This is a genomic window from Streptomyces sp. SudanB182_2057 (assembly GCF_964272715.1).
GTDB lineage: Bacteria > Actinomycetota > Actinomycetes > Streptomycetales > Streptomycetaceae > Streptomyces > Streptomyces rubradiris.
Genome location: NZ_OZ186798.1, coordinates 6,779,986 through 6,836,263, shown reverse-complemented (window position 1 = coordinate 6,836,263; position 56,278 = coordinate 6,779,986). Strand labels below are relative to the sequence as shown.

At 73.4% G+C, this 56,278-nt stretch carries 50 protein-coding genes, 1 pseudogene and 1 riboswitch (2 of these 52 running past the window's edge); of the genes and pseudogenes, 16 read left to right on the top strand and 35 right to left on the bottom strand.

The window, feature by feature from the left end:
* The 4 genes from ACSURM_RS30400 to ACSURM_RS30385 all read right to left on the bottom strand — a co-directional run.
* Positions 1–1,687, bottom strand: the 5' end (the start) of a protein-coding gene (locus ACSURM_RS30400; protein WP_436958971.1) for a hypothetical protein. The gene continues 2,954 nt to the left of window position 1, outside the view; only the first 1,687 of its 4,641 coding nucleotides appear in the window; its start codon is at positions 1,685–1,687; the stop codon falls past the left edge of the window.
* A gap of 85 nt (positions 1,688–1,772) precedes the next feature.
* Entirely contained in the window at positions 1,773–2,651 is an 879-nt protein-coding gene (locus tag ACSURM_RS30395) for a hypothetical protein (protein ID WP_436958969.1), read from the bottom strand.
* Positions 2,652–2,682: 31 nt separating this feature from the next.
* Positions 2,683–4,212 carry a hypothetical protein gene (locus tag ACSURM_RS30390; RefSeq protein WP_436958967.1) on the bottom strand — a complete coding sequence of 510 codons (1,530 nt, stop codon included), beginning with the start codon at positions 4,210–4,212 and terminating at the stop codon, positions 2,683–2,685.
* Between the two features lie 146 nt (positions 4,213–4,358).
* Positions 4,359–5,066 carry a GntR family transcriptional regulator gene (locus ACSURM_RS30385; RefSeq protein ID WP_436958965.1) on the bottom strand — a complete coding sequence of 236 codons (708 nt, stop codon included), beginning with the start codon at positions 5,064–5,066 and terminating at the stop codon, positions 4,359–4,361.
* Between the two features lie 126 nt (positions 5,067–5,192).
* Here ACSURM_RS30385 and ACSURM_RS30380 point away from each other — a divergent pair, with 126 nt between their 5' ends.
* The 4 genes from ACSURM_RS30380 (at position 5,193) to ACSURM_RS30365 (ending at position 9,019) form a co-directional block, all read left to right on the top strand.
* Complete coding sequence (locus ACSURM_RS30380; RefSeq protein ID WP_436958964.1) at positions 5,193–6,515, top strand: MFS transporter; 1,323 nt, start codon at positions 5,193–5,195, stop codon at positions 6,513–6,515.
* A 110-nt stretch (positions 6,516–6,625) separates the two neighbouring features.
* Positions 6,626–7,384 carry a LamB/YcsF family protein gene (locus ACSURM_RS30375; RefSeq protein WP_436958963.1) on the top strand — a complete coding sequence of 253 codons (759 nt, stop codon included), beginning with the start codon at positions 6,626–6,628 and terminating at the stop codon, positions 7,382–7,384.
* Positions 7,381–7,998 carry a 5-oxoprolinase subunit B family protein gene (locus ACSURM_RS30370; protein ID WP_436958961.1) on the top strand — a complete coding sequence of 206 codons (618 nt, stop codon included), beginning with the start codon at positions 7,381–7,383 and terminating at the stop codon, positions 7,996–7,998. Before ACSURM_RS30375 ends, ACSURM_RS30370 begins: the two co-directional genes overlap by 4 nt.
* A 151-nt stretch (positions 7,999–8,149) precedes the next feature.
* Complete coding sequence (locus ACSURM_RS30365) at positions 8,150–9,019, top strand: biotin-dependent carboxyltransferase family protein (RefSeq protein WP_436958960.1); 870 nt, start codon at positions 8,150–8,152, stop codon at positions 9,017–9,019.
* A 288-nt stretch (positions 9,020–9,307) separates the two neighbouring features.
* Here the strand turns inward: ACSURM_RS30365 and ACSURM_RS30360 are convergent, their stop codons facing one another.
* The 4 genes from ACSURM_RS30360 to ACSURM_RS30345 form a co-directional block, all read right to left on the bottom strand.
* On the bottom strand, positions 9,308–10,516 hold the full coding sequence (locus ACSURM_RS30360; RefSeq protein WP_436958959.1) for a glycosyltransferase: 1,209 nt from the start codon (positions 10,514–10,516) through the stop codon (positions 9,308–9,310).
* Positions 10,513–11,640 (bottom strand): glycosyltransferase family 4 protein, encoded by a 1,128-nt coding sequence (locus ACSURM_RS30355; protein ID WP_436958958.1) that lies wholly within the window; start codon positions 11,638–11,640, stop codon positions 10,513–10,515. The genes ACSURM_RS30360 and ACSURM_RS30355 overlap by 4 nt, the downstream gene beginning before the upstream one ends.
* Positions 11,641–11,880: 240 nt before the next feature.
* A complete protein-coding gene (locus ACSURM_RS30350; protein WP_436958957.1) occupies positions 11,881–13,299 on the bottom strand; it encodes a HEAT repeat domain-containing protein in 1,419 nt (472 codons plus the stop codon).
* Between the two features lie 299 nt (positions 13,300–13,598).
* Entirely contained in the window at positions 13,599–13,991 is a 393-nt protein-coding gene (locus ACSURM_RS30345; protein WP_436958955.1) for an ankyrin repeat domain-containing protein, read from the bottom strand.
* 302 nt (positions 13,992–14,293) lie between these two features.
* On the opposite strand from ACSURM_RS30345, the gene ACSURM_RS30340 reads away from it, so the two are divergent.
* Positions 14,294–14,488 (top strand): hypothetical protein, encoded by a 195-nt coding sequence (locus ACSURM_RS30340; protein ID WP_030620070.1) that lies wholly within the window; start codon positions 14,294–14,296, stop codon positions 14,486–14,488.
* Between the two features lie 40 nt (positions 14,489–14,528).
* Positions 14,529–16,154 carry a hypothetical protein gene (locus ACSURM_RS30335; protein WP_436958954.1) on the top strand — a complete coding sequence of 542 codons (1,626 nt, stop codon included), beginning with the start codon at positions 14,529–14,531 and terminating at the stop codon, positions 16,152–16,154.
* Between the two features lie 60 nt (positions 16,155–16,214).
* Here ACSURM_RS30335 and ACSURM_RS30330 read toward each other — a convergent pair whose 3' ends face one another.
* Entirely contained in the window at positions 16,215–17,720 is a 1,506-nt protein-coding gene (locus ACSURM_RS30330; protein ID WP_436958953.1) for a PLP-dependent aminotransferase family protein, read from the bottom strand.
* A gap of 103 nt (positions 17,721–17,823) precedes the next feature.
* Between ACSURM_RS30330 and ACSURM_RS30325 the strand changes: the two genes are divergently transcribed.
* The 3 genes from ACSURM_RS30325 (at position 17,824) to ACSURM_RS30315 (ending at position 19,986) form a co-directional block, all read left to right on the top strand.
* Positions 17,824–18,513, top strand: a complete 690-nt coding sequence (locus ACSURM_RS30325; RefSeq protein WP_436958952.1) for a YczE/YyaS/YitT family protein — start codon at positions 17,824–17,826, stop codon at positions 18,511–18,513.
* A 2-nt stretch (positions 18,514–18,515) separates the two neighbouring features.
* The gene (locus ACSURM_RS30320) at positions 18,516–19,286 is read left to right on the top strand and encodes a glycerophosphodiester phosphodiesterase (RefSeq protein ID WP_436961210.1); all 771 of its coding nucleotides are present in this window, start codon (positions 18,516–18,518) and stop codon (positions 19,284–19,286) included.
* Positions 19,287–19,611: 325 nt separating this feature from the next.
* Positions 19,612–19,986, top strand: a complete 375-nt coding sequence (locus ACSURM_RS30315) for an RNA polymerase-binding protein RbpA (protein ID WP_003977404.1) — start codon at positions 19,612–19,614, stop codon at positions 19,984–19,986.
* Between the two features lie 128 nt (positions 19,987–20,114).
* On the opposite strand, the gene fxsA is transcribed toward ACSURM_RS30315, so the two are convergent.
* The 4 genes from fxsA to ACSURM_RS30295 form a co-directional block, all read right to left on the bottom strand.
* On the bottom strand, positions 20,115–20,672 hold the full coding sequence (gene fxsA / locus ACSURM_RS30310) for an FxsA family membrane protein (RefSeq protein WP_436958951.1): 558 nt from the start codon (positions 20,670–20,672) through the stop codon (positions 20,115–20,117).
* Between the two features lie 71 nt (positions 20,673–20,743).
* Positions 20,744–21,538, bottom strand: coding sequence for a polyprenol monophosphomannose synthase (locus ACSURM_RS30305; RefSeq protein WP_436958950.1), 795 nt, complete (start codon positions 21,536–21,538; stop codon positions 20,744–20,746).
* A gap of 559 nt (positions 21,539–22,097) precedes the next feature.
* Complete coding sequence (locus tag ACSURM_RS30300; RefSeq protein ID WP_436958949.1) at positions 22,098–23,714, bottom strand: amidohydrolase; 1,617 nt, start codon at positions 23,712–23,714, stop codon at positions 22,098–22,100.
* A gap of 89 nt (positions 23,715–23,803) precedes the next feature.
* Positions 23,804–24,244 (bottom strand): Lrp/AsnC family transcriptional regulator, encoded by a 441-nt coding sequence (locus tag ACSURM_RS30295; protein ID WP_189996344.1) that lies wholly within the window; start codon positions 24,242–24,244, stop codon positions 23,804–23,806.
* A 235-nt stretch (positions 24,245–24,479) separates the two neighbouring features.
* On the opposite strand from ACSURM_RS30295, the gene ACSURM_RS30290 reads away from it, so the two are divergent.
* Positions 24,480–24,914 (top strand): hypothetical protein, encoded by a 435-nt coding sequence (locus ACSURM_RS30290; RefSeq protein WP_436958948.1) that lies wholly within the window; start codon positions 24,480–24,482, stop codon positions 24,912–24,914.
* A 496-nt stretch (positions 24,915–25,410) separates the two neighbouring features.
* Here the strand turns inward: ACSURM_RS30290 and ACSURM_RS30285 are convergent, their stop codons facing one another.
* Complete coding sequence (locus tag ACSURM_RS30285; protein ID WP_436958947.1) at positions 25,411–26,583, bottom strand: acyl-CoA dehydrogenase family protein; 1,173 nt, start codon at positions 26,581–26,583, stop codon at positions 25,411–25,413.
* Between the two features lie 325 nt (positions 26,584–26,908).
* On the opposite strand from ACSURM_RS30285, the gene ACSURM_RS30280 reads away from it, so the two are divergent.
* Positions 26,909–28,141, top strand: a complete 1,233-nt coding sequence (locus tag ACSURM_RS30280; protein WP_436958946.1) for a glycoside hydrolase family 18 protein — start codon at positions 26,909–26,911, stop codon at positions 28,139–28,141.
* Positions 28,142–28,271: 130 nt separating this feature from the next.
* Here the strand turns inward: ACSURM_RS30280 and ACSURM_RS30275 are convergent, their stop codons facing one another.
* From ACSURM_RS30275 to ACSURM_RS30260, 4 genes are all read right to left on the bottom strand, one after another.
* The gene (locus ACSURM_RS30275; protein ID WP_436958945.1) at positions 28,272–28,412 is read right to left on the bottom strand and encodes an SCO1431 family membrane protein; all 141 of its coding nucleotides are present in this window, start codon (positions 28,410–28,412) and stop codon (positions 28,272–28,274) included.
* Positions 28,413–28,523: 111 nt separating this feature from the next.
* Complete coding sequence (locus ACSURM_RS30270) at positions 28,524–29,894, bottom strand: peptidase C39 family protein (protein ID WP_436958944.1); 1,371 nt, start codon at positions 29,892–29,894, stop codon at positions 28,524–28,526.
* A 190-nt stretch (positions 29,895–30,084) separates the two neighbouring features.
* The gene (locus ACSURM_RS30265; RefSeq protein WP_436958943.1) at positions 30,085–31,611 is read right to left on the bottom strand and encodes an amino acid permease; all 1,527 of its coding nucleotides are present in this window, start codon (positions 31,609–31,611) and stop codon (positions 30,085–30,087) included.
* 76 nt (positions 31,612–31,687) lie between these two features.
* The gene (locus ACSURM_RS30260) at positions 31,688–32,644 is read right to left on the bottom strand and encodes a hypothetical protein (RefSeq protein ID WP_436958942.1); all 957 of its coding nucleotides are present in this window, start codon (positions 32,642–32,644) and stop codon (positions 31,688–31,690) included.
* 309 nt (positions 32,645–32,953) lie between these two features.
* On the opposite strand from ACSURM_RS30260, the pseudogene ACSURM_RS30255 reads away from it, so the two are divergent.
* Both ACSURM_RS30255 and ACSURM_RS30250 read left to right on the top strand, forming a co-directional pair.
* Positions 32,954–33,581, top strand: a pseudogene (locus ACSURM_RS30255) (uridine kinase family protein).
* A 430-nt stretch (positions 33,582–34,011) separates the two neighbouring features.
* Positions 34,012–35,883: an AAA family ATPase gene (locus ACSURM_RS30250; protein ID WP_436958941.1), complete on the top strand. Its 1,872-nt coding sequence runs from the start codon at positions 34,012–34,014 to the stop codon at positions 35,881–35,883.
* Between the two features lie 102 nt (positions 35,884–35,985).
* On the opposite strand, the gene ACSURM_RS30245 is transcribed toward ACSURM_RS30250, so the two are convergent.
* From ACSURM_RS30245 to ACSURM_RS30200, 10 genes are all read right to left on the bottom strand, one after another.
* Positions 35,986–37,059, bottom strand: a complete 1,074-nt coding sequence (locus ACSURM_RS30245; RefSeq protein WP_436958940.1) for a hemolysin family protein — start codon at positions 37,057–37,059, stop codon at positions 35,986–35,988.
* A complete protein-coding gene (locus tag ACSURM_RS30240) occupies positions 37,056–38,390 on the bottom strand; it encodes a hemolysin family protein (RefSeq protein ID WP_436958939.1) in 1,335 nt (444 codons plus the stop codon). The genes ACSURM_RS30245 and ACSURM_RS30240 overlap by 4 nt, the downstream gene beginning before the upstream one ends.
* Before the next feature lie 163 nt (positions 38,391–38,553).
* Complete coding sequence (locus tag ACSURM_RS30235; RefSeq protein ID WP_436958938.1) at positions 38,554–39,024, bottom strand: PH domain-containing protein; 471 nt, start codon at positions 39,022–39,024, stop codon at positions 38,554–38,556.
* 14 nt (positions 39,025–39,038) lie between these two features.
* Positions 39,039–39,887, bottom strand: a complete 849-nt coding sequence (gene hisG, locus ACSURM_RS30230; RefSeq protein ID WP_436958937.1) for an ATP phosphoribosyltransferase — start codon at positions 39,885–39,887, stop codon at positions 39,039–39,041.
* A 52-nt stretch (positions 39,888–39,939) separates the two neighbouring features.
* Positions 39,940–40,212, bottom strand: a complete 273-nt coding sequence (locus tag ACSURM_RS30225; RefSeq protein WP_007491392.1) for a phosphoribosyl-ATP diphosphatase — start codon at positions 40,210–40,212, stop codon at positions 39,940–39,942.
* A gap of 34 nt (positions 40,213–40,246) precedes the next feature.
* On the bottom strand, positions 40,247–40,732 hold the full coding sequence (ribH, locus tag ACSURM_RS30220) for a 6,7-dimethyl-8-ribityllumazine synthase (RefSeq protein WP_359050476.1): 486 nt from the start codon (positions 40,730–40,732) through the stop codon (positions 40,247–40,249).
* 26 nt (positions 40,733–40,758) lie between these two features.
* Positions 40,759–42,048 (bottom strand): bifunctional 3,4-dihydroxy-2-butanone-4-phosphate synthase/GTP cyclohydrolase II, encoded by a 1,290-nt coding sequence (locus ACSURM_RS30215; RefSeq protein ID WP_436958936.1) that lies wholly within the window; start codon positions 42,046–42,048, stop codon positions 40,759–40,761.
* Positions 42,045–42,686 carry a nicotinamide mononucleotide transporter family protein gene (locus tag ACSURM_RS30210; protein WP_436958935.1) on the bottom strand — a complete coding sequence of 214 codons (642 nt, stop codon included), beginning with the start codon at positions 42,684–42,686 and terminating at the stop codon, positions 42,045–42,047. The genes ACSURM_RS30215 and ACSURM_RS30210 overlap by 4 nt, the downstream gene beginning before the upstream one ends.
* Positions 42,683–43,288, bottom strand: a complete 606-nt coding sequence (locus ACSURM_RS30205) for a riboflavin synthase (protein WP_436958934.1) — start codon at positions 43,286–43,288, stop codon at positions 42,683–42,685. Before ACSURM_RS30205 ends, ACSURM_RS30210 begins: the two co-directional genes overlap by 4 nt.
* A 162-nt stretch (positions 43,289–43,450) precedes the next feature.
* A riboswitch (FMN riboswitch) is annotated at positions 43,451–43,581 on the bottom strand.
* Positions 43,582–43,843: 262 nt separating this feature from the next.
* On the bottom strand, positions 43,844–45,106 hold the full coding sequence (locus ACSURM_RS30200; protein WP_436958933.1) for an ROK family transcriptional regulator: 1,263 nt from the start codon (positions 45,104–45,106) through the stop codon (positions 43,844–43,846).
* 169 nt (positions 45,107–45,275) lie between these two features.
* Here ACSURM_RS30200 and ACSURM_RS30195 point away from each other — a divergent pair, with 169 nt between their 5' ends.
* The 3 genes from ACSURM_RS30195 to ACSURM_RS30185 all read left to right on the top strand — a co-directional run bounded on the left by ACSURM_RS30195 (position 45,276) and on the right by ACSURM_RS30185 (position 48,814).
* Entirely contained in the window at positions 45,276–46,481 is a 1,206-nt protein-coding gene (locus tag ACSURM_RS30195; RefSeq protein ID WP_436958932.1) for an MFS transporter, read from the top strand.
* 115 nt (positions 46,482–46,596) lie between these two features.
* Positions 46,597–48,024 (top strand): uracil-xanthine permease family protein, encoded by a 1,428-nt coding sequence (locus tag ACSURM_RS30190; RefSeq protein WP_436958931.1) that lies wholly within the window; start codon positions 46,597–46,599, stop codon positions 48,022–48,024.
* A gap of 91 nt (positions 48,025–48,115) precedes the next feature.
* Positions 48,116–48,814, top strand: coding sequence for a DUF5995 family protein (locus ACSURM_RS30185; protein ID WP_436958930.1), 699 nt, complete (start codon positions 48,116–48,118; stop codon positions 48,812–48,814).
* A gap of 67 nt (positions 48,815–48,881) precedes the next feature.
* Here ACSURM_RS30185 and ACSURM_RS30180 read toward each other — a convergent pair whose 3' ends face one another.
* The 7 genes from ACSURM_RS30180 to ACSURM_RS30150 all read right to left on the bottom strand — a co-directional run.
* Entirely contained in the window at positions 48,882–50,579 is a 1,698-nt protein-coding gene (locus ACSURM_RS30180; RefSeq protein ID WP_436958929.1) for a flavin monoamine oxidase family protein, read from the bottom strand.
* Between the two features lie 86 nt (positions 50,580–50,665).
* A complete protein-coding gene (locus ACSURM_RS30175; RefSeq protein ID WP_436958928.1) occupies positions 50,666–51,454 on the bottom strand; it encodes a carbon-nitrogen hydrolase family protein in 789 nt (262 codons plus the stop codon).
* 293 nt (positions 51,455–51,747) lie between these two features.
* Positions 51,748–52,200, bottom strand: coding sequence for an Lrp/AsnC family transcriptional regulator (locus tag ACSURM_RS30170; RefSeq protein WP_030620185.1), 453 nt, complete (start codon positions 52,198–52,200; stop codon positions 51,748–51,750).
* A 27-nt stretch (positions 52,201–52,227) separates the two neighbouring features.
* Positions 52,228–53,715 carry an amino acid permease gene (locus ACSURM_RS30165; protein WP_359050497.1) on the bottom strand — a complete coding sequence of 496 codons (1,488 nt, stop codon included), beginning with the start codon at positions 53,713–53,715 and terminating at the stop codon, positions 52,228–52,230.
* A 367-nt stretch (positions 53,716–54,082) separates the two neighbouring features.
* Positions 54,083–55,525 carry a GuaB1 family IMP dehydrogenase-related protein gene (locus ACSURM_RS30160; RefSeq protein ID WP_436958926.1) on the bottom strand — a complete coding sequence of 481 codons (1,443 nt, stop codon included), beginning with the start codon at positions 55,523–55,525 and terminating at the stop codon, positions 54,083–54,085.
* Between the two features lie 132 nt (positions 55,526–55,657).
* Complete coding sequence (locus ACSURM_RS30155) at positions 55,658–55,987, bottom strand: barstar family protein (RefSeq protein WP_436958925.1); 330 nt, start codon at positions 55,985–55,987, stop codon at positions 55,658–55,660.
* Positions 55,984–56,278 carry the 3' portion of a ribonuclease domain-containing protein gene (locus ACSURM_RS30150; protein ID WP_436958924.1) on the bottom strand. 110 nt of this gene lie beyond the right edge of the window, so only the last 295 of its 405 coding nucleotides appear in the window; its start codon lies off the right edge, out of view — the gene reads right to left on this strand; the stop codon is at positions 55,984–55,986. Before ACSURM_RS30150 ends, ACSURM_RS30155 begins: the two co-directional genes overlap by 4 nt.

Sequence of the window (56,278 nt, the reverse complement as noted above, 5' to 3'; positions counted from 1 at the left end):
CGTGCTCGGTGGCCTTGCGGGCGGCCTCGCGGGCCGCGTCCCAGGCGGCCACGGCGGTCTTCTCGGCGTCGCTGGCGGCGAGCGCGGCCCGCGCCGGGTCGGCGTCCGGGGCGCTGTCGTCCAGCCAGCCCGCGCGGACCGCCTCGGCGGTCTCCTGCTCGACCTCGGCGAGCCGCTGGCGCAGGTGCCCGGCCTCGCTGCGGGCCCGCTGCGCCTCGGTGGCGGCGGTGGTGGAGTCGCGGTGGGCGAAGTCGCCGGCCTCCTGGAGGGCAGCGGACCGCTCCTCCTCCTCGTTGGCCAGGTTCTCGGCGCTCTCGGCGGCGGCGTGCAGGGCCCGTACGAGGTCCACGGCGGCCTTGGCGCGGGCGGCGAGCGCGGGGGCCGCGTCCCGTTCGGCCTCCTGGATGGCGGCGGACACGCGCGCGACACGGTCGGCGGCGGCCCGGTGGCGCAGCACGGCCTCGGCGGCCTGCCAGGCGGAGTGCAGGGTGCGGGCGTCGGCCAGTTCGCGCTTCTGCGCGGCGGCGGACTTCTCGGCGGCGGCCAGGGCCAGGGAGGCGTGCCGGTAGGCGAGTTCGGCGGCGATGAGGGCGCTGCGCTCGCGGGCGCCCTCGGAGTGGGTGACGGCGTAGGCGGCGGCCGTGACCCGCTGGGCGAGGTCGGCGGCCCGGACCCGCTCCCGCACGGCGCGCGCGGACAGCCGCCGGGCCAGGGTGCGGGTACGGCGTTCGGCGCCCGCGTGCACGTCACGCGCGCGTGCCCGGGCGTCGGCCGCCTCCACGATCCTGCCGAGCAGGTCGACCGAGCCGGCGGTGAAGTCGCGTTCGGCGATCAGCTCGGCGCGCCGGCCGAGCTTGTTGCCGAAGCCGCTGACGAGGTCGGCGAGGCCGTCGGTGTCGCGGGTGTCGGTGACGGCGCGCAGCAGCAGGTCGGTGAAGTCGGAGTCCTTCTTGACCGCGAAGAGGCCGGCCGCCTCGCCCTCGTCGGCGTTCATCTCCCGCTGGTAGCGGAAGAGTTCGGGGTCCAGGCCGAGGTCGCCGAGGTGTTCGGTCCAGCGCTCGTGGGTCTCCTCCCAGTGCACCTCCAGGTGCGGGTAGGCCTTGCCGGCCTCCATGAGGGCGTCGCGGAAGCCCTTCATGGTGCGGCGGCGGCCGTGGGCGCCGGAGGTGCCCTCGGCGGACGGCCGTACGGCGGTGGCCTCGGCGACGGGCAGGCTGTCCAGGCTCAGGCCGGGGCCGGGGCGGAAGGAGTACCAGGCCTCGGCGAACTTGCGCGGGTCGTTGGAGACCTGCCGTCCGCGCCACTCGCTGACCTTGCCGACGACCACGCACTCGCCGGTCTGCACGTGCTGCCATTCCAGGGCCACGTGGCCGCAGTCGTCGGCGAGCAGGAACTTGCGCAGCACACCGGAGCTGGCGCCGCCGAGGGTGTTGCGGTGGCCCGGCAGCATCACCGAGAAGATCAGCTTGAGCAGGACGGACTTGCCGCCGCCGTTCTCCAGGAACAGCACGCCCGCGGGCGCGGGACGGCGCGGCGGGCCGGACGGCTCCTCCTCGAAGAACTCCGCCTGCGTGGGCGCCGGGTCGGGCACGGGCTCGCCGACACCCCGCAGGTCAAGCACGGTGTCGGCGTAGCGCGCACCGGCGGGACCGATGGAGTAGAGGCGGACCCGGGACAGCTCGTACATGGCGGACTCTCGTCAGTGTTCTTGCGGTGGAGGGGGGCAGGGTTCTTGCGGTGCGGAGGCGTTCGGGGTTCGTGCCGTGCGGGGGTCAGGAGTGGAACGGCAGCCCGGCGTCGGCCACCAGGTCCAGGTCGTCGGTGTCCTCGGCGGGCAGCAGGGTGGCCGTGCCGTCGGTGACCGGTACGACGCCCAGCTCGGACAGTTCGGCCAGGGCGGCGTTGCCGGCCAGGTCGCGGACCTGGAGCTGGTAGCGGGCGGTGGTGCGGTAGGTGCCGCCGTTGTCGTCGCCGGTGCGCTGCAGGAAGCCGGAGTCGGTGAGGAAGGCCAGGGCCTTGGCGACGATGCCGGTGGTGGAGGCGGCGGGGCGGCGGGCGTCCTTGGTGGCGCCGGTGGCGCTGCGCCGGGCCCAGATCCGCCAGGCGGCCTCCAGGCCGGGCGCGTCGGTAACCGGGTCGGTGTTCTCGCCCTGCTCCTCGGCGCGCTCCTCCAGGCGGCGGCAGGCCTGCCGGACGAAGGCGTCGACGCCGTTGACGGTGACCCGGCCGATGTAGGAGTCGTCGGCGAGGTCCTCGGGGCGCGGGAACGCCAGGGCGGCCACGGCGAGATGGGCGAGGCCGTGCAGGAAGCGGTCGCCGGAGTCGGCGGCGGTGCGGCGCGCGTAGTCGCCCATGCGGACGGCGAAGACCGAGTCCTCGGCGGCGGTGACGGCCATGCCCGCGCGCGGGGACACCTCCAGCACGACGAGTCCCAGTCCGGCGGCGACGGCGTCGGCGAGCCGGGCGAAGGCCGGGTCCTCGCGGTAGCGGCGCAGCAGTTCGGTGTACTCCTGGTCGCGGGCGGGCGCCAGCTTGGGCTGGAGTCCGAAGGCGACGAGCCGCGCCGCGTCGGCGGCGTCGGCGGGGGTGACGGCGGTGGACGCCGGCGGGGCGGGTGTCTCCGCCTCGCTCCACTCGACGTGCTCGGTCACGGGTTGGGCTCCTTGTCGCGGTGGTGCTCGGTCATGCTGCTTCCGTCCGGTCGGCCGCCATCCCGGCGGCGTCCAGCAGGGCCGTTCCCACGATGAGGTCGGCCCCGCCGAATTCGGGGTCGTCCAGCTCGGTCCCGTCGTCCACGGCGAACAGCAGCTTCTCCTCGCCCTGCCGGTAGGCGGTGCCGACGGCGGGGCTGGCCGCGTGGACCGCGAGCAGCGCCACCAGGTAGGCGAGGTCGGGGTCGCCGGTGCGGCGGGCCTCGGCGAGCAGCCCGGACAGTCTCCTGGGCGCGTCCGGCGGCAGGTCCAGCAGGTCCGTCGCGGCGGCGAGCTGTTCCTCGCTGAACCGGCTGTCGTCGGGCGTGGCGATCAGGTCGGGCTCGGGCATCTCCGCGCCCAGGTGCTCCCGTTCCACCGGCGGGGTCAGCAGGATGTCGACGAGGTCGCCGACCCGGACGGACACCGGGGTGCGCGGTCCGGTGCCGCGCGCGAAGAACGCGTCGGTGACCCGGATCGCCCGCTCCAGCGGCAACGGCAGGACGGGGGCGACGAGATGGCCGTAGAGGTCTATCCCGGCCGTCGCCGCCGGGGTGGCGAAGGCCTGCCGGTCCTGTTCGGCGCGGAACAGCGGGCCGGCCTCCAGCAGGCGCGACTGGAGCTGGGTGTGGCGCCGGATGCAGTCCTTGACGATGTCGACCAGCTCGGCGGCGCGGCGCTTGTGCTCGGGCTCCTCGGTCTCGTCGCGGGCCTTGCGGATGTTGGTGAGGATGGCGTTCTCGTGGCGGTATCGCTCGGCCACGTGGTCCAGGGCCTCGGCGATCATGTCGGGGACGGTGTTGAGCCAGTCGACCGCGCGGACGTTGCGCCGGGTGGCGTCCAGGGCGCGGCGCAGCGACTCGGAGTACTGCACCGTGCGGTAGCGGGCCTGTTCGGCGGCGAGCTGGGCGTCGGCCAGCCGGCCGCGGCTGATCAGCACCTCCAGCTTGACCTCGGCGGCGATCTGGGCGCTGGTGACGTCCGTGTCGAGGGCGCCGACCAGGACGTTGACCGCCTCGTCCGTGGTGCGCAGGTACACCGTGCCGCCGGGGCCGGGGACCTCCTCGATCAGCTTGAAGTCGTAGTCGCGGCGGACGTAGGTGCCGTCCGGCGCGAAGGTGCCGTAGACCGCGCGGAAGCCGCGGTCCACGCTGCCGACGTTGATCAGGTTCTCCAGGACCCAGCGGGCCACGCGCTCGTGTTCCGCGGTGGGCCGGTGCGGTGCCTGGGCGGCGATGCGCGGGACCAGCCGGGCGATGACCTGTTCGTGGTCGGCGCCCGTGTCGAAGTCCATGTTCAGCGTGACCAGGTCGATGGCGGCCAGGGCCACCTCGGACATCCCGTAGACCGAGTACTCGCCGGCCAGGTTGGCCTTGCGCGCGTCCAGGTCGTGCAGCGGAGCGGTGCAGGCGAGCGCGCGCAGCCGACGCGCCAGCCCCTCGTCGGCGGCCGGGCCCTGCGCCGGGCGCGGCCCCGCGCTGAGCTGGGGCGGAACACTGTCCGTCGATGCAGGCGAAGTCACGGTGCACAGACTAGGTCCTGGGTCTGACATCGACCCAAACGGCTCAGAAGCGACGGCCGTCACAGAGGCGGAAGAGAGCCTGCCACACCGGCCGTGTCGCTCAGGCGGAGCCGGTCGCGTCTCTCCGGCGGAGCCGATGGCGTCGCTCAGGAGAGGCTAGCCGTGTCCTCGCCCACGCGGCGCCGGTAGACCTCGACGACCCGTTCCAGGGAGTCCGCGAGGTACGTCTCCAGGAGCCGTTCCGCGCCTTTCGTGTCGCCGGCCTGGAGCGCCCGCAGGATCCCGGCGTTGCGGGCGAGGTAGGGCTCGTGCAGCCCGCGCGGGTCGTCCACCACGTGGAAGGCCAGGCGCAGCTCGGCGAAGACGCTGCGCATCAGCTCGTCGGTGCGTTCGCTGCCGGCCAGGGCGACCAGTTCCCGGTGGAAGTGGATGTTGGCCGTACCCACGCCTTTCCAGTCGTTCTCCGCGGTGGCCGTGTGCGCTTCCTCGACCGCCGCGACCAGTCCGCCGAGCCGGTACGGCGGCGCGCCGAGGCCGCGGACGACGGCGCACTCGACCAGCGCACGCGTGCGGTAGATGTCCTCCACGTCCTCGACCGTCAGCACCCGGACGAAGACGCCCCGGTTGAGTTCGTGGATCAGCAGCCGCTCGTGGGTGAGCAGCCGGAACGCCTCGCGCAGGGTGTTGCGGGAGACGCCGAGGGCCCCGCCGATGCTGTCCTCCGACAGCCGGGTGCCGGGCGGGAAGTACCCCTCGGCTATGCGGCTCCTGAGGATGTCGGAGACCCGCTCCGCGGTGCTGGTACGGCCCAGGAGGACACGGTCGCCGGCCAGTCCCGTCAGCTGCTCTGCCATGCCCGGAATTCAAGCGCAGACATCAGAACGAAACAACATGGGTATTGAGGGATCGTTGAACGATCCTCTACGGTGCTCGACACGGCTCACTTCCCAGCACCCTCCGTCCCCTTCTGCGAGGTGCCCATGAGCACGACCCCACCGCCCCGGTCCGGACCCTCCCCCGACGTACGGTCGGCGCGAGGCGAACGGGCCGGTGAGGACGGCGCGTTCGGCTGGCTGCGCGCCCTCGGTCCGCGCGGCCGGCGCGCGTTCGCCGGGGCTTTCGGCGGCTACGCCCTGGATTCCTACGACTACTTCACCCTGCCGCTGAGCATGGTGGCGCTCGCGGCGTACTTCGGCCTCGACAGCGGCCAGACCGGGCTGTTCACGACGGTGACGCTGGTGGTCTCGGCGGTCGGCGGCGCCGTCGCCGGCGTGGTCGCGGACCGGGTCGGCCGGGTCCGGGCGCTGATGATCACGGTGGCGACGTACGCCGTGTTCACCGTCGCCTGCGGCTTCGCGCCCACCTACGAGACGCTCTTGGTCTTCCGTGCCCTCCAGGGCCTCGGCTTCGGCGGCGAGTGGGCGGTCGGGGCGATCCTGGTCGCCGAGTACGCGGGCGCGCGTCACCGGGGCCGCACGCTCGGCGCGGTCCAGAGTTCCTGGGCGGTCGGCTGGGGACTGGCGGCGGTGGTCTACACGCTGGTCTTCTCCTTCGTCGGCGAGGACCTGGCCTGGCGGGTGATGTTCTGGACCGGGGCGCTCCCGGCGCTGCTTGTCGTGTGGCTGCGCCGCCGGGTGCGCGACGCTCCCACGGCGACGGCGGCCCGGGAACAGGATCCGCGGCGCGGCTCGTTCGCGGAGGTCTTCCGCCCCGGCCGGGACGGCGTGCCGGGCCTGCTGCGCACCACGCTGCTGGCGAGCCTGCTGTCGACGGGCGTGCAGGGCGGCTACTACACGCTGGCGACCTGGGTGCCGACGTACCTGAAGTCGGAACGCGGCCTGTCGGTGGTGGGCACCGGCGGCTATCTGGCCTTCCTGATCTCGGGTGCCTTCCTCGGCTACCTGACCGGCGGGGTGCTGACCGACCGGCTGGGCCGGCGGAACAACATCTGGCTGTTCGCGCTGCTGTCGGCGCTGTGCATCCTGGCGTACGCGAACATCCCGCACGGCGCCGACACCCTGCTGCTGGTGCTCGGTTTCCCGCTGGGCTTCTGCATGTCGGCCATCTTCAGCGGTTTCGGCTCCTACCTGAGCGAGCTGTACCCGACGGCGGTGCGCGGCACCGGGCAGGGCTTCACGTACAACACGGGCCGTGCGGTGGGCGCGGTGTTCCCGACCCTGGTCGGGTTCCTCGCGGACAGCTGGGGCGTCGGCGGCGCGCTGGTCTTCGGCGCGATCGGCTACGGCGTCGCCGCGCTGGCCCTGCTGGGACTGCCCGAGACGCGCGGGAGGGAGCTGGCCTAGACGCGCGCGGCCGGAGCGCCGGCCCTACGAGAACCATCGCGGGCGAACACCGTACGGAACGGCCGGACGGGCGGCCCGCACGGGACGGGATACTGGAGAACGAGGACACCATGACCGCGATCGATCTGAACGCCGACCTCGGCGAGGGCTTCGGGCGCTGGCGGCTGACCGATGACGAGGCGCTGCTGTCCGTCGTCACCAGCGCCAACGTGGCCTGCGGCTTCCACGCGGGGGACGCGGCCACCATGCGCCATGTGTGCGAGCTGGCGGCCGAGCGCGGCGTGACGATCGGCGCGCAGGTCTCCTACCGGGACCTGGCCGGTTTCGGGCGGCGCGCGATGGACGTGCCCTCCGCCGAGCTGGCGGCCGAGGTGGCCTACCAGATCGGCGCCCTGGAGGTGTTCGCGCGGGCGGCGGGGGCGCGCGTGGCGTACGTCAAACCGCACGGCGCGCTCTACAACCGGGTGGTGCACGACGCCGAGCAGGCCCGCGCGGTGATCGACGGGGTGCGGCTCGCGGACCCCTCGCTGCCGGTGCTGGGCCTGCCCGGCTCGCGGTTGCTGGAGCTGGCCGCCGAGGCGGGGCTGCCGGCCGTTCCGGAGGCCTTCGCGGACCGCGCGTACACCGACGAGGGCACGCTGGTGCCGCGCGGCCGGGAGGGCGCCGTGGTGACCGACCCGGACACGGTCGTGGAGCGGTCGGTGAGCCTGGCGCGCTCCGGCGCGGTCATCGCGCACTCCGGCGCGCGGATCTCGGTGCGCGCCCGGTCGCTGTGCCTGCACGGCGACACGCCCGGCGCGGTGGGCCTGGCCCGCCGGGTGCGCGAGCGGCTGGTGGCGGCGGGCGTGCGGGTGGAGGCGTTCGCGTGAGGGCGCTTCCCGTGGGCGACGACGCGCTCCTCGTGGAGGTGTCGTCCGGAGAGGAGGCCCAGGCCCTGCACGCGATGCTGCTGCGCCGCCGCGCGGAGGGCTCGCTCACCGTGCGGGAGATCGTTCCCGCGGCCCGTACGGTCCTGCTCGACGGGCTGGCCGACCCGGACCGCTGGGCGGCGGAACTGACCGCCTCGCGGATACCGGAAGCGCCCTCCCGCGCGCGCGAGCTGATCGAACTGCCCGTGCGCTACGACGGACCGGACCTCGCGGAGGTCGCCGGGTACTGGGGAGTGACCGAGCGGGAGGCGGCCCGCATCCACGCCGGTACGGAGTTCACGGTGGCCTTCTGCGGCTTCGCCCCGGGCTTCGGCTACCTCACCGGCCTGCCGGACCGCTACGCCGTCCCGCGCCGCGCCACCCCGCGCACGGCGGTCCCCGCGGGCGCCGTCGCGCTCGCCGGGCCGTACACGGGCGTGTACCCGCGCTCCTCCCCCGGCGGCTGGCAGCTGATCGGCACCACGGACGCGGTGCTCTGGGACCACACGCGCACACCGGCCGCGCTGCTGACCCCGGGGGCGCGGGTGCGGTTCGTACCGCTGGGGGACGCGTGACGGGGAAAGGGCGGCAGGGGCGGCGGACGAGTGTCGTCCACGCGCGCGTGGACGGCGCGGGGACACGCACCGCCACCACGGGGGCCGGCGGGGTCGTCGCACCGGTGTGCGCCACGGCCGTTCCCGTGGCCCCCTGCGGGGAGGCGGGCGGATGAGCGACCGGTTCCTGGTCGTCGTACGCGCCGGGGCGCTGACGACCGTGCAGGACCTGGGGCGGCCGGGGTACGCGCAGCTCGGCGTGCCCCGCTCCGGGGCGCTCGATCCGCCCGCGGCGGCGCTGGTGAACCGGCTCGTCGGCAACCCGCCGGACGCCGCCGTCCTGGAGACCACGCTCACCGGCTGCGCGCTGCGCCCGCGATCCACGGTGACGGTCGCGGTCGGCGGCGCACCGGGTCCGGTGCGGGTGGGCGGTCGCCCGGCCGCGTGGGGTGCCCCCGTGGTGGTGCCGGCGGGCGAGCTGCTGGAGGTGGGCGCGGCCACGGCCGGAGTACGGGGCTATGTGGCCGTGTCCGGCGGCATCGCCGTGGAGCCGGTCCTGGGCAGCCGCGCCACCGACCTGCTGTCCGGCCTGGGTCCGGCCCCGCTCACGGACGGGACGGTGCTGCCGCTGGGCGTCCCGGCCGGGCCTCCCGCGCGCGTGGACGGCGCTCCGCAGCCGCGTCCGCCCGCCGAGCTGGTGCTCCGGGTGACCCTGGGGCCGCGCGACGACTGGTTCACGCCGGGCGCGGTCCGGGATCTCACCACGCGCGCGTACCGGGTCTCCTCGGCGAGCAACCGCATCGGTCTGCGCACCGAAGGGCCCGCGCTGGAGCGGGCCCGGCCCGGGGAACTGCCCAGCGAGGGGATGGTGCTGGGCGCCGTCCAGGTGCCGCCGGACGGGCGTCCGGTGGTCTTCCTCGCGGACCATCCGACCACCGGCGGCTACCCGGTGATCGCGGTGGTGCGCGCCGCCGACCTGCCGGCCGCCGCGCAGGCACCGCCGGGCACGCCGGTCAGGTTCGTCCCGGTACGCCGCCGCTGACCCCGGCCGCCCCCTCCGGCCCAACGGCCGGGACAGCACCGCCGGGAAGGCACCGACGGCTCCCTGCCGGTGGTCTCCCGCGCGGGGGTGGCGCACCGGAACGGTCTCCGGCCGGGCGGCGGACGGGACGCGCCCCGGGACCCGCCGCACAAGCGGACACCGAGCGGCGGACCAGAGCGGTCACCGACCGCCCGGTGGACAGGACGCGACCCCGGGGCCCGCCGCCCAAGCGGCCACCGGCCGCCCCGGCGCCGCGCCCCGGCCCGAAAAAGCGCGCGGCGCAGGCGGTCATGCCACGCCCTCAGGCTCCGGTTCCGGTTCCGGTTCCGGCCTCGGCACGGCGGGCCGGGCGTCGGCGCGGCGCGGCGCCTCCGTCGCGTCGTGGGCCGCGAGGAACGCCTCCACGGCCGCTCCCCAGCCGAAGCACTCCGCACGCGCGCGTGCCGCTTCCCGCCGCGCGGGTTCGGCGCGTGCCAGGAGCACTTCCACGGCGTCCGCGAACGTCTCCGGGCCGCCGGCCGCGCCGGCCCCGGCGGAGCCGATGACCTCGGGCAGCGCGGACAGGGCGCTCGCCACCACGGGCGTGCCGCACGCCAGGGCCTCCAGCGCGGCCAGGCCGAAGGTCTCGGCGGGCCCCGGCGCGAGGCACACGTCGGCGGACGCCTGGAGCGCGCCGAGGGCGGCCCGGTCGGACACGTGACCGAGGAAGGTCACCGGGAGCCCACGGGCGCGGGCGTGCCGCTCCAGCCGGGCCCGCAGCGGTCCGTCCCCGGCGACCACGAGCACCGCCCGCCGGCCGCGCCGCAGCAGCGCCTCCAGGGCGTCCAGGGCCATGCCGGGCCGCTTCTCCACGGACAGCCGGGAGGCCATCACGAGCAGCGTCTCGTCCACGCGCGCGTGGCGGGCCCGCAGCCCGGGGTCGCGCAGCGCGGGGTGGCGTTCCATCAGGTCGACGCCCAGGGGGGCGCGTACGACGTTGCGCGCGCCGACCCGGACGAACTCGCGCTCGGCGAAACCGGTGGTGCACACCACCCGTGAGTAGACGTGCGCGGTGCGGGTGTTGAGGGAGTCGGCGGCGCGCCGGGCGAGCGGTTCGGGCAGGCCCCAGGTGCGCAGGACGCCGTCGGCGGTCTCGTGGGAGACCATCACGGCGGGCACCCGCGCGCGCCGGGCCCAGCGGCCGGTCCAGCGCAGGGTGGTCCGGTCGGACACCTCCAGGCGGTCCGGGGCCAGCTCGGCCAGGAGCGCGGCCACCCGCCGCCGGTCGGTGAGGACCCGGTAGCCGCCGGTGCCGGGCAGCGGCGGGCCGGGCAGGGTGATGACCCGGCCCTGCTCGGTGTCGCGGTCGGTGTGCCGTTCGCCGGGCACGATCAGGACGGGTTCGTGGCCGGCGGCCAGGTAGCCCTTGCCGAGTTCGCGCAGGGCGGTGCGCAGGCCGCCGGAGGCGGGGGTGACGAAGTTGGCGAGGCGGACGATGCGCAGGGACGGGCCGGTCATGCCGCCACCACCGTCCGGCGGGCCGCGAGGACCTGGTCGTAGTGGTCGATCAGCTGGTCGCCGACGGCGGCCCAGGTGCGGCCCTCGACGCTCGCGCGGGCGGCGGCGCCGTAGGCGGCCCGCCGGGCGGGGTCGCCGGTCAGGGCGTGGACGGCCTCCCGGACGGCGGTGGCGTCGTGCGGCGGGACGAGCAGGCCGGTGCGGCCGTGGGCGACGAGGTCGAGCGGGCCGCCGGCGGCGGGCGCGACGACCGGCACCCCGCTGGCCATGGCCTCCTGGACGGTCTGGCAGAAGGTTTCGTAGGGGCCGGTGTGCACGAACAGGTCCAGCGAGGCGAAGATCCGGGCCAGTTCGCCGCCGGTGCGCCGGCCCAGGAAGACGGCGCCGGGCAGGGCCTCGGCGAGCTGGCCCCGGCTGGGTCCGTCGCCCACGACCACGAGCCGCACGCCGGGCAGCCCGCAGACCCCGGAGAGGAGTTCGACGTGCTTCTCGGGCGCGAGCCGGCCGACGTAGCCGACGATCCGTTCGCCGTGCGGGGCGAGTGCGCGGCGCAGCGCCTCGTCGCGGCGGTCCGGCCGGAACCGTACGGTGTCCACGCCGCGCGGCCACAGCGCCACCCGCGGTACGCCGTGCTCCTCCAGGTCGGACCGCGCGGCGCTGGAGGGGGCCAGGGTGCGGTCGGCGGCGGCGTGCACGGAGCGGATCCGCCGCCAGGCCGCGGCCTCTCCGGCGCCCATGTAGATGCGGGCGTATCCGGCCAGGTCGGTCTGGTAGACGGCGACGGCGGGGATGCCGAGCCGGGCCGCGGCGGCCATGCCCCGCACGCCGAGGACGAAGGGGCCGGCCAGGTGGACCACGTCGGGGCGGTGCGCGACCAGGGCGGCGGCGAGGCGCCGGCTGGGCAGGGCGACGCGGACCTGGGGGTAGCCGGGGAGCGGCAGCGAGGGCACCCGGACGACCTGGCAGGGGGCGTCCGGGTCCGGGCCGGTGCCGGGCGCCGGGGCGGGGGCGACGACGAGCGGGTGGTGACCGCGGTCTACGAGGTGCCGGGCGGTCTGCAGCGCGCAGTGGGCCACGCCGTTCACATCGGGGGGAAAGGACTCGGTCACGATGACGACACGCATACGGGTGTTGTCGCCGTGCCGGACGTGCCCACGTCAACTTCGATCTTTCCGCGCGGGGAACGTCGCATGAGCGTTGGGCGGCCCGCCGCACCCCCTCACGGCACCCCGCCCACAGCCCGGGCGGCCCGCACGACGCTCCGCCCCCGCAGGTCAGGCGGCCGTCACGGCGGCCTGGCCCGCGGGTCATACGGAGTTCACCCGCCGGGCGGACGTCCGCCCCGGCCGGGAACGCGAGCGAGGTCAGCCGAGGGCGGCGTCGGGCCCGAAGCGGCTGCGTACGGCGGTCTGCACCTCGGCCTCCTCGGCCGGGTCGACGGCCAGCCGGCGCAGGCGCTCCACGACCCGGGTGTCACCGGTCTCGGCGTGCCGGGCGGCGAGTTCGCGGGTGGTCTCCTCGCAGTCCCACAGGCACTCGACGGCGAAGCCGGCGGCGAAGGAGGGGTCGGTCGCGGCCAGCGCACGGGCGGCGCGGCCACGCAGGTGGGAGGAGGCCGTCTCGCGGTAGACGTGCCGCAGGACGGGGGCCGCGCAGCCGATGCCGAGGCGTCCGGCGCCGTCGACGAGGGTCCACAGGGTGGGCGCGTCGGGCCCCTCGCCGCGTACGGCCTCGCGCAGGGCGGCGAGGACGAGGTCGCGGTCGCGGGCACCGCCGCGGCAGGCGAGGATGCGGCCGGCGGCGGCGCCGAGCGCGTCGTGGCGCCGGACCCAGCCGCGCGCGCGGTCCACGGCGGCGACGCCGCGCATCCGTTCGAAGGCGTCGACGGCGGCGTCCACGACGACGGCGGTTCCGTCGGCGACCGCGGCCTCGATCAGTTCGAGGGCGTCGGGGTCCTCGCTGTCGGCGAGGTAGCGCAGGGCGGTGCAGCGGGCTCCGTCGTCGCCGTTCCTGGCGGCCTGGAGGATCTCGGGCCGGTCCTCGGGGCCGGCCACGGCGACCAGACAGCGGGCGGCGGGCACATGGAGGGCGGCGCCGCGCTCCATGCCCTGCTGGGCCCACTCGAAGACGGCGCGCACGCTCCAGCCGGGCCGGGGGCCGGTGGGGCGCAGCTGCCGCTGCCAGCGGTCGAAACAGCCGGCTTCCTGGGCGGCACGCACGCGTGCGGCGATCGACGGGCGCGGGTCCTCGGCCCACAGCCGCCAGGGCCGCGGTTCGAAGGCGTCGCGCACGGCGGCGGCCAGTTCGGCCTCGCCCTCGGGGTCGGTGGCGAAGCGGGCCAGGACGGGGGCGGCGAGGGCGCGCAGGCCCGCGTCGTCGTCCCGCAGGGCCAGCTCGTCGAGGGCCCAGGCCCAGTTGGAGCCGTGCGCGGCGTACCTGCGCAGCAGGTCGAGGGCGTCCCGCCGGCCGTAGGAGGCGAGGTGGCCGAGGACGGCGAGGGCCAGGCCGGTGCGGGACTCGTCGGTGTCGAGCACGTCCTCGGCGTCGAAGAGGTGCGCCTCCACGGCGTCGAGTCCGCCGTTCAGGTCGAGGTAGAGCCGGGCGTAGTAGAGGGAGCGGTTCTCCACCTGCCAGTCGTGGCGGGGGTCGCGCAGCACACAGTGGTTCAGGGCCGCGAGCGCTTCGGCGCGCGGGGCCGTCAGCGCGTGCAGCGTGCCGTCGCCACGGCCGCGCTGGAGCAGCCCGAGCAGGGTGCCGCTGGGCGCTATGACCGGATCGAACATGGGAAACAGCCTCACATCAAGCGTCGACGCAACCGGTGAACACGCGTTACCTGGCCGCGCGACACAACGTCGGAGCGTCCGCCGTTTCCTGCTTGCTGTAGACCATCTCTCTCTGCCTCTCGTCGGTGGCCCATGCGGGCCGCATCACGGCCCGCGCGGTGCGGCAACACCTGCCCAGCCATCGCGTCCGTGAATCACGTCGTCATGATGACCCGCGCCGTGTGCTGCCGCGACCGTATTTCCGGCGGCCCTGTACCGCCTCCCCCGTTTTCCGTGTCGTTGCTGGTCGACTACTCGGTTCAGCGCTCGCCGAACAGTTCCAGGAGCTCCGCCTTGCCGAACATCCGGGCCGTGTCGACGGCCGACGGCGTGCCCTCGGCGGGGTCGGCCCCGCCCTCCAGGAGGGCCTTGATCACCTCGGTCTCGCCCTTGAAGACGGCGCCCGCGAGCGGGGTCTGGCCCCGGTCGTTGATCTGGTCGGCGGCGGCGCCGCGGGCGAGCAGCGCGCGTACCGCGTCGGCGTGGCCGTGGTAGGCGGCGAGCATCACCAGGGAGTCGCCGCGGTCGTTGGTGAGGTTGGCGGGGACGCCCGCGTCGACATACGCCACGAGCGCCTCGGTCTGCCCCTGCCGGGCCAGATCGAAGATCTTGGTCGCCAGCTCCACGACCTCGGGGTCGGGGGCTTCACTCATGGCCGGACCGCCTCTCCATGCTGGTTGGGGGACTGCTCCGCTGATGCGGGGACTGCTTCGTACGAGTGAATCGCCAGCGTACTGGCTCTCGGGGCACATGACCCGATGTGCCCGAGGTAAAGATCACCGACGGGCCCCGCAGGAGGCAACAGCACTGGTCAAGCGGGCCGCAACCGCTTCCTCCGGGCGAGCGAAAACCGCCGTTTTTCACCCAGTTGCACCTTTAATCGTATGGATACATCCTGTGATCCTGGAAGAACTCATGGTGACTGTCCCCCACCTTCGACACCAGGAGGCCCCAAATGATCCTGTCCCTCTCAGGCGTGCTGCTGCTCGGCATCGTCGTCTTCCTGTTCTTCCGCAAGGACGGGCTGAAGGGCTCGCACGCCACGGTGTCGGCCCTGTTCGGTTTCTACCTGTCGACCACAGGCATCGCCCCGAGCATCAAAGCCGGAGGAGAGAGCCTGGCCAGCCTCCTGGGCGGCATCAAGTTCTGACCCCGCCCGTACCGCCCGCACGCATGATCAGGAGTCAGCAGTGGCCCGGCGCCCTCTCCCCCGCATTCTGAGCAAGGACAGCGCCCAGCTCGCGCGGATGCAGCTCGTCCGGAGCAGGGAACTGGCCCGGACGGCGGCCGACAGCGCCACCGACGTCCTCCATCCGCTGATCACCGTCTCGCGCGGGCTGCGTGTGCTGGCCTCGGCCGGCCGTCGCAGGTGGGCGGACACGCCCAAGGACAGACGCGGGCCGCTGCTGTTCCTCGCGGCCTCCGCGGTCATGGTCGTGGCCCTGATGCCGTACGGGCCGCTGCTCGCCGTCGTCACGGTGATGGCAGCGGCGGCCTGGCAGGGCCGCGACCGCACCCCGTCGGCGCCCGCGGGCCCCGACGCCTCCCAGACCGAACGCCTCAAGGCGCTCTACGACGCCCTGGTGCCGTACTTCTCCGCCCCCGAGGACCCCGCGCCGCTGTACGCGCACGGCGGGGAGTGGGAAGGGGCCTTCACCGCCTACGAGTTCGACGACGCCGGGCGCGTCGGCCACCTGGTGATCCGCTACCCCGCCTACTTCCCGGACGGCGAACCGGGGGCCCGCGCGCGGGTCGAGCAGCTGCTCACCGCCAAGGCCGGGCGGAACCGCGAGTACCACTTCGACTGGGACGAGGAGGGCAACCGGCTCACCGTGACCGTCCTCGCCCCGCTGCCCGCCGACATCCCCGCCCAGCCCTTCGTCACCGCGCCCGGCGAGACCGTCCTCGGCTACACCGACCCCAGCGAGGTCCAGCGCACGCTTCCCCTCTCCTATGGAGAGGAACGGATCGACGTCCCGCCGGTCGTCTGGCGCACCGGCATCCGCTCCACCGAGCCGCACCTGCTGGCCGTCGGCCACCCCGGCAGCGGCACGTCCACCCTGCTGCGCTCCATCGCCCTGCAGGCCCTGCGCCACGGCGACGTGCTGATCGTCGACGGCGGCGGCACCGGCGAGTACGCCTGCCTGACCGGCCGGGACGGCGTACTGGCCGTGGAGTGCGCGCTCGCCGGGGCGCTGGCCAGCCTGGAATGGGCGGCGCGGGAGACCGAGCGGCGGCTCATCGCGGTCAACCTGGCCCGGCAGGCGGGCGACCCGCCGCCCGCGGACACCCGGCGCCCGCTGTGGATCGTGCTGGACCGGCCCGCCGTCTTCACGCACCTCGCGGCGGCGGACGGGCGCAAGGACCCGCAGGCGCTGCTCCAGGTGCCGCTGCGGCACGGCCGCGCGGCGAACGTGACGGTGGTGGTCGCCGAGCAGTTCGACAGCGCGGAGACACTCGGCGACGCGGTACGGCAGCACACACGCGCGCGTGTCGTGCTGGGGGCCACCGCGCCGCAGCAGGTGGAGGCGGTGCTCGGGGCGGTGCCGCACACGACACCGCCGACGCGGGTGCCGCCCGGGCGGGGGTACGCCCGGCTGGGCTCCGGCCCGGTGCACCGGCTCCAGGTGCCGCGGACGCCCGACCCCTACGACGACGCCACGAGCGACGCCGACCGGCAGGCGGTGCTGGAGCTGCTGCCCGCACGGGCAGCCGCCATGGCGGCCGGGCGGGCCGACCTGGCGAAACCGGCGCCGGAGCAGACACCGGTGCCGGCGGAAGCCGGGGCGGCGAAAGCCGTGACGGCGGAGTCCTGACCCGGCCGGCGCCCGGGCACTCGCCCGGGGCGCGGGGAACCCGCCGACCCGCCGGCCGGGCTACGCCACGAACGTGCGCGGCGACTCCGCCGCCCCCGTCGCGCCCGACTTCACCAGGCCGGCCGCCGCGGCCAGCCGGGAGGCCGCCTCGTCCGCCACCGCTCCCCCGACGGTGAACGGAAGCCGCACATACCCCTCGAACGCGCCGTCGACGCCGAAGCGCGGCCCGGACGGGACCCGGACCCCCGTGCGCTCGCCGGCCTCCGCGAGGCGGGAGCCGGACAGGCCGCCGGCCCGGACCCAGAGGGTCAGCCCGCCGCGGGGCACCTCGAACTCCCAGTCGGGCAGCTCCCGGCGCACCGCCGCCACCAGGGCGTCCCGGTTCTCCCGGGCCTGTGCCCGGCGCAGCTCGACCGCCTGCTCCCAGCCGCCCGTGCTGAAGAGCCAGTTGACGGCCAGCTGCTCCAGCACCGGCGTGCCCAGGTCGGCGTACGCCCGCGCGGCGACCAGGCTGCGGACGACGTCCGGCGCCGCGCGTACCCAGCCGATGCGCATGCCCGCCCAGAACGCCTTGCTGGCCGAGCCGACGGTGATCACCGTGGAGCCCGCCGGGTCGAAGCCGCACACCGGCCGGGGCATGCCGTCCCGGACGTCCTCGTCGAGCCACAGCTCGCTCATCGTCTCGTCGGCGACGAGCACGGTGCCGGCCGAGCGCGCCGCGTCCACCAGCCGGCGCCGCTGGTCCTCGTCGGCGAGCGCCCCGGTGGGGTTGTGGAAGTCGGCGACGACATAGGCGATGCGCGGCGCGGCCTCGCGCAGGACCTGGCGCCAGCGGTCCATGTCCCAGCCGGACAGCCCCTCGGCCATCGCGACCGGGACCAGCCGGGCGCCCGCCTCCCGCATCAGCTGGAGGATGTTGGCGTAGGACGGCGACTCCACGGCGATGCGTTCGCCGCGGCCCCCGAAGAGATGGCAGATCGCGTCGATGGCGCCCATCGCGCCGGTCGTCACCATGATCTGCTCCGGCATGGTGGGGATCCCGCGCGCGGTGTAGCGCTCGGCGATCATCGAGCGCAGCGCGGGCAGCCCGGCCGGGTAGTCGCCGTGGGTGTGGGCGTACGGCGGCAGTTCCTCCAGGGCGCCCCGCACGGCCCGGGTGAGCCACGGCTCGGGCGCCGGGAGCGAGGCGCAGCCCAGGTCGATCATCGAGCCGAGGGCCTCCGGGGGCAGCGGTTCCAGGCCGCGCGCGGGGATCGGGTTGCCGGCCGGTACCGCGGTCCAGCTGCCGGCGCCGCGCCGGGACTCCAGGAAGCCCTCCCCGCGCAGCGCCTCGTAGGCCGCCGCGACGGTGGTGCGGCTGACGGCGAGGGCGAGGGCGAGCTCGCGTTCCGCGGGCAGGCGCGCGGCCACCGGGACGCGGCCCTCCAGGACGAGGAGGCGGATGCCGTCGGCGAGGGCGCGGTAGGCCGGGGGGCGACGGGTGCCCGGTCCGGCCGGACGGTCCTGCTGGGAGGTGAGGAGCCGGGCGAGCTGCGCGGCGCCCACCGCCGAGGTCCATTGCGCCATGAAGATCAGTCCACCTTCCCCAGATTGGCCATGGATGGCGAGGATCGCCGAGCCACAGAGTGACATGCGTCAGGCCACCGCCACCACCCAGGGGGGAATTTCCATGTCCACTGCCGGCTCCGCGCCCATCGTCGGCACACCCGCGTCCGGCCGGCGGCTCGGTCGGCGCCTGGTCCAGCTGTACGCGGGGCTCGTGCTCTACGGCGCGAGTTCCGCGCTGCTCGTGGCGGCCGGGCTGGGCCTGGAGCCGTGGAACGTGCTGCACCAGGGGCTCGAAGAACTGACCGGACTCAGCATCGGGGTGCTGTCGATGATCGTGGGCGCGGCGGTGCTGCTGCTGTGGATCCCGCTGCGGCAGCGGCCCGGGCTGGGCACGGTCTCCAACGTCTTCGTGGTCGGCCTGGCGATGGACGGCACCCTGGCGCTGCTCCCGGACGTCCGCTCCCTCGCCCTGCGCGTGCCCCTGCTCCTCGCCGGCATCGTCCTCAACGGCATGGCGACCGGTCTGTACATCGCGGCGCGCTTCGGTCCCGGCCCGCGCGACGGGCTGATGACCGGGCTGCACCGGCGCACGGGCCGGTCGATCCGGCTGATGCGGACGGCGGTGGAGGTCGCGGTGGTGGTGACCGGGTTCGTCCTGGGCGGCACCGTCGGGGTGGGCACCGTGCTGTACGCCGTGTCCATCGGCCCGCTGGCGCAGGTGTTCCTGCGCGGGTTCGCCGTTCCGTCGGCACCGGCGGGCAGCACGGTCGTCGCCGGCGGGACACCCGAGCGGGCGATACTGCGTCCGTGACCTTGACGACGCCCGCCCCGCGCCACCCGTACCTCGACCACCCCGGGCCGATCGCCTTCGCCCACCGGGGCGGCGCGGCCGACGGTCTGGAGAACACCGTGGCGCAGTTCCGGCGGGCGATGGAGCTGGGCTACCGGTACATCGAGACCGACGTGCACGCCACGGCGGACGGCCGGCTGGTCGCCTTCCACGACGACACGCTGGACCGGGTCACCGACGGCGCGGGCCGCATCGCCGACCTGCCGTGGGCGGAGGTACGGCAGGCGCGCGTGGCGGGCCGGGAACCGGTGCCGCTGTTCGAGGAACTGCTGGAGACCTTCCCCCGGGTGCGCTGGAACATCGACGTCAAGGCGGAACCGGCGCTGCGCCCCCTGCTGGAGCTGATCGAGCGCGCGAACGCCTGGGACCGGGTCTGCGTGGGCTCCTTCTCCGAGGCGCGGGTGCTGCGCGCGCGGCGGCTGGCCGGGCCCCGGCTCGCCACCTCGCTCGGCACGCGCGGGGTACTGGGCCTGCGGCTGCGCTCCTGGGGCCTGCCGGCCGCGGTGCGCCGGTCGGCCGTGGCCGCACAGGTGCCCGAGGTCCGGTCGGGCGTGCCGGTCGCCGACCGCCGCTTCGTCCGCGCCGCCCACGCGCGCGGACTCCAGGTGCACGTGTGGACGGTCAACGAGCCGGAGCGGATGCACCGGCTCCTGGACCTCGGGGTCGATGGCATCATGACGGATCACATCGGCACCTTGCGCGAGGTCATGGAGGAGCGCGGCGTCTGGGTCTGACCGCCCGGAACGCCTTCTTCCCGGCCTTCGCGAGAAGGGCCGGCGTCGGCGGTTTCCGCAAGCGATTTCGCACTCGGCGTGAAAGAGCGGTAGTGTACGCGTTTGGCCTGCCAGGCGTACCGTTACTGCGCGTCAAAGATGCCGAAACGCTGGGTGACATCTGCTAGCAGATGTGACAAACCGGGCGCCTGTGGGTAGAACAAGGGGCGGCTACGACGGCGACGCATGACCCGGAACGGGAATCTTTACCGCCGACCGGACGTTGACCGGATGACGACGACAGCGACACCTGTCCTGTGGGCGACAAGCCCGGGAGGCACGATTCATGAGTGAGCGAGCTCTTCGCGGTACGCGCCTCGTAGTGACCAGCTACGAGACGGACCGCGGCATCGACCTGGCCCCGCGCCAGGCCGTGGAGTACGCATGTGAGAAGGGGCACCGCTTCGAGATGCCCTTCTCTGTGGAGGCGGAGATCCCGCCGGAGTGGGAGTGCAAGGTCTGCGGTGCCCAGGCACTCCTGGTGGACGGCGACGGCCCTGAGGAGAAGAAGGCCAAGCCCGCGCGTACCCATTGGGACATGCTGATGGAGCGGCGCACCCGCGAGGAGCTCGAAGAGGTCCTCGAGGAGCGCCTCGCGGTGCTGCGTTCGGGCGCGATGAACATCGCGGTGCACCCCCGGGACAGCCGCAAGAGCGCCTAGTCCCCGCGCGGCTCGGCCGATACACAGCGCGACACACACGACGGCGGGCGCCGTACATGGAGACCATGTACGGCGCCCGCCGTCGTGTGCGGCAGGTGGGCGCGGGGCGCGCCCACCACGGGGACCGCTCAGCGCGTCAGCGGCGGTCGGGGCCCCGGCGGGGTGTCGCGCGGCTCGTCGTCCCTGATGACCTCACCCGGCACCACCTTGCCGTCGGGCCGGTGCATGCGGGCCTGCTGGAAAACGTCCCCCAGGCTGCCCGGGGCGACCCGGCGCAGGCCGCGCTCCAGGGCGTTCTCGGCGAGCCGGCCGACCGCCCGCTGGACGGGCGGGAGCAGCAGGAGCAGACCCGCCGCGTCCGAGACCAGGCCCGGGATCATCAGCAGCAGACCGCCGAGCATCATCAGCCCGTTGCCGCCGCCGCGGGCCGGCGAGCCGCCCTGGCGCACGGCCTCGTTCAGGCTCGCGAAGGCGCGGCGGCCCGCCCGCTTGATGACCACGGAGCCGGCCACGAGGCCCGCGACGAGGAGCAGGAACACGGTGAGCCCGCCCGCCGCGCCCGCGACCAGGGTCAGCAGCCAGATCTCCAGCACCAGCCAGGCGGCGAGACCCAGCGGCAGATACCTGCGCAGCCGTGAGCGCCGGCGGCGGGCGGTGTACGGGGAGGTCGGAGCGCCAGTCGTCATGTTCCCAGTGTGCCTGGGCGCGGCTCAGCACCGGATAAGGGAGTGACCGGCCGTGGCCGCGACCCGGTGTGCTAAGGGCGCTTGTCCTTGCCGGTGAACCGGCCGATGCGGTCCCCGACGCCCCAGGAGGTGACCCGCCACAGCGCCTCGACCACGATGTCCCGGCTCATCTTGGAGTCGCCCAGCTCGCGCTCGACGAAGGTGATGGGGACCTCGACGACGTGATAGCCGGCCTTCACGGCGCGGCGGGCCAGGTCGACCTGGAAGCAGTAGCCCTGCGAGGAGACCTCGCCCAGGCCGAGACCCTCCAGGGTCTCGCGGCGGAAGGCCCGGAAGCCACCCGTCACGTCGCGGATCGGCACGTCGAGCATGAGGCGCGAGTAGGTGGAGCCGCCCCGCGAGAGGAACTCGCGGGACTTGGGCCAGTTCACCACCCGCCCGCCGGGCACCCAGCGGGAGCCGAGGACCAGGTCGGCGCCCTTCAGGGCGGTGAGCAGCCGGGGCAGTTCCTCGGGCTGGTGGGAGCCGTCGGCGTCCATCTCGATCAGCACGCCGTAGTCCCGCTCCAGGCCCCAGCGGAAGCCCGCCAGGTAGGCGGCGCCGAGGCCCTCCTTGCCCTTGCGGTGCAGCACGTGGACGTGGTCGTCGGCGGCGGCGAGTTCGTCGGCGAGCTTGCCGGTGCCGTCGGGGCTGTTGTCGTCCGCGATGAGTACGTGCGCCTCGGGGACGGCGCCGCGTACCCGGCCCACGATGGTCTTGATGTTCTCCGCCTCGTTGTAGGTCGGAATGATCACCAAGGCCGTGCCGAGCGGACCGAACTGCCGTCCCTTGGCTGTGGCCGCGAGGGCCCCGTCGCCGTCGTTCACTGCTGCCCCTTCATGTCGTACGCAAGGGTCCACCATAGTGGCCGCCGCCTGGGAAGACGCGATGGCGCAGGCATCTTGTGGTGTCGTTTCCCCGGGAACGGGGTAGGAATGAGGGTTTTCGGCTTCTTCCCGCCGTGCGCCGGACGGGAACGCGCCACGGCGGATGGGGGCCCGGCGCCCTTCGGGCCGACCTGGGACCCGCTGGCTGCGGATCTACCGAGAGCCGTTGTCTAGGGAGCGCCCGGGCCCCACCCGGGTCGCACCGGCCGGCCGTCCGGGGCGTTCCCTCGCCGGCGCGGGCGCTGGGCCTGGCTCCCAGTGACGGTGCCCCGGTGCGGCACACCGTCCCTGACCCAGCGGCGCTGCGACGAGCCGTGCGAACAGCCCCCGGTCGGGCCTTTCGGTGGTGGACCCGGCCGAACCTACCGGCCCCCGGCCGCCGACTGTCAACAACCCTCTGAGCTGGGACGACGGGGTCGATGGCGCGGACGGCGGGGAGGATGCGCAGGTGGGGCGGCGGGGCCGCGGCGGCCGGCGGCCGCCGCGCCACCCCGGGAGATCACTCGCCCGGCCGTACGAACACCGTCCGTCCGCCCACCACGGTGCGCAGGCAGACCGGCAGGTCACGGCCCGGGGTGAGGTCGGGCAGGCCGGGGGTGCCGGAGCGCGGGTCGGTGGACCAGCGGGCCACCCGGTCGTCGGGGGCCTGCACGACGAGCCGGTCGGTGCGCCAGACCGCGTAGTCGGCGGGGGCGCCGGGCACCAGGACGCCCGCGTCGTCCCGGCCCACGGCCCGCCAGCCGCCGCGGGTGTGCGCGGTGAACGCGGCCCGGACCGAGATCCGGTGCTCGGGGGTGCGGTGGAAGGCGGCGGCCCGGACCGTGCCCCACGGGTCGAGCGGGGTGACCGGGCTGTCCGAGCCGAACGCCAGGGGTACGCCGGCCCGCAGCAGCGCGGCGAACGGGTTGAGGGTGCGGGCCCGCTCGGCGCCCAGCCGCCGGGCGTACATGCCGTCCTCGCCGCCCCACAGCGCGTCGAAGGCGGGCTGCACGGAGGCGATCAGGCCCAGTTCGGCGAAGGCGGCGACGGTCTCGGGGGTGAGCATCTCGGCGTGTTCGACCCGGTGCCGGGCGGCGCGGATCCGGGCCAGGCCCACCTTTTCGGCGGCGGCGCGGACGCCTTCGACCACGGCGGTCACGGCGGCGTCGCCGATGGCGTGGAAGCCGGCCTGGAGGCCCGCCTCGGTGCAGGCCGCCACGTGCGCGGCGACGGCGTCGGCGTCCAGGTAGGCGGTGCCGCGGTGGCCGGCGTCGGCGTAGGGCTCGTGCAGGCAGGCGGTGTGCGAGCCGAGGGCGCCGTCGGCGAACAGGTCGCCTGCGGCACCGGCCGCGCCCAGCTCACGGGCCTTGGCCACTCCTTCGTCGGCCTGTTCGGCCCAGTAGCCGACCACGCGGGGGCCGGGCAGCTCGGCGGCGAGCCGCAGCAGGCCGGTGAAGTCGTCCTCGGAGGAGATCGTCGGGCCCCCGCACTCGTGCACGGTGCCGATGCCGAGCGAGGCGGCGTGCGCCAGCGCGGCGCGCTGGGCCTCCTGACGCTGGGCGGGGGTGATGGCGCCGAGCGCGGCCTCGCGCACGACGTGATGGGCGTCCCGGGTGAGCGGGGCGTCGTCGCGGGGCACGGCGGCGGGGACCAGGTCCAGCAGGGCGGTGCTGACGACCGCCGAGTGCACGTCGATGCGGGACAGGTACAGCGGGCGTCCGCCGGTGGCCTCGTCCAGTTCCGCGCGGGTCGGCGGGCGGCCGCCGGGCCAGCGGGCGGCGTCCCAGCCGTGGCCCAGCAGCACCCGGTCGCCGGGGCGGGCGGCGGCGAACTCGCGGACGCGGGCGAGGGCCGCCTCCAGGGAGGCGGCGCCTGACAGGTCGAGGCCGGTCAGGGCGAGGCCCGTGGCGGTGGTGTGCACATGGGCGTCGGTGAAGGCCGGGGTGACCAGGGCGCCGTCGAGGTCGACCACCTCGTCGACGCCGTCGGCGAAGGCGTCGGCGGCGCCCTCGGAGCCGACCCAGGCGACATGGCCCGCCTCGACGACCATCGCCGTCGCGAAGGGGTCGGCGGGGCTGTGCACCTCGCCGCGGCGGAGCAGGACGGTCTTGGGGGGCTCGGCGGTGCGGTTGCTCATAGCCGACAGTTTCTCCCGTCGCCCGGGGCAGGCCGCGCCCGGGGCGCGTCCGGGCGGCGCCGGGAGCCGGCGCGCCGTGCCGGACCGGGTCAGATCTTCGGCGCGCGGGCCTCGTACGGGGTCGACAGGACCACTGTCGTACGGGTCGACACTCCCGCCAGCGAGCGCACGCGGGCCAGGAGTTCCTCCAGTTCGTGCGGGGTGGCCACGCGCACCTTGAGGATGTAGTTCTCGTCCCCGGCGACGCTGTGGCATGCCTCGATCTCGGGGACGTCGGCGAGGCGGTCCGCGATGTCGTCGGGGGCGCTGGGGTCGAACGGTTTGACCGAGATGAACGCGGTCAGCGGCAGCCCGACGGCCTCGGGGTCGACCACCGCGGCGTAGCCGCGGATGACACCACGCTGTTCCAGCCGGCGCACCCGCTGGTGCACGGCCGACGTGGACAGGCCCGTGGCCTTGCCCAGGTCTGTGTAGCTCATCCGCCCGTCCGTGACGAGCAGCTGCACGATCTGACGGTCCAGCTCCTCCATGCCGCCAAAACCTACAGTGCGCTTGATCTCCACGGATACCTCGGAGACGCGGGCCGTGCCCCGTTCCCCGGAAAACGCGCCGGGACGGGCATCTGCGCGCGGCATGTGACGAACACCACACGGCCCGGGCGGGCTCCGTGATGTTCTCGTGATTACCGCCGGGACCGGGCGGGAAGTGCTTGGTGTGGTCGAGGCCGCAGTGCCTTTCACGGCCCAGCCTTAGGGGGAGAATCCCATGCAGAGTACCCATCGCCCTGGTCGAAGTGTGTCCGCACGGCCGCAGCCGGTCGTCGAGCCCGAGCCGGAGGGCGTCGAACCCGACGCCTACGACGAGGAACCGGACGCCTACGACACCTTCGAGATGTACCGGGTGATCTGCCCGGACTGCGCACAGCCGATCGCGCTGCTGGCGGACGAGGAGACCCTGCCGGAGCACGCGTTGTGCGCCTCGCCGTGGAACCCCTTCGGGCTCACGGTGTGCGCGGGCACGGGCCGTCCGGCGGCCGACGCCCGCCCCGCGGACGAGTCCGTCGAGCCGCAGGAGCAGGACACCGCCCTGCTGCTCACGCTCCCCCAGGGCCTGGACTGGCGGACGCAGCCCTTCTCGCACGTCGGCGGCCCGGGTTCGCGCCCGATGCGCGTGCCGCTGGTGCGCGACCAGGCCGCCTGAGCCGGCCCGCCCCTCCCCGTCTTCCGCCCCGCACCACGGCGCACCGGCCGCCGTGGTGCGGGATCGTCGTGCCCGGGTCCGCGGCGCCCGGCCCGGGCCGTTCCGACGGGACATGTCGTTGCCGTCAAGCCCTCCGGAGCACGGAGGTGGCCGTCGGCATCGGCCGGCGAACACGCGCCGTTCAGCGGCTTACTGACGGATCGTCAGACCAGTAGGACGCCGGACGTGGGTGGACTGACGCTCGATTCCGCCGGGGGGTGACCTGTCCGGCCGTCGGCGCGTTGCCCGGGTATGACCCCCACGTACCCGGCGACCGGGCGTCAGCGCCGCATCTTCGTCCCCCGCCCGGCGGAGACGCTTCCGCCGCCCCCGTCCCAGGACCCGCCGATCTACCGCGATCTGATGCGGACCTGGGCGGACCGGGGCCGTACCCTGCCGGGCCACCACGACCCGGAGTGGGCCAGGCTGGCGGCCCCGACGGTCCACCCGGGCCAGTTCAGCGACCTTCTGGGCCCGCCACATGACGGGCGATGACCATCCGCTGGATCTGGTTGGTGCCCTCGACGATCTGCAGGACCTTGGCCTCGCGCATATAGCGTTCGGCCGGGAAGTCGGCGGTGTAGCCGTAGCCGCCCAGGATCTGCACCGCGTCCGTGGTGACCTTCATGGCGGTGTCGGTGCAGTGCAGCTTGGCCATGGCGGCCTCCTTGGCGAACGGCCGGCCCGCGTCCCGCAGCCGGGCCGCGGCGAGGTAGAGCGCGCGGCCCGCCTCGATCTGGGTGGCCATGTCGGCGAGCATGAAGCGCAGGCCCTGGAAGTCGGCGATGGGCCGGCCGAACTGGCGGCGCTCGGTGGCGTACCGGACCGCCTCGTCCAGGGCGGCCTGGGCGAGGCCGACGGCGCAGGCCGCGATACCGAGCCGGCCGGAGTCGAGCGCCGACAGGGCGATGGTGAAGCCCTGGCCCTCCTCGCCGATGCGGCGGCCGTCCGGGACGCGGACGCCGTCGAGGTGCACCTGGGCGGTGGGTGAGCCCTTCAGGCCCATCTTCCGTTCGGGCGCCGCGCCGCTCAGGCCGGGCGCGTCACCGGGGACGAGGAAGGCGGTGATCCCGCGCGGGCCGTCCTCGCCGGTGCGGGCCATCACGGTGTAGAAGTCGGCGATGCCGCCATGGGTGATCCATGCCTTGGTCCCGTCGATCACCCAGGTATCGCCCTCGCGGACGGCCTTCGTGCGCAGGGAGGCGGCGTCGGAGCCGGAGGACGGCTCGGACAGGCAGTAGGCGCCGAGCAGGCCGCCGCCCAGCATCGCGGGCAGGTGCTCGACCTGCTGCTGCTTGCTGCCGTAGGTGGCGAGCGCGTAGGAGGCGAGTGTGTGCACGCTGACGCCGAGGCCGACGGTGAGCCGGGCGGTGGCCAGTTCCTCCAGCACCTGGAGGTAGACCTCGTACGGCTGGTCGCCCCCGCCGTACTCGGCGGGGTACGGCAGGCCCAGCAGGCCGGATGCGGAGAGCAGGGTGAAGACCTCGCGCGGGAAGCGTCCCGCGTCCTCCTCCTCCGCGGCCTTCGGCGCGATCTCGCGCTGGGCGATCTCCCGGACGAGGGCGAGGAGATCCTTCGCCTCTTCCGTCGGCAGTTGACGCTCCACCGGCTGCGGGGCGCGGTCGGACATGGCGTCGGCTCCTCCCTGTTCGGACACCGGCGGCACGGCCCGTGGTGGGGGCGGCTCCGCCTGATCGTTCCGCTGTGCCGAGGCGCCCGCTTCCGGGTCTCGGAAGCCTGCTGACCAGCGGCACGCGCTGTGAGTATGCCCGATCGGCGACCTCCCGTCACCAGTTAACGACCGCTCACTTCAGGATTCCGGAGCGGGTTTCACTCGTCCGTGAAATTGGTCCGCACCATTGACCTACTGGTCTAGTCCTCCTACTGTGCAGCCCACGCCTTACCGCGTTCATGCCAATCGGCGCGCTTTCCCCTCCCCCACGAGGAGACACCCGATGCACACTCCCCACCGCTCGCTCGTCCGGGCCCTCGTCTCGGCCGCGTGTACCGCCGCCCTCGGCGCCGGGCTGCTGGCCGGCACGGGCACCGCCACCGCGGCGGCGCCGAGCGCCCCCGAGGTCACGGCCGGCTCCAAGGTCGTCGGCTACTTCACCGAATGGGGCACCTACGACCGCAAGTACTACGTCAAGAACATCGAGACCTCGGGCTCCGCGGCCAAGCTGACCCACATCAACTACGCCTTCGGCAACGTCACCGGCGGCAAGTGCGCCATGGGCGACTCCTACGCGGCCACCGACCGGGCCTACACCGCGGCCGAGTCCGTGGACGGCGTCGCCGACACCTGGGACCAGCCGCTGCGCGGCAACTTCAACCAGCTGCTGAAGCTGAAGAAGAAGCACCCGGGCCTGAAGGTCCTGTGGTCCTTCGGCGGCTGGACCTGGTCGAGCGGCTTCGGCGAGGCGGCGAAGAACCCGGCCGCCTTCGCCCAGTCCTGCTACGACCTGGTGAAGAACTCGAAGTGGGCCGGTGTCTTCGACGGCATCGACATCGACTGGGAGTACCCGAACGCCTGCGGCAACACCTGCGACACCAGCGGGCGGGACGCGTTCCGCACCCTGATGGCCGCGGTGCGCGCGAAGTTCGGTTCCGGGAACCTGGTCACGGCGGCGATCACCGCGGACGCCACCAGCGGCGGCAAGATCGACGCGGCGGACTACGCCGGTGCCGCCCAGTACGTCGACTGGTACAACCCGATGACGTACGACTACTTCGGCGCCTGGGACGCGAAGGGCCCGACCGCCCCGCACTCCCCGCTGAACTCCTACTCGGGCATCCCGAAGGCGAACTACCACACCTCCGCGACGATCACCAAGCTCAGGGGCCTCGGCGTCCCGGCCGCCAAGCTGCTGCTCGGCCTCGGCTTCTACGGGCGCGGCTGGACCGGCGTCACCCAGGCGGCGCCCGGCGGCACGGCCACGGGCCCGGCGGCCGGCACGTACGAGCAGGGCATCGAGGACTACAAGGTGCTCAAGACCAAGTGCCCGGCGACCGGCACGGTGGCCGGCACGGCCTACGCCAAGTGCGGCAGCGACTGGTGGAGTTACGACACCCCGGCGACCATCGCCACGAAGATGACGTACAAGAACCAGCAGGGCCTCGGCGGCACCTTCTTCTGGGAGCTGAGCGGCGACACCGCGAACGGTGAGCTGATCAAGGCGATCAACTAGCCCGGTCGGCCGCTCCGGCCGTCCGTCCGTCCGTCCGCCCGTCAGTCGTCCCGGCGGGCGGGCGGCGGCGCGAGCGACCGGGCCGGCGGCCGCCTCCCGGCGCCGGGAGGCGCCGCTTCGAAGCGTCGGTTCAGAGCAGTCCGAGCTGGGTCACGAGCATCGCGAACACGGCGACGAGGATCCAGCCCATGACGTGCTCGAGCAGGTCGGGGCCGTCTTCCTCGGGGCCGCCGGTGACGGCTCGGGCGGCGGTGGCCGGGTGTGCGGTCATGGTGTCACTCACAGGAATCGGACGTCTACGGAGCAAATCCCCCACCCCTGACGTCCACCATGCCACCCGCGTCGGCGTTCGCGGCGATGAGCTTGGTCACACGGCGGCGGATCAGCGCACGCCCACCGCGGCGAGCGCCCTGCGCTGGTGCGGGGTCGGATGCGCCGGGAAGTACAGGTAGCAGACCCCTCCGGTGCCGGAGACGACCTTGCCGGAGGCGTTGTACCGCTTCGTGCGCAGCCAGATGTTCTCCCATTCGCGCCGTTTGTAGACGCGCCGCACCGCCTCGTCGCTCGGCGCGGCCGGGTCGTTGGCGATCACGTCCCCGTCGGTCGTGAAGCCGATGACCGTCATCAAGTGCCCGGCGGTGCCGTAACCGGCCCCGGTCAGCTCGCTCTTGAGGAACGACTGGGACGTGATGACCGGGATGCCGGCCGCGATCAGCGTCTCCAGGTCGGTGAGCGAGCCGAGCCGGGTGACCACGCCCTGAAGGCCCGGGAAGGTGGCGGCGTAGGCGGCGTTGAAGGGCCAGTTGCCGCAGCCCGCGTACTGGTGGTCGTAGGTGAAGCGGGCCGCGTGGCACACCTGCGGGTCGGCGTAGGCCGGGTCCACCCAGGACAGCTGCTCGGGGGTGAGCCGGCCGCCCCAGTACTCGATGATCATCTGCGAGGAGGTCGGGCTGCACCAGGCTTCGCCGCCGTTGTCGTATTCCGGGTACTGGCCCTTGTGGATCTCCTGCGAGTAGCGCGGGACGGCCAGTTCCCGGGCGAGGCCGGGGGCGGAGGCCGGGACGGTGAAGCGGTCGGGGACGTCGGAGCCCATCGCGCCCAGCCGCCAGACGGTCGGGGTGAGCCGGGTGCCGGGCCTGCGGTAGAGGGTCAGGCGCAGCCGGTACGACGTCAGGCGCAGGCCGGTGCCCGGGTCGTCGATGGCGAGGGTGTCGGTCCACACGCTGCTCTTGCCGTCGCCCTGGCCGTCCACCGACGTCCGCCGGATGTCCTGGTCGCCGGCCGCCCAGCGGCCCAGCACGTACCAGGGCGTGCCGGTGCCGTCGGAGTACGTGCCGCGCAGCTCGGCCTGGAGCCAGGTGCCCTCGGGGGTGTGCGCGTTCCAGGAGGCGACGGCCTCGGTCGCGGGCACGGTGAGCCGGTGTTCGGGGCCGGTCCAGGTGGCGTACTCCCAGGCGGCGGTGGTGCCGGTGTGCGGGTCGGTGTAGTCGGTACGGCCGGCGGGGGCGCCGATCACCAGGCCGGGCCGGCGTCCGGCGACGGCCCGGGTGCCCTCGGCCGTCCCGGAGCGCCAGTCGCGGTACGTGGTCCAGGCGTGGTGGTCGACGGGGCGGTCCGGCGCCGGGGCGGGGCCGTCGGCGTCGAGGGCGGAGCGCGGCGCGGCGGCGGCAGCGGGGGCCGCGGCGGCGGCCGCCGTAGCGGCGACGGCCGCCGCCAGAACGGTTCTGCGGGAGGGCTGTTCGGCGTGGCTCATGGGCGCGACGACCCCCAGGGTGTCCGAGTCGGGCTGGTCCGGTGCGGTAACTATGGAGCAGGCCGTATCGCGCTGCCAGCACTTCGACGCACGCCGCGCCAGCAATATTGGTCTCGGCCACTGGCGGCCGGAGCCGGGGGCGGCCCCCCGCCCGCGGGCCCGGGCGGACGGCCGCCCGGGCCCTGCGGGGTCAGACCAGGTCCATCGCGGCGACCTCGTCGGGCCGCCCGTAGCTCACCGGCCCCTGGAAGCGGCGGCGGGCCGTGGCGAACCACCACACCGTGGCGATCAGCAGGACGACGGCGAGCGCGATCGGGGCGTAGTTGAAGGAGTCCACGGTGATCGGCGATGCCTGCGGGAGCATGAACAGCACGCTGCTGAGCAGGATCCACACCACCGCCAGCCAGCCGATCGGCCTGCCCCAGCGGCCCAGGTGCCAGGGGCCGGGCTGGAAGGAGTCGCCGAGCCGCAGCCGCAGGAAGATCGGCACGGCGTAGGCGAGGAAGAGACCGACCACGTTGACGCTGACGATCGCGGTGAACGCCGTGTGCGACCACCAGCCCGGCACCACCAGCGCCAGCGAGCAGCCGACCGCGAGCCACACGGCCTTCACCGGCGTACGGGTGCGCGGCGAGACCGAGTGCCACCAGCGGGAGCCGGGCATGGCGCCGTCCCGGGAGAAGGCGAAGATCTGCCGGGTGTTGCTGGTGAGGTTGGCCAGGCCGCAGAAGAGCATCGCGCCGATGACGATGAGCAGCAGCACCTTGGCGGTGCGCAGCCCGAGGCCGTCGATGAGGATCTGGATGGGCGGGGCGGCCGCGCCGGCCACCTTGGCGTAGTCGCCGATGCTGTAGACCAATGCCAGCATCAGCACCAGGCCGGCGACCGCGGAACAGGCGATGGCACGGGTGATGCCCTTCGGGGCGCTGACCGTCGCCTGGACGGTTTCCTCGGACATGTGGAAGCTGCCGTCGAACCCGGTGAAGGTCCAGCTGGTGACGAGCAGGCCGAGCATGCCGCCGTAAAGCCCGCTGGTGAAGCCGGTGTTGTTCTCGAAATGCGTGACAAAGGACGCCGACTGATGGTGGTCGGGCATCACGACGAGCGCGCCCACGATCACGACCAGTCCGATCAGCAGCCACCATACGGAAATGCGGTTCAGTATGGCGACGAGTTGCACGGTGAAGGTGTTGGCGAGCCCTTGCAGGACGATGATCAGGGCCGTGATCAGCACCGTCTGGTGCGCGGTCGGGTGGTAGGACGGCCACTGGAGCTCCACGAACACCTGGATGAAGGTGGCCGCGGCGTATCCGGTGGCGGCCGTGCCGCCGATCTGGCCCACGAAGTTCAGCCAGCCCGTGAACCAGGACCAGGCGCCCTTGTGCCGCTTGGCGAGTTTACCGGCGGAGAAATAAAGGGCACCGCTCGTCGGATAGGCGGAGGCGACCTCCGCCATGGCCGCTCCGATGAGCAGGACCATCACCGAGACGCCGATCCAGCCGAACACGAGAATGCGCGGGCCACCCGCGTTCAGACCGAATCCGAAGGACGAGAAGATTCCCGAGAGGATATTGATGATGGTGAACGAGATCGCGAAATTGTCGAACGCCTTGAAGCGCCGGGTGAGCTTGCGCGGATAACCCATCGCGTGCAGCGTGGCGTCGTCGTCGAGCACGACGGCGTCCGCGGCCCGGGCGTGCGTCCGGGCAGTCGACATCCGTTCCGACACGGATCGGCCTTTCTCTGGACGGGGACGAGGAGTGGCGAGAAGGGGGTGCGGAGAGCGGGCGGGGTCAGCCCGGCCCCGGCACGGGCAGGCCGCAGGCGCGCCGGGCCCGGGAGAGCTGCTCGACGGGGTCCCCGAAGGCGCTCCACGGCATGCGCGAGGCGTACGGGCCCATCGCCGCGAACACCGCCCGGGCCTCGAACTCGCGCTGGCCCATCACCAGCGCGTGCGCGAGGTAGGCGAGGTCGAGCACCGGGGTGAAGCGGTAACCGGCCACCGCGGGCAGCCAGTTCTGGTAGATCGCCAGCGCGGTGGAGCGCCACTGGGGCTGTTCCCAGACCCGGTCGGCGAGCAGCTGGGTGGGGTTGTAGCTCTCCACCAGTGCCACCAGGGGCAGCAGCCGCAGGGGGGAGTCGGCGGGGGCCCGCTGGCTGAGGAAGGCGGCGACGTCCCAGGCTGCGGTGACCGAGCCGCCGTGGCGGGTGAAGAAGCAGGACAGGAAGCGGTGGTGGGCCTCCCGGTGCCAGGGGTCCAGGGAGAGGATGTGCGCGAACAGCCGCCAGGGGCCGGGCGGGGAGGTGAGCAGGCCCTTCGGGGCCGGGTCGCGCAGCCGGTGCAGCCGGGCCATGGAGAGCCGGGCGACCCAGGGCGTGGGGTCGGCGGGGGCCGCCTCGGCGGCCCGGTCGCAGGCGGCCAGCGCTATCCGCTCCAGCGCCTCGGCGCGCTCGTCGCGCGCGTCGGCGGCCCGCAGGGCGCGCTGCACGGCCACCCGCGCCCACATCAGCGCGGCCTCGGGGGTCGGCTCCTCGGCGAGCCAGCGCTCCACCAGATCGCTGCCGGCCGCCTCGGAGGCGAGCACCAGCGAGCGGTGGGCGCGCAGGCCGAAGTCGGTACGGGTCTCGGCGAGGGCCTCGTCGGCGGACCGGTAACGCCCGGCGCGCACGTCGACGCAGACACGCGCCAGCACCCGGTCGTCGGCCGCCGGATGCCACACATAGTGCCCTTCGAATAAGTCCGCGGCCATATCCCCCTGCCCGTCACCGTGCGACGCATCACGTTGCGCAGGAGGCACCTTACTCAGCGTGGGCCCCACCCGGAACGCCGAATTCGACATATCGGTCAGCGGATTCGGATTGTTTATCGACGCCTTCGACTGGCCCGCGGCCGGTGATTCAAGGCGGGACCTTTTCCCCCGACAGTCGCTCCCGTCGGCCCTCGTCGGCTTCCGGCCGATCCCGGCGGCCGGCCCTCACGGGCCGCCGCCCCCGGCCTGCCTCGGGCCCGCCACTAGACTGGCGCGCGAAAGACGCCCCCATCGCACCACACCCCGGGAATGACCATTCACGACCTCGCCGCCCGGCTGCGCGGGCTTCCCCCGTCCCTGGGGCCGGTCCGGCTGATCGGCGTGGACGGGCACGCCGGATCCGGCAAGTCGACCTTCGCCCGGCGGCTGGCGCGGGCGCTGGACGGGGCGCCGGTGGTCCACCTCGACGACTTCGCCAGCCACGAGCACCTGTTCGCCTGGACCGGCCGGCTCCTGACCCAGGTGATCGAACCGCTGGGCCGGGGCGAGAGCGGATACGTCACCCCCTACGACTGGCGGGCCCGCGCCTTCGGCGCCCCGCGCCCGGTGCCGGCCGCGCCCGTGGTGCTGATCGAGGGCGTCGGCGCCGGCCGCCGGGCGCTGCGACCCCATCTGGCCCGGCTGCTGTGGATGGAGCTGCCCCGGGAGGAGTCCTGGGCTCGCGGCCGGCGGCGGGACGGGGCGGAGCAACGGGAGTTCTGGGACGGGTGGGTCACGGCGGAGCACGCGCACTTCGTCACCGATCCCTCACGCCCCCACGCGGATCTCCTGGTGCTCCAGCGACCGGAGGGGTACGAGGTGCTGCCGGGACCGGCTGCGGACCCCCGGATCCCTGCGTGATGTGACGCTCGGTGACGCGCCCTCCGCGATGTGGTGAACCTGTGAAGACTCTTGCGGCAGAAGTTTCCCCAGTACCTCAACTTCGCTTGACCGAGGGCCCGTACAGGACTTACGTTCTGAATGTGCGGCTTTCGGAGCCGCCCGCCCACACGAAGCCCCCGGTTGTTCCCCCGTGACCGGGGGCTTCGTTCTGCCCGCGCCGGCCCGTGTTCCGCGCGCCGGCGCGGCGGACCTCTCACCCTCGGTCACGAAATCCCGTGCGCCCCGTCTGCTCCCACCTCGCCGAACGCCCTGTGCGGCACCCTTCGGCAGGTACCCGCCCCGCGGGTACGATGCCCTCGGTGCGACCTTCGAGCGGCGGCCTCGCGCACCTGCAACTCCGGTCCGCGGTACGGAGATTCGACCGCGGTGGCCATCGGGCGACTGCCCGGTGGTGAACCACGGGTGCATGGTCTGTGGGGGACGTGATGGACTTCGGCACACAGGGCCCCGAGGCGCCGGCCGACCTCGCCTGGCTGCGGGGCGTGGACGCCTACACGGTGGGCGCCTACCCGCAGGCGGAGGAGGAGTTCCGCACCGCGGTGCGGATGGACCCGGGCATGGCGGACGCCTGGCTCGGGCTGCACGCGCTCCGGGTCGACACCACCACCGCGCTGCTGCGCATGTTCCGGCACCGCGACCGCTTCGGCGAACAGCGCGCCCGGCACCGCCGCGCCCTCAACTCCTGGTACTGGCTGGGCTGGTGGGTGCAGCCCGTGCTGGAGAGCCCGCGCGATCTGCTGCTGGCGCACGCCTCCCACTGGCTGGACGGCCGGCACGTGCCCGAGCTGGACCGCGCCCTCGCCGGACTGCCCCCGGTCGACACCGACGCCCAGGTCCGCTTCCTGCACGCCTGCCGCGCCTATCTGGTCAAGGACTGGGACCAGCTGGTCCGGCACACCGACCCGCTGCTGGACGACCCCCTGCTCGGCATCGAGGCCGGCCTCTTCGGCGGCATGGCCCGGGTCCGGCTGGAGATGTACGGCCAGGCCGAACCGCTGCTGTCGGCCGCGCTGATGCGGTGCCGCAGCGAGCAGCCGCAGCGCAAGGAGCTGCGCTACTGGCTGGCGCGGGCGCACGAGGGCACCGGGCGGTCGGCCGCCGCGCTCCCCCTGTACCGGGCGGTGCACCGGGTGGACCCGGCCTTCATGGACACCTCGGCCCGGCTCGCGGCGATCGCCGAGGGCGACGGGTACGACGAGACGGGCGACCTCGCCGCGATCACCCTGACCGGCGCGGGACAGGACACGGTGGACGGCCCCGACGGGTTCGATCCGCTGTTCGGCGCCGAGGGCCGCGATCTGCGGCTGCCGGAGCCCGACCCGCCGGCCGGGCCGCTGCCGTCGGTGGCCGACCCCTCGGTGCGGACCAGGACCGGCCCCCAGGGCTCCGCCCCGCCGGTACCGGCCGGGCCGACCGACCCCGCGTTACTCGAGCAGGCGCTCGCCGAACTGGAGCGCATGGTGGGCCTGGAGCCGGTGAAGCGCCAGGTCAAGGCGTTGTCCGCGCAGCTGAACATGGCGCGGCTGCGGGCCGGGCAGGGCCTGCCGGTGCAGCCGCCCAAGCGGCACTTCGTCTTCTCCGGCCCGTCCGGCACGGGCAAGACCACGGTCGCGCGCATCCTGGGCCGGGTGTTCTACGCCCTGGGTCTGCTCGGCGGCGACCACCTGGTGGAGGCCCAGCGGGCCGACCTGGTCGGCGAGTACCTGGGGCAGACCGCCGTGAAGGCCAACGAGCTGATCGACTCCGCGATCGGCGGGGTGCTGTTCGTGGACGAGGCGTACTCGCTGTCCAACTCCGGGTACGGCAAGGGGGACGCGTACGGCGACGAGGCGCTCCAGGTGCTGCTGAAGCGAGCCGAGGACAACCGCGACCACCTGGTGGTGATCCTGGCCGGCTACCCGGAGGGCATGGACCGCCTGCTGGCCGCCAACCCCGGACTGTCCTCCCGCTTCACCACCCGGGTGGACTTCCCCTCGTACCGGCCGCAGGAGCTCACCGAGATCGGCAAGGTGCTCGCGGCGGAGAACGGCGACCAGTGGGACGAGGAGGCGCTGGAGGAGCTGCGGTCGATCGCCGGGCACGTGGTCGGCCAGGGGTGGATCGACGAGCTGGGCAACGGACGGTTCCTGCGGACACTGTACGAGAAGAGCTGCGCGTACCGGGACCTGCGGCTGTCGTCGTACGCGGGCTCCCTGTCCCGGGAGGACCTGGCGACCCTGCGGCTGCCCGACCTGATGCAGGCCTACGGCGAGGTGCTGTCGGGACGGGGACCGCAGGATCCGTCCGCGTCGTATTAGGGGCCCCGACCCGTCCGCGCACGCAGTGGGCGCGCCGAAGGGGCGCGGGGATGCGTGCGGCGGCCCGCCACCGGCCGGCCGCCGCACGGATGGGCGCCGGAGCTATCCGGCGAGTGCTTCCTCCGGCTCCCCGCTCGCCCTGGGCTCCGGCATCTCCCGGTGCGCCGGGTCGCGGACCTCGCCCACCAGCATCTCCAGTACGTCCTCCAGGGCCACCAGGCCCAGCACCTTGCCGGTCGCGTCGGCGACCTGGGCCAGGTGCGTGGCCGCCCGGCGCATCACCGTGAGGGCGTCGTCCAGCGGCAGCTCGGCGCGGAGCGTGGCCATGGGCCGCCAGACCTGCTGGGGGACGGCCCGGTCGGAGTCCTCCAGGTCGAGGACGTCCTTCACGTGCACGTACCCCATGAAGGGGCCCTTGCCGGCCGCGGCGACCGGGAAGCGGGAGTAGCCCGTGCGGGCGGTCAGCTCCACGATGTCCCCCGGGGTGACCGACGGCTCCACGACGACCAGGGACTCGCGGCGCAGCAGGACGTCCGTCACCGGGCGGGAGCCCAGTTCCAGGGCGTCCTCCAGCCGCTCGCGCTCCTCGGGGCCGAGCAGCCCGGCCTCGCCGGAGTCCTCCAGCAGGCGGTTGAGCTGCTCGGTGGTGACGACCGCTGCCACCTCGTCCTTCGGCTCGACCCGGAACAGCCGCAGGATGCCCTGGGCGCAGGCGCCGAGGGCCACGGTGACCGGCCTGCACAGGCGGGCGAACCACACCAGGCCGGGGCTGAGCCAGAGCGCCGCCTTCTCGGGCGCCGCCATGGCCAGGTTCTTCGGCACCATCTCGCCGATGACCAGGTGGAAGAAGACCACCGCGGCCAGCGCGATGACATAGCCGAGCGGGTGGATCATGCCGTGCGGCAGGTGCATCCACTCGAACAGCGGCTCCAGCAGGTGCGCCACCGTCGGCTCGGCGACCGCGCCGAGGGTCAGGGAGCAGACCGTGATGCCGAACTGTGCGGCGGCCATCATCTGCGGCAGCCGTTCCAGGCCGTGGAGCACCTGGCGGGCGCGGGCGGTGCCGAGCGGTTCGATCTGGCTGCGGCGGACGGAGACGAGCGCGAACTCGGCGCCGACGAAGAAGCCGTTGGCGAGCACGAGCAGCGCCGCGAAGACCAGTTGCAGGACGCTCATCGGGCGGCCTCCGGCACGCTCGCCACGGGGGCCGTCCTGACCAGGCGGACCCGTTCGGCGCGGTAGTGGCCGACCTGGCGGACCGAGAGCCGCCAGCCGGGCAGTTCGGCCCGGTCGCCGGGGGCCGGGATGCGGCCGAGCAGATCGGCGACCAGTCCGGCCACGGTCTCGTACGGTCCCTCGGGCACGTCCAGTCCTATGCGCGTCAGGATGTCGACGCGGCAGCCGCCGTCCACGTCCCAGGCGGGCCTGCCGTCCTCGGGCGGGGCGGGGGCCAGCTCGGGCATGTCCTTGGCGTCGTGCTCGTCGCGGACCTCGCCGACCAGTTCCTCGACGATGTCCTCCAGGGTGACCACGCCGGCCGTGCCGCCGTACTCGTCCACGACGACCGCGATGGGCTGCTCGCTGCGCAGCCGGGCGAGCAGGGGCTGCACCGGCAGGGTCTCGGGGACCAGGAGCGCCTTGCGGGCGATGCGGCCGACCGGGGTGCGCAGCCGGTCGTGGGCCGGGACGGCCAGCGCGTCCTTCAGGTGGGCCATGCCCACGATCTCGTCGATCTTCTCCCGGTAGACGGGGAAGCGGGACAGCCCGGTGGCGCGGGTGAGGTTGACCACGTCCTCGGCGGTGGCCGAGTCCTGCAACGCGCTCACCTTCACCCGCGGGGTCATCACGTGCTGTGCGGTCAGCTCGCCCAGGGACAGGGTGCGCACGAACAGGTCGGCCGTGTCCTGCTCCAGGGCGCCGGCCAGGGCGGAGTGCCGGGCCAGGGAGACCAGCTCGCCGGGGGTGCGGGCGGAGGCCAGCTCCTCGGCGGGCTCCACGCCCAGGGCGCGCACCAGCCGGTTGGCGACCGCGTTCAGCGCGGAGATCACCGGGCGGAACAGGAGGGCGAAGCGGTGCTGCGGGCCGGCCACGAAGCGGGCCACCTGCAGCGGCCGGGACACCGCCCAGTTCTTGGGCACGAGTTCGCCGATCACCATCTGGATCGCGGAGGCCAGCAGCATGCCGACGACCACCGCGACGCCGGCCGCGGCCCCCTCGGGGACGCCGAGCGCCGTGAACGGGCCGCGCAGCAGCTCGGCCAGCGCGGGCTCGGCGAGCATGCCGACGACCAGGGAGGTGATGGTGATGCCGAGCTGGGTGCCGGAGAGCTGGAAGGACAGTTCCTTCAGCGACTCCACGACCGTACGGGCGCGCGGGTCGCCGTCGGCGGCGGCCTTCTCGGCGTCCTGGCGCTCGACCGTCACGAGGCCGAACTCGGCCGCCACGAAGAATCCGTTGGCGAGGATCAGCAGGAAGGCCGCGGCGAGCAACAGCAGGGGGATGATCACGCTGCCACCGCCTTGCCGCTATGTCGGGCAGGGGTGGCGCGGGTACTACAGGACGATCCGTCCATCGCCGGAGTCGGTCACTCCTCGGGTAGCAGGAGCCCCTGGCACCGGGGGGCGCACAGGGGCGGAGGCGCAGCGGGGCGGCCTCCGCCCACCAGATTAATCAAGATCTGGGCTCGTGCGGCAGGGCGGGCGAGCCGGAGCGGGCCTCGGCGAGTTCCCGGAGGGTCCGGGCGTCGGCGATGGCCTGCCGCTTGGCGATGCCCGGCTGGATGCCGAGCGCGGGCAGGCTGGTGCCGTCGCTGAGGTCGAGGAACACCCAGGGGTCACCCGGCCGGAGGTTCACCCGGAGGATCTCCGCCCAGGCCAGGCGGCGCTTGCTCGCGATGTTGACGACGGTGACGCCGGACTCGTCGGCGACCACCCGCACCCGGGCCAGCTGGGCGAGCACCCAGAGACAGAGCGCGCCGGTGAGGACGAAGCTGAGCCGGGAGCCCGGGCCGAGGTCCTCCAGGAGCAGCGAGACCCCGGAGATCACCACGAAGATCAGGACTCCGGCGGTGAGCAGGATCACCCGCGTCCGGCCGGGCCGGAAGGTGACGGGCAGGGCGGGGAGGTCGGGCAGGTCGGTCATCTCTGGCGTACCCCTCAGAGGCGGCAGGCGTGGATGGCCGTGGTCAGGATGGCGCGGGCGCCGATGCCGTAGAGGTCGTCCATGATCCGCTGGGCCTCCTTGGCGGGGACCATGGCGCGGACGGCGACCCAGCCCTCGTTGTGCAGCGGGGAGACGGTCGGGGACTCCAGGCCGGGGGTGAGCGCGACGGCCTTCTCCAGCTGCTCCACCCGGCAGTCGTAGTCCATCATCACGTACGTCCGGGCCACCAGGACGCCCTGGAGGCGGCGCAGGAACTGCTGGACCTTGGGCTCCTCGGCGTCGGCGCCGGTGCGGCGGACGACGATGGCCTCGGACTTCATGATCGGCTCGCCGAAGACCTCCAGGCCCGCGTTGCGCAGGCTGGTGCCGGTCTCCACGACGTCGGCGATGACCTCGGCGACGCCGAGTTCGATGGCGGTCTCGACGGCGCCGTCCAGGTGGACCACGGAGGCGTCGACGCCGCGGTCGGCGAGGTGCCCGGCGACGATCCCCTCGTAGGAGGTGGCGACCGTGCGGCCCTTGAGGTCCTCGATGCCCTGCGCGGTGCCGGGCTTGGCGGCGAAGCGGAAGGTGGAGCGGGCGAAGCCGAGCGGCAGGATCTCCTCGGCGTCGGCGCCGGAGTCGATCAGCAGGTCACGGCCGGTGATGCCGATGTCGAGGCGGCCGGAGGAGACGTAGATCGCGATGTCGCGGGGGCGGAGGTAGAAGAACTCGACCTCGTTCTCCGGGTCGACGATGCGCAGTTCCTTGGACTCGCGGCGCTGCTGGTAGCCGGCCTCATGCAGCATCTCCGCCGCAGGGCCGGACAGTGAACCCTTGTTGGGGACGGCGATGCGCAGCATGAGGTCGGCTTCCTTCGTTCGTTCTCTACGGGATGGGTGTGCGGGCTACGGCTTACAGGTGGGCGTAGACGTCGTCCAGGGAGATGCCGCGGGCGACCATCATCACCTGGACGTGGTACAGCAGCTGCGAGATCTCCTCGGCCGCCGCCTCCTTGCCCTCGTACTCGGCGGCCATCCAGACCTCGGCGGCCTCCTCGACGACCTTCTTGCCGATGGCATGGACGCCCTTTCCGACCAGTTCCGCGGTGCGGGAGGTGGCGGGATCGCCGTGGGCGGCCTTGTGCTGGAGCTCGGTGAACAGCTCCTCGAACGTCTTCTTGGACATGGTGAGCCCCACCCTAGCCGTTGTGGCGGCCGGTCTAGTGCCAGGGTTCGGATACCGAGCGGAGGGTGGCCGCCGTCGCCACGGCCGCCGTCACCGCCTCGTGGCCCTTGTCCTCGCTGGAGCCCTCCAGGCCGGCCCGGTCCAGGGCCTGCTCCTCGGTGTCGCAGGTGAGCACGCCGAAGCCGACGGGGACGCCGGTGTCGACGGAGACCTGGGTGAGGCCCTGGGTGACGCCCTGGCACACGTAGTCGAAGTGCGGGGTGCCGCCGCGGATGACGACGCCGAGGGCGACGATCGCGTCGTAGCCGCGGCCCGCGAGGACCTTCGCGGCGACCGGCAGCTCGAAGCTGCCGGGGACCCGGATCAGGGTCGGCTCGTCGATGCCCAGGTCACGCAGGGCGCGCAGGGCGCCGTCCACCAGGCCGTCCATCACCTTCTCGTGCCACTGCGCCGCGATCACGGCGACCCTGAGGTCGTTCACCTTGCGTACGGACACGTCCGGTGCGCCCTTGCCGCTCACTCTTACTTACCTCCGTGCTCTTTCGCTTACTGGTTGCCGCAGGCCGACACGGCGGTCGTGTCCAGCCAGGGCAGGTCGTGCCCCATCCGGTCCCGCTTGGTGCGCAGGTAGCGGAGATTGTGCTCACCGGCCTGGACGGGCATCGGCTCCCGGCCGGTGACCTCGATGCCGTGGCGCCTGAGGGCGTCGGTCTTGTCGGGGTTGTTGGTCATCAGCCGCACCCCGCGCACGCCGAGGTCGGCGAGGATCCGGGCGCCGGCGCCGTAGTCGCGGGCGTCGGCGGGCAGGCCGAGTTCCAGGTTGGCGTCCAGGGTGTCGTGGCCCTGTTCCTGGAGTTCGTAGGCGCGCAGCTTGGACAGCAGGCCGATGCCGCGTCCCTCGTGTCCGCGCAGGTAGACGACGACGCCGCGGCCCTCCTCCTGGATGCGGCCGAGCGCGGCGTCCAGCTGGGGGCCGCAGTCGCAGCGCAGGGAGCCGAAGACGTCGCCGGTGAGGCACTCGGAGTGGACCCGGACCAGGACGTCCCGGCCGTCGCCGAGGTCGCCGTGGACGAGGGCGACGTGCTCGACGCCGTCGACGGTGGACCGGTAGCCGTAGGCGGTGAAGGTGCCGTGCCGGGTGGGCAGGCGGGTGGCGGCCTCGCGGCGGACGGTGGGCTCGCTGCCGCGGCGGTAGGCGATCAGGTCCTCGATGGAGATGATCGTCAGGCCGTGCTTGCGGGCGAACGGGATCAGCTCGGGCAGGCGGAGCATCCGGCCGTCCTCGCCGGCAATCTCCACGATGGCGCCGGCCGGGCGCAGGCCCGCGAGCCGGGCGAGGTCGACGGCGGCCTCGGTGTGGCCGTCGCGGGCGAGGACGCCGCCGTCCCGCGCGCGCAGCGGGAAGATGTGGCCGGGGCGGACGAAGTCGGTGGGTCCGGCCGTGCCGCTCGCGAGCAGCCGGAGTGTGGTGGCGCGGTCGGCGGCCGAGATGCCGGTGCTCACACCGTGGGCGGCGGTGGCGTCCACGGAGACGGTGAACGCGGTCTTCATCGACTCGGTGTTGTCCTCGACCATCTGCGGCAGCCGCAGCCGGTCCAGTTCGCCGCTCTCCATGGGGGCGCAGATCAGTCCCCGGCACTCGCTCATCATGAAGGCGACGATCTCGGGGGTGATCTTCTCGGCGGCCACGACGAGGTCGCCCTCGTTCTCCCGGTTCTCGTCGTCGACGACGACGATCGGGCGGCCGGCGGCGATGTCGGCGATGGCCTGTTCGACCGGGTCGAGCGCGAAGCCGCCGAGGTCGTGGGTGTCGTGGAGGACGGGTGCCGAGGTCATGCCGGCGCTCCTTCCAGTGTGGGCCGCGCAGCCTTGCGGGAACGCAGCCACCAGTCGCGCATGCCCCACAGGACGAGTGCGCCGTAGATGACGTAGACGAAGCCGGAGAAGGCGTAGCCGTTGGCGAAGTTCAGGGGAACGCCGACCAGGTCGACGAGGAGCCAGGCGAACCAGAACTCGACCATGCCCTTGGCCTGGGCGTACATCGCGACGATGGTGCCGACGAAGATGTAGGCGTCGGGCCAGGGGTCCCAGGACAGGGACGGGTAGGCCTGGAACAGCAGGGCGACGGCGACCGTGCCGGCCCCGGCGGCGGCGACCATGGCCGCGCGCTCGCGCCAGGAGGCGAACCGGGGGGTGATCTGGCCGTCGCCGGACCGGTTCCGGGTGCGCTGCCACTGCCACCAGCCGTACAGCGCGACGGCCATGACGACGACCTGCTTGCCGGCGCTGCCGGTCAGGTGGCCGTAGAAGGCGGCGAACAGGACGAGGCCGGAGAGGAACTGCACGGGCCAGGTCCACAGGGAGCGGCGCCAGCCGAGGGCGAGGGTGATCAGGCCCAGGATGTTGCCGGTCATGTCCGACCAGATGATGTGCTGGCCGAAGAGGGTGAACGCCTCGGAGTTCAGCCAGTTCACCGGCCGGCCTCCTGTCCGTGCGCGAGCAGCCGCTCCACGTACTTGGCGATGACGTCCACTTCGAGGTTGACCGGGTCGCCGGGCTGCTTCACGCCGAGCGTGGTCAGGGCGAGGGTGGTCGGGATGAGGCTGACCGTGAAGTGGTCGGGGGCCGCGTCCACGACGGTCAGGCTGATGCCGTCGACCGTGATGGAGCCCTTCTCCACGACGTAGCGGGAGAGGTCCGCGGGGAGGGAGATCTTCACGATCTCCCAGTGCTCGGAGGGCGTACGGGCGAGGATCTCGCCGGTGCCGTCGACGTGTCCCTGCACGATGTGTCCGCCGAGGCGGGCGCCGACGGCGGTGGGGCGTTCCAGGTTGACGCGGGAGCCGACGGCGAGCGCGCCCAGGCTGGAGCGCTTCAGGGTCTCGGCCATGACGTCGGCGGTGAACTCGTCGCCCTCGTGCTCGACGACGGTGAGACAGACCCCGTTCACGGCGATGGAGTCGCCGTGCCGGGCGCCCTCGGTCACGACGGGGCCGCGCAGCCGGAAGCGGGAGGCGTCGCCGAGGTTCTCGACGGCGGTGACCTCACCCAGCTCTTCGACGATTCCGGTGAACACTTCCCGGGTCCTCCTGCCTCTTCGGGCACGGACTCCGGGGCTGTCGATGACGACAGAATCCACGGGTGAGCACACACCGAAAGGCGTCGCCGGACGGACGCGTCCGCGCAGGGACGAGCCTCGATACGGCGGCGCGCACACGGATACACGTATGCCCGCCCGCCGCGCACTGCCTCCCATCCGGACTTTAACCGTCGGTCCAGGAATTTCACCTGGTCAACCGGCCGCTGGAAGCGACCGGGTCGCGGACTGTAACCGCCGGTTCGGACTTTCACCGACCCCGGAGTGCGCTGCTTCTGGTACAGGCCCAGTGTGCCACGCCCGCCACTCGTCCATACGGGTGGGTCGTGTGGCCTCCCTCACAGTGCGCGTCGGCGCTCTCGCGCGGCGCGACCGCCGCGGAGGACCGGTCGCCGGATCAACGGAGTCGAGGTTGGTCCGGACCATTGACCCTACTGGTCTAGTCCTCTTAAGGTGCGGTCGGGCTCGGCGGCGGTGACGACGGCCCTTGCCCGCCGCCGGGCCGCCAAGGCGGGGCCGGCCAGGCGGGGCCGGCTACCGCTCGGGCGGCCCGAACAGCTCGTCCTGCGCCCGTTCCCGCGCGGTGAGCAGCGCGCCGCGCAGCACCGCCGCCCCGCCGAGGCCGCTCGCCCGCACCTCCGTGGCCAGCGGCGACATCCGGCGCAGCCGCTCCCCCACCAGCCCGGCGAGCACCGCTCCCCCGGCCCGGCCGACCTCCCCGCCGAGCACCACGCAACCGGGGTCCAGGACGGCCGCCACCGAGGCCGCGCCGACCGCGATCCGGTCGGCCAGGGTGCGCAGGAAACGCTCGTCGGCCGCGGCCGCCCGCGCCACCGCCCCGGCCACCACGCGCGCCGCCTCCGCCCCGTCCGCCGCGCCCCGCACCACCCGCGCCACGTCCGGCCCCGCCACCGGCTCATGCGCGAAACCGTCCGCCGGATCGCCCGCCGCCCCGGGCACCGGCAGTCCGTACTCCGCGGCCAGCGAGACGACCGCCGCCGCCCCGGCCAGCGAGTGGAAGCCGCCGTCGCAGTCGGTCGCCGAGGGCAGCGTGCCCGTGCCCGGGACCGGCAGGAAGCCGATCTCGCCGGTGCCGCCCGAGGCGCCGCGGCGCAGGGCGCCGTCCAGCACGACGGCGGCGCCGACGCCGTGGCCCAGCCAGAGCAGGACGAAGGTGTCCCGGTCGCTGGCGGCGCCCTCGCGCTGCTCGGCCAGGGCGGCCAGGTTCGTCTCGTTCTCGACGGTCACCCGGGCGCCGGGCAGCCGGTCCTGGAGGGCGGCGACCAGGCTGCGGTGCCAGGCGGGCAGCCCGGCGGAGTCCCTGAGGTCGCCGGTGGCGGGGTCGATCAGGCCCGGCGCCCCGATGCCGACCGTGTGCAGCCGGTCCGCGCCGCCCTCCTTCACGGCCCGCTCCACGGCGGCCACCGCCCGCTCCACGGCGGGCCCGGTCCCGGTGTCCCCGCCGATCGGCGCGGACGCCTCGGCGAGCACCCGTCCGAGCAGGTCGGAGACCAGGACGAGGACGCCTTCGGTGCGCACGTCGAGCGCGGCGAGGTGGGCGCGGCCGGCGACGATGCCGTAGAGCCGGGCGTTGGGGCCCCGGCGCTGTTCGCCGGACTCGCCGACCACCGTGATCAGGCCGGCGGCCGTGAGCCGGTCCACCAGGTCGGCGACGGTCGGCCGGGACAGGCCGGTCAGCTGCTTGAGCTGCCCCGCCGTCAGCGGGCCTTCCTGCTGCAACAGCCGCAGGGCCAGCCGGTCGTTGAGGGCCCGGGCGGTGCTCGGTGATGCGGGCATGACGGGAATCCTCCCAGATCGCTGCGGACCGGACGGTCGTACGCCCCGTGCGGACCGGCGGTCGTACGCCTCGCACGGCCGCCGCCCTTTCTATCAGGCAGGGTTCCTGATAATTTACGCGCCGGATTGCCGCGAGGGTCGGCCGGGGAGGGACAGGAACATGGGTGACATGAGCCCCGCACGCGAGGAGGTCCGGCGCGCCCGGTATGCCGTGGCGGCCGTGTTCGCCGTGCACGGCTCCGTGACCGGGTCGTTCGCCACGCGGGTGCCCTGGATCCAGGAACACGCCGGACTGAGCGCCGGGCAGCTGGGGTTCGCGCTGGCCTTCACCGCCTTCGGCGCGGCGTGCGCGATGCCGCTCGCGGGCCGGGTGACCCACCGGTTCGGCAGCCGTACGGCCCTGCGCGGGCTGCTGGCGATGTGGACGCTGGCCCTGGTGCTGCCGTCCGTCGCGCCGAACCTGCTCACCCTGTGCCTGGCGCTGTTCGTCTACGGCGCCTCCTCGGGCATGGCCGACGTCGCGATGAACGCGCTCGGCGTGGAGGTCGAGCGGCTGCTCGGCAGGTCGGTGATGTCCGGACTGCACGGCATGTGGAGCGCCGGCGCCCTGGTCGGCTCGGCGGCCGGCACCCTGGCCGCGCATCTCGGCGCGGACGCGCGGGCGCACTTCGCGCTGGCCTCGGCCGTCCTCACCGTGCTCGGCTGCGCGGTCTGCGCCTGGGTGCTGGACGTCCAGCCCGCCGAGGACGAGGAGCCGCCGCCGCGGTTCGCGCTGCCGCCGCGCTCGGCCCTGCTGATCGGCGCGGTCGGGTTCTGCGCGGTGTTCGCCGAGGGCGCGACCCTGGACTGGTCGGCAGTGTTCCTGCGGGACCGGCTGGACGGCTCGGCCGGGCTGGCGGCGTCCGCCACGACCGGCTCGATGCTGACCATGGCCGTGGCCCGGATCGCCGGGGACGCGGTGGTGAACCGCTTCGGCGCGGTCCGTACCGTGCGGGCCGGCGGGGCGCTGGCCGTGCTGGGCGGGCTGCTGATCGTGCTGGCGCGGCACCCGGCTTCGGCGATGACCGGGTTCGCGCTGATGGGGCTCGGCATCGCGGTGGTCGTCCCGCTGTGCTTCGCGGCCGCCGGACACGCCGGCCCCAACCCGAGCCAGGCCATCGCGGGCGTGGCGACCGTCACCTACACCTCCGGGCTGATCGCGCCGAGCCTGATCGGCGGGGTGGCCCAGGCGACCAGCCTGATGGTGTCCTTCTGCGTGGTGACGGCGCTGGCCTGCGGGCTCGTCCTGTTCTCGGGTGTCCTGCGCGCCGCCGAACGCGGGGGCCGCGCGGAGACCGGTCCGCGGAGCGCGGCGGTGTCCGGCCCGCATCCCTGAGGCGATCGGGTTTGTGAACCGAGTTCACATACCCGGCCGCGTGGGCGGAGAACCGCCGCTTACCCGCACAATGGTTCGGACCGTCCTGATGTACGTAAGAAAGCGAAACCCCACCATGGACCTCGGCGTGCGCTGGAAACTGCACGGTGACGGGCGCACGCCCGCTCCCGGAGCGGTGGTACGCCCCGACGAACGGCTGTCCTGGCCCCGCACCGTGGGCCTGGGCGCCCAGCACGTGGTCGCGATGTTCGGCGCCTCCTTCGTCGCCCCCGTGCTCATGGGCCTGGACCCGAACCTGGCGATCATGATGTCGGGCGTGGCGACCGTGATCTTCCTGCTCGCCACCCGCGGCCGGGTGCCGAGCTACCTCGGCTGCTCCCTGTCGTTCGTGGGCGTGGCCGCCGTCATCCGCGCCCAGGGCGGCACCAGCGCCACCGTGACCGGCGCGGTGCTCGTCGTCGGCGCGGTGCTGTTCCTGGTGGGCCTGGCCGTGCAGCGGTTCGGCGCGCGGATCATCCACGCCGCCATGCCGCCGATCGTGACCGGTGCCGTCGTCATGCTGATCGGCTTCAACCTGGCCCCGGTGACCGCCTCCACCTACTGGCCGCAGGACCAGTGGACCGCCCTGCTGGTGATGCTCTTCACCGGGCTGGCGGTCGTCTGCCTGCGCGGCTTCTGGTCGCGCATCGCCATCTTCCTGGGCCTGGTCTTCGGCTACGGCATCTCCTGGGCCTTCGACCGGATCTTCGGCAAGATCCACTCCGTGGGCCCGAGCGGCAAGGTCACCGACCACTGGCGCCTGGACCTGTCCGCGGTCTCCCACGCCGACTGGATCGGGCTGCCCCACCTGCACGGCCCGTCCTTCCAGTGGTCGGCCGTCCTGGTCGCCCTGCCCGTGGTCATCGCCCTGGTCGCGGAGAACGCGGGCCACGTCAAGGCGGTCGGCGAGATGACCGGCGCCCCGCTGGACGACAAGCTCGGCACGGCGATCTCCGCCGACGGTGTCGCCTCGGTGCTCTCCACCGCCGTCGGCGGCCCGCCGAACACCACCTACTCCGAGAACATCGGCGTGATGGCCGCGACCCGCGTCTACTCCACCGCCGCCTACTGGGCCGCCGCCGGCTTCGCGCTGCTCTTCGGCGTCTGCCCGAAGTTCGGCGCGGTCGTGGCCGCCATCCCGGGCGGGGTGCTCGGCGGCATCACCGTCATCCTCTACGGCATGATCGGCCTGCTCGGCGCCCAGATCTGGATCAACGCCAAGGTGGACCTGCGCAACCCGCTGAACCTGGTCCCGGCCGCCGCGGGCATCATCATCGGCGTCGGCAACGTCTCCATGAAGTTCACCGACACCTTCTCGCTCAGCGGCATCGCCCTCGGCACCCTGGTCGTCATCACCGGCTACCACGCGCTGCGCGCCTTCGCCCCGGCCCACCTGAAGACACAGGAGCCGCTGCTGGACGAGGGCACGTCGACGTACGACGCGGAGGCGGACACGGAGACCGGCTCGCGGGCGGACACCCGGGCGCCGCGCGCCAAGTCCTAACCGGCGCTCCCGCGTTCCGCCGTTCCCCCGTTCCGGGGAAGCACCGGGCCGGTCGGCGCGCGGGCCGGCACCGGGCTGGGACCCTTCCGCCATGGCTTCCCCCCTGGCGCGGCCCGCGGCCCCCGCCACCCCCGTCGACGCCGTCGTGGCGCGGATGCGCGCGCTGGACGCGGCCCTGCCCGCGCGGGACGGCATCGGTGTGTTCAACCGCGTCTACCTCACCGTCACCGAGGAGGTCGGCCGGCGGCTGGGCGCGGGCGAGTTCCCGGATCCGCGCGCGGCGAGCACCCTGGACGTGCGGTTCGCGGAACGCTATCTGGCGGCGGTCGACGCGGCCGCCGAGGACCGCCGCCCGCCCGCCTGCTGGCGGCCGCTGTTCCAGCTCCGCCGCCACCCCGGGGTGCGCCCGCTCCAGTTCGCGCTGGCCGGCGTCAACGCCCACATCGGGCACGACCTGGCCCTGGCCGTGGTCGACACCTGCCGGACGCTCGGCTGCGAACCGGCCGCTCTGGAGGACGAGTTCGACCGGGTGGGCGAGCTGCTCGCGGCGCTGGAGGAACGCGTCCGCGAGGACCTGATGCCGGGGCCGGATCTGCTCCAGCTCGCCGACCCGCTCACCCACCTGCTGGGCTCGTGGAGCCTGGAGCGGGCCCGGGACGCGGCCTGGGCGGCGGCCCGCGCCCTGTGGGCGCTGCGGCACTGCGCGGGGATCGCCGAGGAGTTCACCGAGCGGCTGGACGCGGCGGTGGGGTTCGCGGGCCGGATGCTGCTGACTCCCCTGCCCCGCTGAGGACTGGAAAGGCGCGGGCGGCCGGAATCCAGGTCCGGCCGCCCGCGCCTTTCGCTCGTCTCCCGGGTCAGTCCTCGGGAAGCTCCACCGGGGCGATCTCGTCGTAGACGTCGCCCGGGCCCGGGTTCGTCGGGTCGGTCGTGCCGCCGAAGTGGTGCATCACGCCCCACACCGCGTTCAGCGCGGTCTGCACGGCGCCCTCGGCCCAGCCGGCCGTCCAGGAGATGTCGTCGCCGGCGAGGAAGATGCCCCGCTTGTCCTCGGGCAGCCGGTCCTGCATGAAGTGGGTGAACAGGCGCCGCTGGTAGCGGTAGTGGCCGGGCAGGTTGGCCTTGAACGCGCCCATGAAGTAGGGCTCGTTCTCCCAGGAGATCGTCACCGGGTTGCCGATGATGTGCTTGCGGATGTCGACCTTCGGGTAGATCTCGCCGAGCGACTTCAGCATGACCTCCATCCGCTCGTTCGCGGACAGCGGCAGCCACTTCAGGCTGTCGTCGCACCAGGTGTACGACAGGCAGATGACGGCGGGCTTGTCGGGGCCGTCGTCGAGCAGGTACGTGCCGCGGGTCATGCGGTCGGTGAGCGTCATCGACATGACGTCCCGGCCGGTCTCCTCGTCCTTGTCCAGCCAGAACGGCCGGTCCACGGGCACGAAGAGCTTGCTGGACTCCATGTAGTGGGTGCGCTCGATCGCCGTCCAGTGGTCGATCGGGAAGAGCGAGTCGTCACAGGCGATCTTGGACAGCAGCATCCAGGACTGGGCGGTGAAGATCGCCGCCTGGTAGGTGCGGATGTCGCCGTTCGCGTCCGTCACGGTGATCCGGTTGCCCGCGGTGCGGTGCAGCCGGGTGACGGCCGGGCGCGGCTCGCCGTCCGCGTGCAGGGACTTCAGCGAGGTGCCGTGCGGCCAGTGCACGATCTTCTCCGGCTCCCGCTCCCACAGGCGCAGCGGCAGCTGCTGGGAGCCGCCGACGATGCCGCGGTGGTGGTCGTCGGCCTCGGTGTAGACGACGCGCAGGATCTCCAGGATGGAGTTCGGGAAGTCGGTGTCCCAGCCGCCGGTGCCGAAGCCGACCTGGCCGAAGATCTCCCGGTGCCGGAAGGACTTGAACGCCTCGGAGTCGCACAGGAAGCCGTAGAAGGTCTGGTTGTCGAGCTTCTCGACCAGCTTCGCCCAGATCTCCCGGATGCGCGGCACGTCCCGCTCGCGCATCGCGCGGTTCATGTCGGAGAAGTCCGCGCCCTCCTCCAGGCACTTGTTCCAGGCCGCGGCGACGTCCCGGTACACCTGGGGCAGGTCGTCGATGGTGACGGCGTAGTGCGACTCGCCCTTGAGGTCGACCACGGTCGAGGGGGTGGCCTCGGCCAGCGGGTTCGGGAAGGGCCTGGTCTCCAGGCCGACCAGGTCGATGTAGTGCTGGAGGGCGGTGGAGGACGGCGGGAAGCGCATCGCGCCCATCTCGGCGGTCAGCGAGTCGGCGCAGCCGTCGAAGCCGACCGTGCGGAGCCGGCCGCCGATCTGGTCGGCCTCGTAGACGACGGGCCTGAGGCCCATCTTCATCAGCTCGTAGGCGGCGACGATGCCGGACAGGCCGCCGCCGATGACCGCGACCTCGGTGCCGTGCTCGGTGGCCGGGACCTGGCCGAGGCCCGCCGGGTGGGCGAGGAAGTCGTCGTAGGCGTAGGGGAAGTCCGGGCCGAACATGGTGATCGGCGGCTGCTGCTCGTCGGTGTGCTCGACGGCGTTGGGCACCGTGGACGTCATGGGGGTACGGACTCCTTGCGTGGTGGAACGGGGTGAGGCTGCCGCGGCCGCTCTCGCGCGGCCCTCCCGCGCGGCTGGTCCGCGGCTCAGACCAGGGACCCGTACAGACCGGGGCGGCGGTCCGCCAGGTACGGGTTGTTCTCCCGGGAGGCGGCCAGGAAGGCGGGGTCGGCGTCGGCGAGCACCAGCTGCTCGGCACGGCCGGCGCGGGCGCGGGCGACGCCGTCGGGACCGGCGAGGACGGACAGGCCGACGAACTCGAACTCCCCTTCCTCACCGACCCGGTTGACGTACGCGACGTACATCTGGTTCTCGAAGGCCCGCACCGGGATCATCGACTCGGCGACGAACTGGAAGGGGTGCATCTGCGCGGTCGGTACGACGAGGAGGTCGGTGCCGGCCAGGGCGTGGGCCCGGACGTTCTCCGGGAACTCGACGTCGTAGCAGATCAGCAGGCCCACGGTGAGGCCGTTCAGCTCGGCCTGGACGACCTGCCGCTCGCCCGGCGTGAAGTGGTCGCGCTCGAAGCAGCCGAAGAGGTGGGTCTTGCGGTAGTTGGCGAGCCGGGTGCCGTCGGCGGAGACCAGCTGGGCGGAGTTGAAGACGGTGTCGCCGTCGCGCTCCGGGTAGCCGTAGACGAGGGCCAGGCCGTGCCGGGTGGCGATCTCGGCGACCGCGTCGGCCCAGTCGCCGTCGGCGGGCTCGGCGAGGCGGGCGATGTCGTCGCCGATCGCGTATCCGGTGAGGAACATCTCCGGCGCGGCCAGCAGCCCGGCGCCCGCGGCGGCGGCGCGGCCCGCGGCCTCGTCGAGGACCTTGAGGTTCTCGGCGATCGAGCCGGGACGGCCGGAGCTCTGGAGCAGGGCGGTGCGCATGCGTCATCCTCACCGGAACGGGGGGTTTGGGGGGTCAGGAAGACGGTACGGGCGGCGCGCTCGGCCGGACAAGAAGGAGCCGTTGCGCGCGCGTGCGTAGTTTGTTGCGCGGGAGGGGATTCCGGCGGCGATTCGTTGCGCGGGCCGGTGGGTGTCCCCGGAAAAGCGGCCGGGGCGCCTCGTCGTGCGCCGGGTGCGGGCCGTGTGGGGTTGCTCGCGCAGTTCCCCGCGCCCCTGAAAGGGGCGCTGCCCGCAGCCGGTGACGACGAGGCGCCCCGGGCCGCCGTCCGCTCCTACCCCGGTGCCCCGGAGGAGAAGCGGCGCAGCAGCGGTGACAGGACCAGGACGGACTTGGTGCGTTCCACGAAGGGCTCGCCCGCGATCCGCTCCAGGACCCGCTCGAAGTGCCGCATGTCGGAGGCGAAGACCTGGGCGATCGCGTCCGCGTCGCCGGTGACGGTCGACGCGGCCACGACCTCCTGGTACCGCTCCAGACCCCGCTGGATGGTCTCCGGGGAGGTGTTGCTCCGGCAGTAGATCTCGATGTATCCCTCGGTCTCCCAGCCGAGCGCCGCCGGGTCCACCCGGACGGTGAACCCGGTGATGGCGCCGGTGGCCCGCAACCGGTCCACGCGCCGCTTCACCGCGGGCGCGGACAGTCCGATCAGCTGCCCGATGTCCGCGTAGGAGCGGCGGGCGTCCTCGGCGAGGGCGTGCACGATGCGTTCGTCGAGATCGTTCAGCACAGGGGGTCGTTCACTTCTTCGGTTCGGTCACTTCACTGCCGTCACCGCGAGGTCGTCGTCGGTCGCGAGACGGGAACGGCGATAGCCGTACAGGAAGTAGAACACGAGCCCGGCGGCCATCCAGCATCCGAAGACGACCCAGGTCACGGTGTCGAGGCTGAACATGTTGTACGCGCAGAACAGGAAGCCCAGCACCGGCAGCACCGGCCCGAACGGCACCTTGAAGGTCCGCTCCAGGTTCGGCCGCTTGTAGCGGAGCACGATGACCGCGATGTTGACCAGGGCGAAGGCGAACAGGGTGCCGATGCTGGTGGCGTCGACGAGCTTGCCCAGCGGGATGAGGGCGGCGAGCGCGCCGCAGAACAGGGAGACGATCACCGTGTTGAGGCGGGGGGCGCCGGTCTTGCGGTGGACCTTGCCGAGCGCCTTGGGCACCAGGCCGTCACGGGACATCGCGAACAGGATGCGGGTCTGGCCGTAGAGCACGGTGAGCACCACGCTCGCGATGGAGATGACCGCGCCGAGCGCCAGCAGCGTGCCCCAGAAGGTCTGGCCGCTGACGTCGTTCATGATCGCGGCGAGGGATGCCTCCGAGCCGTCGAACTTCTTCCAGTTCCAGGCGCCGACGGCGACACCGGCGACGAGCACGTACAGCGCGGTGACGATGATCAGCGACAGCATGATCGCCCGCGGCAGGTCCCGCTTGGGGTCCTTGGCCTCCTCACCGGCGGTGGAGGCGGCGTCGAAGCCGATGTACGAGAAGAACAGCGTGGCACCGGCGGCGCTGACGCCGGTCATGCCGAGCGGCATGAAGTCGGCGTAGTTGCCGGACTTGAAGCCCATGATGCCGACCGCGCAGAACAGCACGAGGGCGACGATCTTCACGCACACCATGATCGTGTTGGCGCGGGCGGACTCGCGGGCGCCGCCGAGCAGGAACACCATCGCCAGCAGGACGACGACCAGCGCGGGCAGGTTGATGACGCCGCCCTCGCCGGGGGCCGAGGACAGCACGCTCGGGATGGTGACGCCGATGGTGCCGTCCAGCAGCTCGTTCAGGTACTCGCCCCAGCCGACGGCGACGGCGGCCACCGAGACGCCGTACTCCAGGATCAGGCACCAGCCGCAGACCCAGGCGACCAGCTCGCCCATCGTTGCGTATGCGTACGAGTACGAGGAGCCGGCGACCGGGATGCTGCCCGCCAGCTCGGCGTAGGACAGGGCCGAGAACAGCGCGGTGAGGCCGGCGATCACGAAGGACAGGGTGACCGCGGGGCCGGCCTCGGGGACGGCGTCGCCGAGGACGACGAAGATGCCGGTGCCGAGGGTGGCACCGATGCTGATCATGGTCAGCTGCCACAGTCCGAGGGAGCGCCGCAGCTGTCCTCCCTCGCCGTGGCCGCCCTCCGCGACCAGGCGTTCCACCGGCTTGCGACGCATCAGGCGCGCGGCGACGCCCGGGGACGCGGGGGCGGCCGGTATCTGGTTCTGCGGGGGTGCGCCTTGGTCGAGCACGCGCTGGCTCCTTATTCGCTGCCGGTGTGGTGCGGACGCGGACCGGCGGATGAGCCGGCCCTCGTGGACGGGGACCGGTGGGCCTCGCGAGGGCGGGAACCCATCGAGCGGGGTCCCCGCCACGCACGTACTAGCGCAGCACCCTATGAGGCGGGCCTTCACGGGCGTAATGCAGCAACCTTGCGCATCCCCGCAGAATCATTGCGTTCATCCACCCCGAATGACAAATCGTTGCGCGCGTGCTGTCGACCGTTGCGCGATGCCCTGAAGAGCACCTTTTGGCGAGGTCGGCGGATACGGCGACGGCCCCCGCCGTTCCCGGGTGGGGAACGGCGGGGGCCGTCGTGCGGCTGCGGCAGGCCGCGGGTCAGCTCCAGCTGGCGTGCAGCGGCTTGCCCTCGGCGTAGCCGGCCGCGCTCTGGATGCCGACGATCGCCTTCTCGGCGAACTCCTCCAGCGAGCCGGCGCCGGCGTAGGTGCAGGAGGAACGGACGCCCGCGATGATCGAGTCGATCAGGTCCTCGACGCCCGGGCGGGCCGGGTCGAGGAACATCCGGGAGGTGGAGATGCCCTCCTCGAACAGCGCCTTGCGGGCGCGGTCGTAGGCCGACTCCTCCGAGGTGCGGTTGCGCACCGCACGCGCGGAGGCCATGCCGAAGGACTCCTTGTAGGCACGGCCCTGGGCGTCGTGCTGGAGGTCGCCCGGCGACTCGTAGGTGCCGGCGAACCAGGAGCCGATCATCACGTTGGACGCGCCGGCCGCGAGGGCCATGGCGACGTCGCGCGGGTGGCGGACACCGCCGTCGGCCCACACGTGCTTGCCGTACTTCTTCGCCTCGGCGGCGCACTCCAGGACGGCGGAGAACTGCGGGCGGCCCACGCCGGTCATCATGCGGGTGGTGCACATGGCGCCCGGGCCGACACCGACCTTGATGATGTCGGCGCCCGCGTCGATGAGGTCCTTCACACCCTCGGCGGAGACGATGTTGCCCGCGGCGATCGGCACGTTCGGGTCGAGGGCGCGCACCACCTGGATGGCGCTGATCATCGACTCCTGGTGGCCGTGCGCGGTGTCGATGACGAGCGTGTCCACGCCCGCGTCGAGCAGCTGCTTGGCCTTGCCCGCCACGTCGCCGTTGATGCCGACGGCGGCGGCGATCCGCAGCTTTCCGGCGGCGTCCACGGCCGGGGTGTACAGCGTGGCGCGCAGGGCGCCCTTGCGGGTGAGGATGCCGGCGAGCCTGCCGTCCTTGTCGACGGCCGGGGCGTAGCGGCGGTTGTGGTGGTCGAGGGTGTTGAAGGCCTCGCGCGGGTCTATGTCGGCGTCCAGCAGGAGCAGGTCCTTGGACATGACGACTTCGAGCTGGGTGAAGCGGTCGACGCCGGACAGGTCGGCGTCGGTGACGACACCGACGGGCCGGTGGTTCTCGTCCACGACCACACCGGCGTTGTGCGCCCGCTTGGGCAGCAGCGCCAGGGCGTCGGCGACGGTCTGGTGCGGGGCCAGCACGATCGGGGTGTCCAGCACCAGGTGCCGGCTCTTCACCCAGGAGATCACCTCGGTGACGACATCGATCGGGATGTCCTGCGGGATGACCACGAGCCCGCCGCGGCGGGCCACCGTCTCGGCCATGCGGCGGCCGGCGATGGCGGTCATGTTCGCGACGACGAGCGGGATGGTGGTGCCCGTCCCGTCCGGCGAGGCGAGGTCCACGCCCTGACGCGAGCCCACCGCGGAGCGGCGCGGCACCATGAACACGTCGTCGTACGTCAGGTCGTACGCGGGCTGGATGTCATTGAGGAAACGCACGTGCTGCACATCCCAGTCGATCAGAGGTGACCCCCTGGCAGGTGTGCCAGGGGGAAAGAGCACGTACTTCATTCTCCCATGGCGGGGCGTCCGTCATCCCCTGACAGAACATCCAGGGTCGTCACCGGGCGGCTAGGAGGTTCCTCCAAGGGCGAGGGCAACGGTGAGCGCGGCCGTGCGGTCCGCGGCCTCGGTGAGAACCTCCTCGGCGGTCCGCCACTCCTCGGGCCGGGCCCCGGCGTACGGCCGCCAGCCCCGTACGACGAGCAGCAGCCCGCGTTCCACGGCGCCCTCGGGCCAGACCGTGTGATCGGACAGGGAGTCGGCCAGCGCGTCCCAGTTGCGGCCGAACCAGTCGGGCAGCGCCAGGGCCCGGGCGACGCGGTCCATCAGGCCCGCCTTGTCCGTGACGCCGTCGAGGTCGAGCACGGCCACGAGCGGGCCGGCCGGGGTGTCGCTCATCTCAGTACCGCCCGGAACGAGTCGTAGTGGTCATCGGTGTAGTAGACCTCCCCGCCCTGCCCGGTGACCAGGCGCCGGGCGCCCCGGTCGCGGGAGCCGGGGGTCTGCACGGTGTACTCGTGGTAGTAGCCGCGCCGGTGCTTGGGCAGGTGCCCCTCGAAGTTCCCGAAGACGGCCCCGTCCTGGGCGTAGGGGAAGGGCCCGCCCCGGTCGATGCGGGCCAGGGTGGTGCGGGCCTCGGCGGGCAGCCGGGAGACGGGGACGGTGGCCATGCCGTGCGCCCAGGCCGGG

Excerpts from the sequence above, each read along its gene's own strand:
- ACSURM_RS30385 (WP_436958965.1), bottom strand. The coding sequence starts at position 5,066 with ATGGCAGAGCAGCTGACGGGACTGGCCGGCGACCGTGTCCTCCTGGGC.
- ACSURM_RS30380 (WP_436958964.1), top strand. The coding sequence starts at position 5,193 with ATGAGCACGACCCCACCGCCCCGGTCCGGACCCTCCCCCGACGTACGG.
- ACSURM_RS30375 (WP_436958963.1), top strand. The coding sequence starts at position 6,626 with ATGACCGCGATCGATCTGAACGCCGACCTCGGCGAGGGCTTCGGGCGC.
- ACSURM_RS30365 (WP_436958960.1), top strand. The coding sequence starts at position 8,150 with ATGAGCGACCGGTTCCTGGTCGTCGTACGCGCCGGGGCGCTGACGACC.
- ACSURM_RS30360 (WP_436958959.1), bottom strand. The coding sequence starts at position 10,516 with ATGACCGGCCCGTCCCTGCGCATCGTCCGCCTCGCCAACTTCGTCACC.
- ACSURM_RS30355 (WP_436958958.1), bottom strand. The coding sequence starts at position 11,640 with ATGCGTGTCGTCATCGTGACCGAGTCCTTTCCCCCCGATGTGAACGGC.
- ACSURM_RS30350 (WP_436958957.1), bottom strand. The coding sequence starts at position 13,299 with ATGTTCGATCCGGTCATAGCGCCCAGCGGCACCCTGCTCGGGCTGCTC.
- ACSURM_RS30345 (WP_436958955.1), bottom strand. The coding sequence starts at position 13,991 with ATGAGTGAAGCCCCCGACCCCGAGGTCGTGGAGCTGGCGACCAAGATC.
- ACSURM_RS30340 (WP_030620070.1), top strand. The coding sequence starts at position 14,294 with ATGATCCTGTCCCTCTCAGGCGTGCTGCTGCTCGGCATCGTCGTCTTC.
- ACSURM_RS30330 (WP_436958953.1), bottom strand. The coding sequence starts at position 17,720 with ATGGCGCAATGGACCTCGGCGGTGGGCGCCGCGCAGCTCGCCCGGCTC.
- ACSURM_RS30325 (WP_436958952.1), top strand. The coding sequence starts at position 17,824 with ATGTCCACTGCCGGCTCCGCGCCCATCGTCGGCACACCCGCGTCCGGC.
- ACSURM_RS30315 (WP_003977404.1), top strand. The coding sequence starts at position 19,612 with ATGAGTGAGCGAGCTCTTCGCGGTACGCGCCTCGTAGTGACCAGCTAC.
- fxsA (WP_436958951.1), bottom strand. The coding sequence starts at position 20,672 with ATGACGACTGGCGCTCCGACCTCCCCGTACACCGCCCGCCGCCGGCGC.
- ACSURM_RS30300 (WP_436958949.1), bottom strand. The coding sequence starts at position 23,714 with ATGAGCAACCGCACCGCCGAGCCCCCCAAGACCGTCCTGCTCCGCCGC.
- ACSURM_RS30295 (WP_189996344.1), bottom strand. The coding sequence starts at position 24,244 with ATGGAGGAGCTGGACCGTCAGATCGTGCAGCTGCTCGTCACGGACGGG.
- ACSURM_RS30290 (WP_436958948.1), top strand. The coding sequence starts at position 24,480 with ATGCAGAGTACCCATCGCCCTGGTCGAAGTGTGTCCGCACGGCCGCAG.
- ACSURM_RS30285 (WP_436958947.1), bottom strand. The coding sequence starts at position 26,583 with ATGTCCGACCGCGCCCCGCAGCCGGTGGAGCGTCAACTGCCGACGGAA.
- ACSURM_RS30280 (WP_436958946.1), top strand. The coding sequence starts at position 26,909 with ATGCACACTCCCCACCGCTCGCTCGTCCGGGCCCTCGTCTCGGCCGCG.
- ACSURM_RS30275 (WP_436958945.1), bottom strand. The coding sequence starts at position 28,412 with ATGACCGCACACCCGGCCACCGCCGCCCGAGCCGTCACCGGCGGCCCC.
- ACSURM_RS30270 (WP_436958944.1), bottom strand. The coding sequence starts at position 29,894 with ATGAGCCACGCCGAACAGCCCTCCCGCAGAACCGTTCTGGCGGCGGCC.
- ACSURM_RS30265 (WP_436958943.1), bottom strand. The coding sequence starts at position 31,611 with ATGTCGACTGCCCGGACGCACGCCCGGGCCGCGGACGCCGTCGTGCTC.
- ACSURM_RS30260 (WP_436958942.1), bottom strand. The coding sequence starts at position 32,644 with ATGGCCGCGGACTTATTCGAAGGGCACTATGTGTGGCATCCGGCGGCC.
- ACSURM_RS30250 (WP_436958941.1), top strand. The coding sequence starts at position 34,012 with ATGGACTTCGGCACACAGGGCCCCGAGGCGCCGGCCGACCTCGCCTGG.
- ACSURM_RS30245 (WP_436958940.1), bottom strand. The coding sequence starts at position 37,059 with ATGAGCGTCCTGCAACTGGTCTTCGCGGCGCTGCTCGTGCTCGCCAAC.
- ACSURM_RS30235 (WP_436958938.1), bottom strand. The coding sequence starts at position 39,024 with ATGACCGACCTGCCCGACCTCCCCGCCCTGCCCGTCACCTTCCGGCCC.
- hisG (WP_436958937.1), bottom strand. The coding sequence starts at position 39,887 with ATGCTGCGCATCGCCGTCCCCAACAAGGGTTCACTGTCCGGCCCTGCG.
- ACSURM_RS30225 (WP_007491392.1), bottom strand. The coding sequence starts at position 40,212 with ATGTCCAAGAAGACGTTCGAGGAGCTGTTCACCGAGCTCCAGCACAAG.
- ACSURM_RS30215 (WP_436958936.1), bottom strand. The coding sequence starts at position 42,048 with ATGACCTCGGCACCCGTCCTCCACGACACCCACGACCTCGGCGGCTTC.
- ACSURM_RS30200 (WP_436958933.1), bottom strand. The coding sequence starts at position 45,106 with ATGCCCGCATCACCGAGCACCGCCCGGGCCCTCAACGACCGGCTGGCC.
- ACSURM_RS30195 (WP_436958932.1), top strand. The coding sequence starts at position 45,276 with ATGAGCCCCGCACGCGAGGAGGTCCGGCGCGCCCGGTATGCCGTGGCG.
- ACSURM_RS30190 (WP_436958931.1), top strand. The coding sequence starts at position 46,597 with ATGGACCTCGGCGTGCGCTGGAAACTGCACGGTGACGGGCGCACGCCC.
- ACSURM_RS30185 (WP_436958930.1), top strand. The coding sequence starts at position 48,116 with ATGGCTTCCCCCCTGGCGCGGCCCGCGGCCCCCGCCACCCCCGTCGAC.
- ACSURM_RS30180 (WP_436958929.1), bottom strand. The coding sequence starts at position 50,579 with ATGACGTCCACGGTGCCCAACGCCGTCGAGCACACCGACGAGCAGCAG.
- ACSURM_RS30175 (WP_436958928.1), bottom strand. The coding sequence starts at position 51,454 with ATGCGCACCGCCCTGCTCCAGAGCTCCGGCCGTCCCGGCTCGATCGCC.
- ACSURM_RS30155 (WP_436958925.1), bottom strand. The coding sequence starts at position 55,987 with ATGAGCGACACCCCGGCCGGCCCGCTCGTGGCCGTGCTCGACCTCGAC.